General features: G+C 64.4%; 50 protein-coding genes, 1 tRNA gene and 1 pseudogene. 27 read left to right on the plus strand and 25 right to left on the minus strand.

The window, feature by feature from the left end:
• Positions 1-269: 269 nt before the first annotated feature.
• Positions 270-992, minus strand: coding sequence for a hypothetical protein (locus CG471_RS06810; protein ID WP_099231335.1), 723 nt, complete (start codon positions 990-992; stop codon positions 270-272).
• A gap of 148 nt (positions 993-1,140) precedes the next feature.
• On the opposite strand from CG471_RS06810, the gene CG471_RS06815 reads away from it, so the two are divergent.
• Positions 1,141-2,538: an amino acid permease gene (locus CG471_RS06815; RefSeq protein ID WP_099231336.1), complete on the plus strand. Its 1,398-nt coding sequence runs from the start codon at positions 1,141-1,143 to the stop codon at positions 2,536-2,538.
• Between the two features lie 80 nt (positions 2,539-2,618).
• On the opposite strand, the gene CG471_RS06820 is transcribed toward CG471_RS06815, so the two are convergent.
• Genes CG471_RS06820 through CG471_RS06830 form a run of 3 tightly spaced genes read right to left on the minus strand, consistent with a single transcriptional unit; the run spans position 2,619 to position 6,801 of the window.
• Positions 2,619-4,145 carry a DHA2 family efflux MFS transporter permease subunit gene (locus CG471_RS06820; protein ID WP_004208105.1) on the minus strand — a complete coding sequence of 509 codons (1,527 nt, stop codon included), beginning with the start codon at positions 4,143-4,145 and terminating at the stop codon, positions 2,619-2,621.
• A 12-nt stretch (positions 4,146-4,157) separates the two neighbouring features.
• Positions 4,158-5,294, minus strand: coding sequence for an EmrA/EmrK family multidrug efflux transporter periplasmic adaptor subunit (locus CG471_RS06825; protein ID WP_099231337.1), 1,137 nt, complete (start codon positions 5,292-5,294; stop codon positions 4,158-4,160).
• Positions 5,287-6,801 carry an efflux transporter outer membrane subunit gene (locus tag CG471_RS06830; protein ID WP_099231338.1) on the minus strand — a complete coding sequence of 505 codons (1,515 nt, stop codon included), beginning with the start codon at positions 6,799-6,801 and terminating at the stop codon, positions 5,287-5,289. The genes CG471_RS06825 and CG471_RS06830 overlap by 8 nt, the downstream gene beginning before the upstream one ends.
• 90 nt (positions 6,802-6,891) lie before the next feature.
• On the opposite strand from CG471_RS06830, the gene CG471_RS06835 reads away from it, so the two are divergent.
• Positions 6,892-7,545, plus strand: a complete 654-nt coding sequence (locus CG471_RS06835) for a TetR/AcrR family transcriptional regulator (RefSeq protein WP_026109325.1) — start codon at positions 6,892-6,894, stop codon at positions 7,543-7,545.
• A gap of 52 nt (positions 7,546-7,597) precedes the next feature.
• Positions 7,598-8,221, plus strand: a complete 624-nt coding sequence (locus CG471_RS06840) for a response regulator transcription factor (protein WP_099231339.1) — start codon at positions 7,598-7,600, stop codon at positions 8,219-8,221.
• Here CG471_RS06840 and CG471_RS06845 read toward each other — a convergent pair.
• From CG471_RS06845 to argH, 4 genes are read right to left on the minus strand one after another with little or no spacing between them, the layout of a single operon-like run.
• Entirely contained in the window at positions 8,202-8,960 is a 759-nt protein-coding gene (locus CG471_RS06845) for a bifunctional precorrin-2 dehydrogenase/sirohydrochlorin ferrochelatase (protein ID WP_099231340.1), read from the minus strand. The two genes, CG471_RS06840 and CG471_RS06845, sit on opposite strands and share 20 nt — an antisense overlap.
• A complete protein-coding gene (gene lysA / locus CG471_RS06850) occupies positions 8,960-10,225 on the minus strand; it encodes a diaminopimelate decarboxylase (protein WP_099231341.1) in 1,266 nt (421 codons plus the stop codon). Before lysA ends, CG471_RS06845 begins: the two co-directional genes overlap by 1 nt.
• Before the next feature lie 25 nt (positions 10,226-10,250).
• Positions 10,251-10,517 (minus strand): hypothetical protein, encoded by a 267-nt coding sequence (locus CG471_RS06855; protein ID WP_099231342.1) that lies wholly within the window; start codon positions 10,515-10,517, stop codon positions 10,251-10,253.
• A gap of 5 nt (positions 10,518-10,522) precedes the next feature.
• Positions 10,523-11,890, minus strand: coding sequence for an argininosuccinate lyase (gene argH / locus CG471_RS06860; RefSeq protein WP_099231393.1), 1,368 nt, complete (start codon positions 11,888-11,890; stop codon positions 10,523-10,525).
• Positions 11,891-11,933: 43 nt separating this feature from the next.
• On the opposite strand from argH, the gene CG471_RS06865 reads away from it, so the two are divergent.
• The 8 genes from CG471_RS06865 to nadB all read left to right on the plus strand — a co-directional run bounded on the left by CG471_RS06865 (position 11,934) and on the right by nadB (position 21,591).
• Positions 11,934-12,536: a TlpA disulfide reductase family protein gene (locus CG471_RS06865; protein WP_048937730.1), complete on the plus strand. Its 603-nt coding sequence runs from the start codon at positions 11,934-11,936 to the stop codon at positions 12,534-12,536.
• 252 nt (positions 12,537-12,788) lie between these two features.
• Positions 12,789-15,356, plus strand: coding sequence for a TonB-dependent siderophore receptor (locus CG471_RS06870; protein WP_029547592.1), 2,568 nt, complete (start codon positions 12,789-12,791; stop codon positions 15,354-15,356).
• 157 nt (positions 15,357-15,513) lie between these two features.
• Positions 15,514-16,650 (plus strand): aminotransferase class I/II-fold pyridoxal phosphate-dependent enzyme, encoded by a 1,137-nt coding sequence (locus tag CG471_RS06875; protein ID WP_099231343.1) that lies wholly within the window; start codon positions 15,514-15,516, stop codon positions 16,648-16,650.
• Positions 16,647-17,906 carry an aminotransferase class V-fold PLP-dependent enzyme gene (locus tag CG471_RS06880; protein ID WP_099231344.1) on the plus strand — a complete coding sequence of 420 codons (1,260 nt, stop codon included), beginning with the start codon at positions 16,647-16,649 and terminating at the stop codon, positions 17,904-17,906. Before CG471_RS06875 ends, CG471_RS06880 begins: the two co-directional genes overlap by 4 nt.
• 19 nt (positions 17,907-17,925) lie before the next feature.
• Positions 17,926-18,351 carry a RidA family protein gene (locus CG471_RS06885; RefSeq protein WP_099231394.1) on the plus strand — a complete coding sequence of 142 codons (426 nt, stop codon included), beginning with the start codon at positions 17,926-17,928 and terminating at the stop codon, positions 18,349-18,351.
• A gap of 84 nt (positions 18,352-18,435) precedes the next feature.
• The gene (locus tag CG471_RS06890; protein WP_099231345.1) at positions 18,436-18,723 is read left to right on the plus strand and encodes a LysR family transcriptional regulator; all 288 of its coding nucleotides are present in this window, start codon (positions 18,436-18,438) and stop codon (positions 18,721-18,723) included.
• A 217-nt stretch (positions 18,724-18,940) separates the two neighbouring features.
• A complete protein-coding gene (locus CG471_RS06895; RefSeq protein ID WP_004208122.1) occupies positions 18,941-19,870 on the plus strand; it encodes an ABC transporter ATP-binding protein in 930 nt (309 codons plus the stop codon).
• A 101-nt stretch (positions 19,871-19,971) separates the two neighbouring features.
• Positions 19,972-21,591, plus strand: coding sequence for an L-aspartate oxidase (gene nadB / locus CG471_RS06900; RefSeq protein WP_099231346.1), 1,620 nt, complete (start codon positions 19,972-19,974; stop codon positions 21,589-21,591).
• A 116-nt stretch (positions 21,592-21,707) separates the two neighbouring features.
• Here the strand turns inward: nadB and CG471_RS06905 are convergent, their stop codons facing one another.
• A complete protein-coding gene (locus CG471_RS06905; protein WP_099231347.1) occupies positions 21,708-22,550 on the minus strand; it encodes an alpha/beta fold hydrolase in 843 nt (280 codons plus the stop codon).
• 155 nt (positions 22,551-22,705) lie between these two features.
• Here CG471_RS06905 and CG471_RS06910 point away from each other — a divergent pair, with 155 nt between their 5' ends.
• Entirely contained in the window at positions 22,706-23,854 is a 1,149-nt protein-coding gene (locus tag CG471_RS06910) for a serine hydrolase (RefSeq protein WP_037517655.1), read from the plus strand.
• A 61-nt stretch (positions 23,855-23,915) separates the two neighbouring features.
• On the opposite strand, the gene CG471_RS06915 is transcribed toward CG471_RS06910, so the two are convergent.
• Positions 23,916-24,719 (minus strand): transporter, encoded by an 804-nt coding sequence (locus CG471_RS06915; RefSeq protein WP_099231348.1) that lies wholly within the window; start codon positions 24,717-24,719, stop codon positions 23,916-23,918.
• 105 nt (positions 24,720-24,824) lie between these two features.
• Here CG471_RS06915 and CG471_RS06920 point away from each other — a divergent pair, with 105 nt between their 5' ends.
• The 3 genes from CG471_RS06920 (at position 24,825) to CG471_RS06930 (ending at position 29,301) form a co-directional block, all read left to right on the plus strand.
• Complete coding sequence (locus CG471_RS06920) at positions 24,825-25,916, plus strand: FUSC family protein (RefSeq protein WP_099231349.1); 1,092 nt, start codon at positions 24,825-24,827, stop codon at positions 25,914-25,916.
• Positions 25,917-25,977: 61 nt separating this feature from the next.
• Positions 25,978-28,776, plus strand: coding sequence for a DNA polymerase I (gene polA, locus CG471_RS06925; protein ID WP_099231350.1), 2,799 nt, complete (start codon positions 25,978-25,980; stop codon positions 28,774-28,776).
• Positions 28,777-29,007: 231 nt separating this feature from the next.
• Positions 29,008-29,301 carry a GIY-YIG nuclease family protein gene (locus CG471_RS06930; protein ID WP_099231351.1) on the plus strand — a complete coding sequence of 98 codons (294 nt, stop codon included), beginning with the start codon at positions 29,008-29,010 and terminating at the stop codon, positions 29,299-29,301.
• Positions 29,302-29,455: 154 nt separating this feature from the next.
• Here CG471_RS06930 and CG471_RS06935 read toward each other — a convergent pair whose 3' ends face one another.
• From CG471_RS06935 to CG471_RS06945, 3 genes are all read right to left on the minus strand, one after another.
• A complete protein-coding gene (locus tag CG471_RS06935) occupies positions 29,456-29,737 on the minus strand; it encodes a zf-TFIIB domain-containing protein (RefSeq protein WP_017503181.1) in 282 nt (93 codons plus the stop codon).
• 2 nt (positions 29,738-29,739) lie between these two features.
• A complete protein-coding gene (locus CG471_RS06940; RefSeq protein ID WP_159368029.1) occupies positions 29,740-30,432 on the minus strand; it encodes a Bax inhibitor-1/YccA family protein in 693 nt (230 codons plus the stop codon).
• A 251-nt stretch (positions 30,433-30,683) separates the two neighbouring features.
• On the minus strand, positions 30,684-31,445 hold the full coding sequence (locus CG471_RS06945; RefSeq protein WP_099231353.1) for a MerR family transcriptional regulator: 762 nt from the start codon (positions 31,443-31,445) through the stop codon (positions 30,684-30,686).
• Between the two features lie 85 nt (positions 31,446-31,530).
• On the opposite strand from CG471_RS06945, the gene cysS reads away from it, so the two are divergent.
• Together cysS and CG471_RS06955 are read left to right on the plus strand one after the other, a co-directional pair.
• On the plus strand, positions 31,531-33,045 hold the full coding sequence (cysS, locus tag CG471_RS06950) for a cysteine--tRNA ligase (protein WP_099231354.1): 1,515 nt from the start codon (positions 31,531-31,533) through the stop codon (positions 33,043-33,045).
• A 63-nt stretch (positions 33,046-33,108) separates the two neighbouring features.
• Positions 33,109-35,997 (plus strand): CHAT domain-containing tetratricopeptide repeat protein, encoded by a 2,889-nt coding sequence (locus CG471_RS06955; protein ID WP_099231355.1) that lies wholly within the window; start codon positions 33,109-33,111, stop codon positions 35,995-35,997.
• On the opposite strand, the gene CG471_RS06960 is transcribed toward CG471_RS06955, so the two are convergent.
• Entirely contained in the window at positions 35,978-36,991 is a 1,014-nt protein-coding gene (locus CG471_RS06960; protein WP_004208136.1) for a 2-hydroxyacid dehydrogenase, read from the minus strand. The genes CG471_RS06955 and CG471_RS06960 overlap by 20 nt on opposite strands.
• A gap of 153 nt (positions 36,992-37,144) precedes the next feature.
• Here CG471_RS06960 and CG471_RS06965 point away from each other — a divergent pair, with 153 nt between their 5' ends.
• Positions 37,145-37,510, plus strand: a complete 366-nt coding sequence (locus CG471_RS06965; RefSeq protein ID WP_099231356.1) for a Rap1a/Tai family immunity protein — start codon at positions 37,145-37,147, stop codon at positions 37,508-37,510.
• 127 nt (positions 37,511-37,637) lie between these two features.
• On the plus strand, positions 37,638-39,008 hold the full coding sequence (locus CG471_RS06970) for a class II 3-deoxy-7-phosphoheptulonate synthase (RefSeq protein ID WP_004208138.1): 1,371 nt from the start codon (positions 37,638-37,640) through the stop codon (positions 39,006-39,008).
• A gap of 65 nt (positions 39,009-39,073) precedes the next feature.
• Here CG471_RS06970 and CG471_RS06975 read toward each other — a convergent pair whose 3' ends face one another.
• The gene (locus CG471_RS06975; protein WP_004208140.1) at positions 39,074-40,402 is read right to left on the minus strand and encodes a cytochrome P450; all 1,329 of its coding nucleotides are present in this window, start codon (positions 40,400-40,402) and stop codon (positions 39,074-39,076) included.
• Positions 40,403-40,541: 139 nt separating this feature from the next.
• On the opposite strand from CG471_RS06975, the gene CG471_RS06980 reads away from it, so the two are divergent.
• A complete protein-coding gene (locus tag CG471_RS06980; protein ID WP_099231357.1) occupies positions 40,542-42,395 on the plus strand; it encodes an acyltransferase family protein in 1,854 nt (617 codons plus the stop codon).
• A 1-nt stretch (position 42,396) separates the two neighbouring features.
• Here CG471_RS06980 and CG471_RS06985 read toward each other — a convergent pair whose 3' ends face one another.
• Positions 42,397-43,293, minus strand: a complete 897-nt coding sequence (locus tag CG471_RS06985) for an N-formylglutamate amidohydrolase (RefSeq protein WP_180275630.1) — start codon at positions 43,291-43,293, stop codon at positions 42,397-42,399.
• A 135-nt stretch (positions 43,294-43,428) separates the two neighbouring features.
• Between CG471_RS06985 and cpdR the strand changes: the two genes are divergently transcribed.
• Positions 43,429-43,806 (plus strand): cell cycle two-component system response regulator CpdR, encoded by a 378-nt coding sequence (gene cpdR, locus CG471_RS06990; protein WP_004208143.1) that lies wholly within the window; start codon positions 43,429-43,431, stop codon positions 43,804-43,806.
• On the opposite strand, the gene CG471_RS06995 is transcribed toward cpdR, so the two are convergent.
• Positions 43,799-45,145 (minus strand): dicarboxylate/amino acid:cation symporter, encoded by a 1,347-nt coding sequence (locus CG471_RS06995; protein ID WP_099231358.1) that lies wholly within the window; start codon positions 45,143-45,145, stop codon positions 43,799-43,801. The two genes, cpdR and CG471_RS06995, sit on opposite strands and share 8 nt — an antisense overlap.
• Positions 45,146-45,288: 143 nt before the next feature.
• Between CG471_RS06995 and CG471_RS07000 the strand changes: the two genes are divergently transcribed.
• A tRNA-Val gene (locus CG471_RS07000) sits at positions 45,289-45,363 on the plus strand.
• 111 nt (positions 45,364-45,474) lie between these two features.
• Here the strand turns inward: CG471_RS07000 and CG471_RS07005 are convergent.
• A complete protein-coding gene (locus tag CG471_RS07005) occupies positions 45,475-46,461 on the minus strand; it encodes a site-specific integrase (protein ID WP_099231359.1) in 987 nt (328 codons plus the stop codon).
• Between the two features lie 17 nt (positions 46,462-46,478).
• A pseudogene (locus tag CG471_RS31750) lies at positions 46,479-46,793 on the minus strand (helix-turn-helix domain-containing protein); the annotation flags it as partial.
• 141 nt (positions 46,794-46,934) lie between these two features.
• On the opposite strand from CG471_RS31750, the gene CG471_RS07015 reads away from it, so the two are divergent.
• The 4 genes from CG471_RS07015 (at position 46,935) to CG471_RS07030 (ending at position 49,009) form a co-directional block, all read left to right on the plus strand.
• A complete protein-coding gene (locus CG471_RS07015; RefSeq protein ID WP_143560155.1) occupies positions 46,935-47,321 on the plus strand; it encodes a hypothetical protein in 387 nt (128 codons plus the stop codon).
• A 405-nt stretch (positions 47,322-47,726) separates the two neighbouring features.
• Positions 47,727-48,302 (plus strand): hypothetical protein, encoded by a 576-nt coding sequence (locus tag CG471_RS07020; protein ID WP_143560156.1) that lies wholly within the window; start codon positions 47,727-47,729, stop codon positions 48,300-48,302.
• Positions 48,303-48,366: 64 nt separating this feature from the next.
• On the plus strand, positions 48,367-48,645 hold the full coding sequence (locus CG471_RS07025; RefSeq protein ID WP_099231363.1) for a hypothetical protein: 279 nt from the start codon (positions 48,367-48,369) through the stop codon (positions 48,643-48,645).
• Positions 48,635-49,009, plus strand: coding sequence for a hypothetical protein (locus CG471_RS07030; RefSeq protein WP_099231364.1), 375 nt, complete (start codon positions 48,635-48,637; stop codon positions 49,007-49,009). The genes CG471_RS07025 and CG471_RS07030 overlap by 11 nt, the downstream gene beginning before the upstream one ends.
• A 275-nt stretch (positions 49,010-49,284) precedes the next feature.
• Here CG471_RS07030 and CG471_RS07035 read toward each other — a convergent pair whose 3' ends face one another.
• The 6 genes from CG471_RS07035 to CG471_RS07060 are packed head-to-tail and all read right to left on the minus strand — an operon-like array spanning position 49,285 to position 56,620.
• Positions 49,285-49,488: a type II toxin-antitoxin system RelE/ParE family toxin gene (locus CG471_RS07035; protein ID WP_257211448.1), complete on the minus strand. Its 204-nt coding sequence runs from the start codon at positions 49,486-49,488 to the stop codon at positions 49,285-49,287.
• Entirely contained in the window at positions 49,485-49,751 is a 267-nt protein-coding gene (locus CG471_RS07040; protein ID WP_099231365.1) for a type II toxin-antitoxin system ParD family antitoxin, read from the minus strand. Before CG471_RS07040 ends, CG471_RS07035 begins: the two co-directional genes overlap by 4 nt.
• Before the next feature lie 49 nt (positions 49,752-49,800).
• Positions 49,801-53,340 (minus strand): DEAD/DEAH box helicase family protein, encoded by a 3,540-nt coding sequence (locus tag CG471_RS07045; protein ID WP_257211449.1) that lies wholly within the window; start codon positions 53,338-53,340, stop codon positions 49,801-49,803.
• An 11-nt stretch (positions 53,341-53,351) separates the two neighbouring features.
• The gene (locus CG471_RS30090; RefSeq protein ID WP_143560158.1) at positions 53,352-53,867 is read right to left on the minus strand and encodes a flagellar hook-length control protein FliK; all 516 of its coding nucleotides are present in this window, start codon (positions 53,865-53,867) and stop codon (positions 53,352-53,354) included.
• On the minus strand, positions 53,868-55,058 hold the full coding sequence (locus CG471_RS07055) for a restriction endonuclease subunit S (RefSeq protein WP_099231368.1): 1,191 nt from the start codon (positions 55,056-55,058) through the stop codon (positions 53,868-53,870).
• Entirely contained in the window at positions 55,055-56,620 is a 1,566-nt protein-coding gene (locus CG471_RS07060) for a class I SAM-dependent DNA methyltransferase (protein WP_099231396.1), read from the minus strand. The genes CG471_RS07055 and CG471_RS07060 overlap by 4 nt, the downstream gene beginning before the upstream one ends.
• A gap of 405 nt (positions 56,621-57,025) precedes the next feature.
• Between CG471_RS07060 and CG471_RS07065 the strand changes: the two genes are divergently transcribed.
• The gene (locus tag CG471_RS07065) at positions 57,026-57,412 is read left to right on the plus strand and encodes a cyclic-phosphate processing receiver domain-containing protein (RefSeq protein WP_099231369.1); all 387 of its coding nucleotides are present in this window, start codon (positions 57,026-57,028) and stop codon (positions 57,410-57,412) included.
• The last annotated feature ends 34 nt before the right edge of the window (positions 57,413-57,446 follow it).

Genomic DNA, 57,446 nt, shown 5'->3' on the forward strand with positions numbered 1-57,446 from the left:
CTCCGTAAGCGCACCGCGCCCACGCAGCTTGTCGAATACCCCACCGAGACGATCGCTTAGCGAATCGAACATCATCACCTCAATTCGGGCGCAAGACCCGGAAAATCCATGCACCACCCCAAAACGACAAAATCGCCGGCGGGCGAAAACTCGCCGGCCAGCGTCCATTCGATATCCCTCTTGGATATCCTGGAGTCGTCAGGGTTCCAGGACCAGAGTCCCGGATGCAGGGCGCCCCTTAAGCCAAAGCGGCCGCAAGCGCAAGTCCGCTATCCCGCAGCCAGCGCGGCAGCCGCCCCAGTGACGATCGCCGTGCGCCCCAGCAACTCGACCAGCAGCAATCGCCCGGCGATCACCGCCAGCCCCCAGCGATAGGCCGGATGCACCGCGCCGCGCAGCCCCGCATCGGCGCGCATGGCGATCCCGACATAGAGCAACTGCATCAGTGTCGCGCAGGCGCCGGCCCATGGCCCCAGCAGCGGCATCGGCAATATCCGGCCGAATGCCGGCTCCATCATCGCGATGGTCCCGCACAATATCAGCCGCTTGTGCCAGTCGCTCCGCTGCCGCAGCAGGATCGCCGCCAGCGTCAGCGCACCAAAGGCCAGCATGTCGAGCGGCCCCAGCACCAGGAATATGCCCGGCGGAAAGAAGGGCGGCACCCGCCCCATCTGGACCGCCAGGATCGACGTCGCGATACCCCAGGGGATCAGGAAACAGGCAAGCCCGGCCGCAACCCAGCCCAACTGGCGATGGAGATCGGTCCGCCGCTGCGCCACCAGCAGCGCCTGCGCCAGGAACAGCAATGTCCAGGCCAGCAGCGACAACGCATGGACATGCACCCACCAGGGCACGGTCGCCACGTCGACATAGCCGCGCAGGGCAAAGCTGCCGAAGCCACCAATCACGGTGACGGCGACCAGCGCCGCCATGCCGGTAAAGATGCGCCGTTCCCGCGCCTGTCGCTCCACTGCACCGATTGCCGTCGCCATTGCGTCGACCTCCCGCTCTTTGGCAACAATAGCGCAGCAACCACGCCCAATATTGTAAGAAGTCGCCACGTTCAGGCTCGGCGCTTGCGCCCGCCCGTCGTTTGCGCCAGCAAACCCGCCACAGACCGCATAACAGGGGGAGCTTTCTATGAGTTGGACACGTCGCAAGCCGATGGAGGCGATGACGCCCCAGGGAGGCGGCCACAGCATGGCGCGCACCCTGTCCTGGCCGCATCTGCTGGCGCTGGGCGTCGGCGCGATCGTCGGCACCGGCATCCTCACCCTGATCGGCGTCGGCGCCGATCGCGCCGGCCCGGCCGTGCTCATCTCCTTCGCCATTGCCGGCGCGATCTGCGCCTGCGCCGCGCTCGCCTATGCCGAACTGTCGACGATGATGCCGGCGGCGGGCAGCGCCTACAGCTACTCCTATGTGGTGCTGGGCGAGGGCATTGCCTGGATCGTGGGCTGGAGCCTGATCCTCGAATATTCGCTGGTCGTCTCGACCGTGGCGGTGGGCTGGTCGGGCTATGCCGCCCCGCTCCTCACCCCGCTCGGCTTTCCCGAGGCACTGACCAAGGGACCGGAGCTTGGCGGCTTCATCAACATCCCCGCCATCTTCATCATCGGCGTCGTCGCCGCCCTGCTGATGTTCGGCACGCGCGAAAGCGCCCGGCTCAACACCCTGCTGGTGCTGATCAAGATCGCGACCCTGAGCCTGTTCGTCTGGGTCGCCCTGCCCGCCTTCGACGCCCAGCATCTCGAACCGTTCATGCCCTTCGGCTTTGCCAAGCATATGGGGCCTGACGGCATCGAGCGCGGCGTGATGGCGGCGGCCGCGATCATCTTCTTCGCCTTCTACGGCTTCGACGCGATCTCGACCGCGGCGGAGGAAGCCAAGAATCCGGACCGTGACCTCGCCATCGGCATCGTCGGCTCGCTGATCGTCTGCACCCTCATCTATGTGCTGGTCGCCGCCGCCGCCGTGGGCGCCATGCCCTTCACCCGCTTTGCCGACAGCCCGGAGCCGCTCGCGCTCATCCTGCGCGAAATGGGCCAGGGATCGATCGCCCGGATCGTCGCGATCGCCGCCGTCATTGCGCTCCCCACCGTGCTGCTGGGCTTCCTCTACGGCCAGAGCCGCATCTTCCTGGTGATGGCGCGCGACGGCTTCCTGCCGCAATCGCTCGCCCGCATCTCGAAGCGCGGCACGCCTGCCCGTATCACCGCCGTCACCGCCGTGCTGGTCGCGATCATCGCCGGCGTGCTGCCGATCGACCAGATCGCCGCACTCGCCAATGCCGGCACGCTGATCGCCTTCACTGCAGTGGGCGCCTGCCTGCTGATCCTGCGCCGCCGCGCGCCGGACCTCAAGCGCCCCTTCCGCACGCCGGCAGCGACGCTGGTGGGCCTGGGCGCCGTGCTCGGCTGCGCCTATCTGTTCCTCAGCCTGCCGATGAAGACCATCTATGCCTGCCTGATCTGGAACGCGATCGGCCTCGTCGTCTATTTCCTCTACGGCCAGAAGCGCGCCTCGGCCGCCCGCTAGGGCCAAGGTCCGCACAAAGAAAAAGCCTCCCGTCGCGACAGCAACGGGAGGCTTTTTCTTTGCCTCGAACAGGGCAGCGCTCAGTGCGCCGCCGACGTGTCCACCGGCCCGCTCGGCTTGGGCGCCAGCCAGACGATCACCGCCGCCGCAAACAGCACCAACGCGGAGATGAAGAAGACATAGTCGACCGAAATGGCGATCGCCTCCTGCTCCACCAGATTGGATATGGTCTGGCGGATCTGCTCGGTCGTCATCCCCATGCCCGACAGCGCGCGCTGCGCATCGTCGGGCTGCAAGGCGCCGGCCAGTTCGTTGCGCGACACGCGCTGGCTGTCGCTCCACCCGGTCAGCACCAGCGAGGTCGCGATCGCGATCGCCATGGTCCGCAGGAAATTCTGCAGCCCGGCCGCCGACGCCGTCTCGCTCGGCGGCACGGACCCCAGGGTCAGCGTCGTCAGCGGGATCATGAAGAAGGGCATGGCAAAGCCCTGCACGAACTGCGGCAGCGCCAGTCCGAAAAAGTCGATGCCGCTGGTCCAGTGCGCCCGCCACAGGGTCATGCAGCCCAGCCAGAAGACCGCGCCCGAAATCATGATGCGCGGATCGACCTTGCCGGTGAAGCGAGCCGCGAAGGGCGCGCTCATCACCGCCGCCATCGCCGTGAAGGCGGTGACGATGCCCGACCAGGTCGCGGTATAGCCCATCGACATCTGCAGCCATTGCGGGATGACCACGATGCTGGAGAAATAGGCGCCGAAGGCCAAAGCCAGTGTGAAGACGCCCGATGAGAAGCCGATATGCCGGAACACCCGCAGGTCGACGATCGGATGCTCCTCGGTCAGCTCCCAGATGATGAAGACGATGAAGCCGATGCCGGCCAGGATGGCGAGCGTCAGGATCAGCGGGTCGGAGAACCAGTCATGGTCGCGACCGATGTCCAGCATCACCTGCAGGCAGCCGATCCAGAAGATCAGCAGGCACAGGCCGATCTTGTCGATCGGCTGGTGCGCCGTATCGGTCTCCACCGGCCGCAGCATCGCCATCGCCGCGAACACGCACAGCGCCGCGATCGGCAGGTTGATGAAGAAGATCCAGTGCCAGCTCCAATTGTCACTGATATAGCCGCCGACGATCGGCCCCATGGCCGGCCCCAGCAGCGTCGTCATCGCCCACAGGCCCATGGCGCGCGGCCGCATTTCCGGCGGGAAGATGCGCAGCAACAGGGTCTGCGACATCGGCATGATCGGCCCGCCACAAATGCCCTGACCCAGGCGCGCGGCGACGATCATGCCCAGCGTGGTCGACAGGCCGCACATCATCGAGAAGAAGCCGAAGCCGATCATCGCCCAGATGAAGGTCCGCACCACGCCGAAACGCAGCGCCAGCCAGCCGGTCAGCGGCACGCAGATCGCCTCCGCCACCGCATAGGATGTGATGATCCAGGTGCCCTGGTCGCCGGAGATGCCCAGATTACCGGCGATATGCGGCACCGAGACATTGGCGATGGTCAGGTCGAGCACGACCATGAAGTTGCTCAGCGCCAGCACCAGCCCGGCAAGCGTGCGGGTGCGCGGCGAGAGCAGATTGAAGGTTTCGGGACCGCTCACGCGCTCGCTCCCTTACTTGCCGGCCAGATCGATCTCGACTTCGGTGGACAAGCCCACGCGCAGCGGATGCTCTGCCAGTTCCTTGGGGTCGAGCGCGATGCGCACCGGCAGGCGCTGGACCACCTTGATCCAGTTGCCGGTCGCGTTCTGCGCCGGGATCAGCGACAGCGACGAACCGGTGCCACCGGAGAAGCCCACGACCTTGCCATGATAGACGACATCGCCGCCATAGATGTCGGCCACCACCGTGGCGGGCATGCCCACCTTCACATGGCGCAGCTGGCGCTCCTTGAAATTGGCGTCGACATAGACCTGCGACAGCGGGACGATGTTCATGATCGGGCTGCCCTGCGCCACGCGCTGGCCAATCTGGACCGCACGCTTGGTCACCACGCCGTCGATCGGTGCGCGGATGATCGTGCGTTCCAGGTCCAGCTTGGCATTGTCCAGCTTCGCCTTGGCGATCATCACCGCGGGATCACTTTCCTCGGTCGAACCGCGGATCAGCGCGTCATTGGCGGCCAGCTGGCCGGTGGCGGCATTGCGGGTCGCCTGCGCGGTCTCGACACCGGCACGGGCCAGGTCCAGCGCCGCCTTGGCAGCGGCGTAGGATTTGCGCGCCGCGGTGACTTCGTCACCCGAAACCGCGCCGCCCGCGACCAGCGCCTCGCGACGCTGCAGGTCGATGCGGGCCTTGTCGAAATCGGCCTGCGCGGTCGCCAGCTGGGCACGGGCCTGGACGATGTCGGCGCCACGCGCCTCGACCTGCGCCGACAGCGAACCGCTGGTCGCGCTGGTCTGGCGGAAGCGACGACGGGCATCGGCCAGGTCGGCCTCGGCCTGCTGCAGCGCGATCTGCGCATCGGTCGGGTCCAGCTTCACCAGGATATCACCACGCTTCACCGTCTGGGTGTCGGTGACGTTGACCTCGATCGCCTGCGCCGACAGCAGGGGCGTCACCTGGGCGACCTCCGCATTCACATAGGCATTGTCGGTGCTGACATGGTTGCGGCCGATCAGGACATACCAGGCCGCCCACAGGACACCGACCACCAGCACGGCGATCGCCAGACGGGTCAGCCAGGTCTTGCGGGCATTGCCGCGCTGCTCGGCCAGTTCGGGGGAAGTTTCGGTGGCGGCATCAGCCATTGGGTCGATCCTTGGACTGAGCGTCGCTCGCGGCAAAGCCGCCGCCGAGCGCGCGAATGAGGGCAATATCGAGAGAGAAGGCGCTCGCTTCCAGCTGCGCGACGGACTGACGCGCCGCGAGCAGCTGGTCTTCGACGTTCAGCACGTCGAGATAGGTGGAAAGCCCGCCCTTGTAGCGCTGCTGGGCAACGCCATAGGCATCCTGCGACGCGGTCAGCGCCGCCTTGGCGTCGGTCAGCCGCTGGTCCAGCGTCCGGCGGCTGGTCACGGCGTCGGCGCCGTCCTGATAGGCGCCCAGCCCCGTCTGGTCATAGCTGGCGACCGCCTCGTCATAGGTCGCGCGCGCGCCGCGATACTGGCCGCGCAACTGCCCGCCATGGAAGATCGGCAGGCTGATCGCCGGGCCGGCGCTGCCGAACAGCGAATCCTTCTTGAACAGATTGTCCGCAAAGGACGTCGAACCACCCGAAGCACCGGTGCCGGTGAACAGCGTTTCATACCCCAGCGACTGGACGCCGATCAGGGCGCTCAGGCTCACCGCCGGATAGAAGGATGCCCGCGCCACCTTGATCCGGCTGGCTGCGGCCTGCGTCCGGGCCAGCGCGGCGGCGACGTCGGGGCGACGCGCCACCAGATTGGTGGTGACGTCCGCTGGCAGACCCAGCGGCGCCAACTGGCCGATCTGCGGCCGGGTCATCGCCAGGCCGCGGTCCGGCCCGGCACCGATCAGCGCGGCGATCTGATGCTGGCGCAGCTCGATCGCCACGCGGGCGGCCGCCAGTTGCGCCTTGGCCGAGGACACGGTGGCGTCGGCCTGGCGCACGCTGCCGCGCGTTTCTAGGCCATTCTGCCGCCGGTCGGCGACCAGCTTCTGGCTGGCCGTGCGGATTTCCAGCGTGCGCTCCTGGATTTCCGCCTCGTCATAGAGGCGGGCCAGGTCGGCATAGGCATCGGCGATCGCAGTGGTCAGCGCCAGGCGTGCCTGCTGCGCGTCGATCTCGGCCGCGCGGGCCTCCGACGTGGCGGCCGCCAGCGACGCCCGGTTCTTGCCCCACAGGTCGATGTCCAGACCAAAGTCCAGCCCGACCTTGCCGGTGCCCAGCCAGCCCTGCGGCACGAAATCCTTGGGCATGCCCATATTATAGCTCTGCTTGGTCACGCCGGCATTGGCCGTGGCGTCGACCGTGGGCAGCAGCGCCGCGCCCGATTGCTGGGCCATCGCCGTCGCCTGGCGGAAGCGCGCCAGCGCCACCGCCATGTCGGGCGAATTGCGCAGCCCCTCCTCGATCAGCGATGTCAGCTGCGGATCGCCATAGGCGCTCCACCAATTCTCGCTGGGCCAGGCGACCGTGTCGGCGCTCAGGCTGCGCCCGGCCTCCACGCTCTGCGGTGTGCGAATCTCGGGCTTGTTGCCCAGATCGGGTATTGAAGCACAGCCGGCCAGAAGCAGCGCTGTCACTGCAATACCGCCGGTGCGAATGGAAAAACTGATGCGACTCACGGACATATCCAAACCGTACCATCCAGTATGAAAATCGCCTTTGCCCCGCCGTACCACCCTTGTCAATATAAATAGCGTACTCTATGGTACGCTTATATGACATGCCCGGAAAAAGCTTTAGCCCCCAGTCGTCGGGAGGCCCGCCGCCTCGACCGGCGCCAGACGATATTGGAGGTGGCTGCCCGGCATTTTCTGGAAAATGGCTATGCCGCGACCAGCATGTCGGCCATCGCCGCCATATTGGGCGGGTCGAAGGGCACGTTGTGGAATCATTTCCCTTCCAAGGAGGAATTGTTTCGCGCGGTTCTCGAAAATGCGACCAGCACCTATCGCGCGCGGCTTTCGGAAATATTGGACCCCGGCGGCGACCTCCCCTCGACGCTGCACCGCACCGCGCTCAGCCTGCTCGAAAAGGTGACATCGCCCGAAGCGATCGCCCTGCACCGGCTGATCGCGTCGGAAGGTGGCCGTTTCCCGGAAATGAGCCGCATCTTCTATGAAATGGCGCCCAGCCATACCCGGATGCTGCTCGCCCGTTTCCTCGAAGGGGCGATGGACCGCGGCCAGTTGCGCCGCGACGACCCCGACAAGGCCGCCCGCGTGCTAATGCGCCTGACGACATCGGGCTGCCATGAATTGCTGTTGCTCAGCCAGATCGAACGGGTCACGCCGCAACAGATGGAAAGCGACGCCGCCTTCGCCGTCGACATTTTCCTGCGCGCCTATGGCGCCGAGGGCATGGCGCGTTAACCATTTCTTTGCCGCCAGCTTCTATCCTGCCGATCGCAGGAGTTGCTATCCAATGCCGTTTTTCAAGCGCAAGCCCCTTCATCAGATCATCGCGGAACAGCCGGAAAGCGGGGCCACAGCCTCGCGTCGGCTGCGCGTACTGCTGATCGACGAGAATGCGACCGCCCGCGCCGTCATCGCCCGCCGCCTGTCGCGGCTTAACTATGACGTGGTGCTGGCCGAAAATGGCTTCATCGCCCTCAACCTGCTGGTCACGCATCCGGTCGACCTGGTCCTGATCGACATGGACCTTTTGATGCTGCCCGCCGTGGCGACGATGAAGCGCATCCGCGCCACCGCCCTCGCCCCCCATGCCTGCATCGTCATGCTGACCGGTCGCCTCGACAGCCAGTCCGCCGTCGAAGTGCTGGAGGCCGGCGCCGACGACCATATCGTCAAGCCATTCGATTTCGACCTGCTCGATGCGCGGCTGCGCCATCTGTGCGCCCGCGCCGAACGGCTCGGCATGCTCAGCCGGCACAATGCCGAACTCGACGCCCGCATCGCCCGCCGCGCCGTGGAACTGGGCGAAACCCGCGATGCCCTGCAGGAAATGCAGCTCGACCGCGCCCGCCTCGTCTCCTCGATCCAGGCCTTGCAGGATGAAGTCGCCCGCCTCAGCGCGCGGCAGAACTGACCCACAGACTGAGGCCGGTTTCAAGCCGTTCGGGCGGACCATCCGCCGCGATCCGCTCGGCATCCGCCCGCGCCCGCTCCAATATCGACGGTGCCACCGACCCATCATGATAGACCCGGTCGGCCAGTGCCAGCATCCGCGCATCGCGCATGGTCAGGTCGTCGGGATCGGCCGACGTCAACCGGACAAGATATAGCTCGCTATTGCCCGTCTCCGGACCTTCCGCCAACCAGACGTCGACATCCGGATCAAACCCCATCGGATCGATCGCCCCGCCCGGCGCCAGCGCTTTGCCGATCGCCTGCCGCCGCGCGCCCGCATCGGGCCACAGGTCGCGCAACCGCCCCCGCGCCGCGAACAGCGCCCGCGCCAGATCGCCCAGCCCGCTCGGCAACAAGGCCTCGATCCGCTGCCGCAGCGCCGCCGCCAGTCCCGCCGACGCACCACCCGTGCCGATCGCGATCAGCACCGGGTCGCGATCGACGATCGCCGGCAGGGTGAAATCGCACAGGTCCGGCTTGTCGGTCGCATTGACCAGCACGCCGCGCGCGCGCAGTCGCGCCACCACCGCCGCGTCGCCATCCGACACGATCGCGACCCGCGCGCCCGCATCATCCTCGCCGACGATGCGCGCGCCGGCGCGCTCCAGCAGCCGGCGCTTGGCATCGGCCGCCTCGCCTTCTCCGGTCAGGATGACCGCCCGCCCCTCCAGCCGCAGAAAGACGGGCAGGCTATGCATCAGCCAGCCACCCAGTCGGGGATATGGTCGCCCGCGATCAGCGCCTCGATCGGCGGACGCGCGCGGACCACCGCCCATTTGTCGCCCGACACCAGCACTTCGGGGGTCAGCGATCGGCTGTTATAGGTGCCCGCCATGGTCGCGCCATAGGCGCCGGCGGTCATGAAGGTCAGCAGGTCGCCGGCCGCCACCACGTCCATGTCGCGGCCCATGGCAAAGGTATCGCCGGTTTCGCACACCGGCCCGACCACGTTCGACGCGATCCGGTTGCCGTCCGGCGCCACCGCCCGGATATCGTGCCAGGCGTCATAGAGGCTGGGCCGCATCAGGTCGTTCATCGCCGCATCGACGATCACGAACGGCGCCTGTGCGCCCTGCTTGACGCGGATCACCTTCGACAGCAGCACGCCGGCATTGCCCACGATCACCCGGCCCGGCTCGAACATCAGCCGCGCATCCCAGCCCTGCGTCACCCGTGTCACCATCGCGCCATAGTCGGCCGGGCTCGGCGGCAGCGGCTGCGAGGGGTCGTAGGGCACGCCCAGGCCACCGCCCAGATCGGCGGTGCGGATGTCATGGCCGGCCGCGCGCAACTGCACGATCAGCGCGCCGACCTTGACGAAGGCCGCCTCCAGCGGCGCCAGGTCGGTCAGCTGGCTGCCGATATGCACGGCGACGCCCTGGACATCGAGGCCCGGCAGGTCGCGCGCGGCGGCATAGCTTTCCAGCGCCCGGTCATAGGGGATGCCGAACTTGTTTTCCGACTTGCCGGTCGAAATCTTGGCATGGGTGCCGGCGTCGACATCGGGGTTGATGCGATAGGCGACCGGCGCCTTCTTCCCCATCGACAGCGCGACCTCCGACAGCATTTCCGCTTCCGGTTCGCTTTCCAGGTTGAACTGGAAAATGCCCAGCTCCAGCGCCAGCTTCATTTCCTCGGCGGTCTTGCCGACGCCGGAAAAGACGATGCGATCGGCCGGAATGCCCGCGGCCACGGCGCGCTGCAATTCGCCGCCGGACACCACGTCCGCGCCCAGCCCCAGCTTCGCCAGCGTCGCCAGCACGGCGGCGTTGGGATTGGCCTTCACGGCAAAGGCGATCAGCGGATTGTCGAGCTGGGACAACCCTTCGCGGAACACGCCGACATGGCGTTCCAGCGTCGCGGTCGAATAGACATAGACCGGGGTGCCGACCTGCTGCGCAATTTCCGTCATCGGCACCTGCTCCACATGCATGGTGCCGTCTACATAATCGAAATGGTCCAAGGTCTGATCCTTGCGGGAATAGGGACTATTGTTGCGGCCGGCTTTCCGGCGGCAGGTCGAACTCGTCATTGCCGCGCTGGCGCGACTGGGTCAGCAGTTCGACGTTACGTTCCGGGCGGGCCTGGGTGCCCGGATCCATCATGTCGGCGGCGGTCGGCGCGGTCGCCGCCCCCACCGGCACGGCGGGCAATTTCTGGCCCGCCACGGGTTTGAGCGATTCACGGCCACCACAGGAGGCCAGCGCCAGCGCCATTGCCCCGATCATCAGCCCGCTGCGGACATGCCGTGCCATCTGCCTCACTCCTGTGTCGCGCGCGCCGCGGCGATCCGCGCGCGCACCTGATCGGGCGCCGTGCCGCCATGACTCTTGCGGCTGGCGACCGACGCATCGACCGTCAATACCGCATAGATGCGATCGTCGATACGCGCATCAATGGCCTTGAGCGTTTCGAGCGGCAGGTCGGCGAGCTGCACGCCGGCTTCCTCCGCCGCCGCCACCGCACGACCGGTGATATGATGCGCCTCGCGGAAGGGAATGTCGCCCTCGCGCACCAGCCAGTCGGCCAGGTCCGTCGCGGTGGCAAAGCCGCTTTCGGCCAGTCCGCGCATCCGGTCGGTGCGGAACGTCACCGTCTCGATCATGCCGGTCATCGCCGCGATCGACAGGCCCAGCAGGTCATGCGCCTCGAACACCGGCGGCTTGTCGTCCTGCATGTCCTTGGAATAGGCGAGCGGCAGGCCCTTCATCGTCACGCACAGCGCATTCATGCAGCCCATGATGCGGCCGGCATGGCCGCGCACCAGTTCGGCCGCGTCCGGATTGCGCTTCTGCGGCATGATCGAGCTGCCGGTCGAATAGGCGTCGGGCAGCTTGACGAAGCCGAAGGGCTGGCTCGCCCAGATGATGAATTCCTCGGCCAGGCGCGACAGATGCAGCGACGCCTGCGTCGCGGCCATCAGATAGTCGAGCGCGAAGTCGCGGTCCGACACGCTGTCCAGGCTGTTGTCGGTCGGCTTGGCAAAGCCCAGCGCCGCCGCCGTGGCATGGCGATCGATCGGGAAGCCGGTGCCGGCCAGCGCGGCGGCGCCCAGCGGACATTCGTCCAGCCGCACGCGCGCATCGGCAAAGCGGCTGCGGTCGCGGCGCACCATTTCATAATAGGCCATCAGATGATGGCCCAGCGTCACCGGCTGCGCCGACTGGAGATGGGTGAAGCCCGGCATCACCGCATCGACATGTTCCTCGGCGCGGGCGAGCAGCGCCTGCTGCAACCCGGCCAGGCCGGCCATCACCTCATCCATGGCGTCGCGGACCCACAGGCGGAAATCGGTCGCCACCTGATCGTTGCGGCTGCGCGCGGTGTGCAGGCGTCCGGCGGCCGGGCCGATCAGTTCGGCCAGCCGCGACTCCGTGACCATGTGGATATCTTCCAGGTCCAGATTGACCGGAACGCCATTGGCTTCATATTCCGCCGCGATCCGGTTCAGCCCCTCGGTGATCGCCTGCGCATCCTCGCCATCGACGATGCCCTGCTTGGCCAGCATCGCGACATGCGCCTTGGACCCGGCGATATCCTGTTTCCACAAGCGCTTGTCGAAGGGGATGGAGGCATTTATCTCACGCATGATCGATGCCGGGCCGGCCGCGAACCGGCCACCCCACATGCTGTTGGAGCCTGCTTCCATGATATCGTCCTTGCGCTCGGTAATGACACTGCTCCTGCTGGCTGGGCTGGCGGCATGCGATAGGCAATCCCCGCCCGCGGGGCAAGCCAATGCGAGCGCCAGCGGCAAGGTGACGGGCGACGAAGTGCAACCCGCTGCCGGCGACAGTGCGAAGGGCGAATTCAACTACACGATCGACCGCAGCAAGGCGGGTACACCTGCGCCGACCTTCGCGTTCGAAAATCCGCAGGGTGGCACGGCGACCCTACAGGACTTTGCCGGTCGCCCGCTGCTGGTCAATCTCTGGGCGACATGGTGCGCGCCCTGCGTCGCGGAAATGCCGACGCTCGACGCCCTCGCCGCGCAAAGTGACAGCGAAGGTGACAGGAGTCTGGCGGTATTGACGATCTCGCAGGACGTGCAGGGCCAGGCCGCGATCAAGCCCTTCTTCGCCAAGCACAAGCTGCCCCACCTCAAGGGCTGGACCGATCCGGAGAACAAGCTCGGCCTGGGCTATGCCACCGGCGTCCTGCCGACCACCGTCCTTTATGATGCCAAGGGCAAGGAGGTTGCGCGCGTGGTCGGAGCCATGGACTGGACCGGCGCAGAGGCCCGCAAGCTCATCGCCATGGCCAAGGGCGAATGAGGCACAAGTAAATCAACAACGAACCAGGATCAAAAATCCTCCATTCCAGTTGATTGCAAAACGCATCAATGTCGATGCATTACATATAATTGCACAGTCCGACAGCACCGCAATAAGCTAATGAATCCTGACACGGAAAAATTGCAGAAACATTTCATTTTTACTTAAATTTTGTGCGGCGCAATAGAGGATAGTCCGCAGATCATTCGTCACCCCCTATGTCGATATAATGACAAAATCAGGGGGCATCGAATGAATAGACTATCTGCTCTAAAAATTTCTCTGATCGCCGCATCATCCTGGTCGGCCTGCGCCATGGCGCAGGAAGCACCGCAGGAACCGCAGGCCGATGAAGGTGCAGCCATCATCGTTACCGGCACCCGCGCAACCGGCATGCAGGCCGCGGAAAGCGCCGCGCCGGTTCAGGTCTTCGGCGAGGAAGCGCTGAGCCATGTCGGCCAGCCGAACCTCAACCAGGCCCTGACCCAGATGGTGCCAAGCTTCACCGCCCAGACCCAGGGCACCGACATGTCGAACTTCTCGCTGTCGGCCCGTCTGCGTGGCCTGAGCCCTAACCACACGCTGGTGATGGTGAACGGCAAGCGTCGCCATGGCTCGGCCATTCTTCAGGTCATCGCCGGTCCGTTCCAGGGTTCGGCCGCACCCAGCATCGACCTCATTCCGCCAGATGCCGTATCCCGCATCGAAGTGCTGCAGGATGGCGCCGCCGCCGTCTACGGCACCGACGCGATCGCCGGCGCCATCAACATGATCCTCAAGGATGACAGCGAAGGCGGCAGCTTCAAGGTCACTGGCGGACAATATTACAACAGCGAGGGCGAACTGTTCTCGGCTTCGGGCAATGTCGGCTTCAAGCTGGGCGAAGACGGCTTCTTCAACCTGACCGGCTTCCATCGTCGCCAGAACTATACCTCGACCGGCACCGGCCAGGTCACCATGTCGGACATCGACGGCAATCCCTATGTGCCGACGGCCGGCACCTATCCGGGCTCGTTCGGATCGACCAACAATTATTACGATCCCGCCTGGGCTGGCCTCGACCTCAACGGCATCAACGGCGGCCAGGCCAAGTCGCAGCTCAACCTGCTCTTCTACAATATGGGCTATGATTTCGGCGGCGTCGAACTCTACAGCTTCGGCGACGTGTCGCGTCGCGTCGGCTATGCCAAGCAGGGCTATCGTCCGCCCAACCGCATCTGCGCCAGCACCACCGACACCAGCACCTGCTTTGGTGACACCGGCACGTTCGGCATGGTCCCCCAGCAGAAGGTGGAGCAGAAGGAATATAGCTTCACGGTTGGCGCCAAGGGCGAATTTGGCGGCGGCTGGAACTATGACGTCAGCACCACCTATGGCTATGACCAGAACAAGATCTGGACGATCGAATCCGCGCATCGCGCCATGTGGATCGAAAGCTACACGGCCGCACAGAATGACTCCAGCATCACGCCCTACACGCCGACCGACGCCTATGACGGCGGCTTCAAGCTTAGCCAGCTGACCAACACCCTCGACATCCGCAAGGAATTCGACGTTGGCATGGCCGAACCGCTGACCCTGGCCTTCGGTGGCGAATATCGTCGCGACACCTATGAAATCGTCGCCGGCGACTTCGCATCGACCTACAAGGAAGGCGTCCAGTCCTTCCCCGGCTACAAGGATGTCGATGCCGGCAAGCACAGCCGCAGTTCGAAGGCTGGTTACATCAACCTGATCGCCAGCCCGGTCGAAGGCTGGACCATCGACCTTGCCGGCCGCTACGAAGATTATAGCGACTTCGGCGACACCACGATCGGCAAGATCACCACCCGCTACGACTTCTCGGATGCCTTCGCGATCCGTGGCACGGCCAGCACCGGCTTCCGTGCGCCCACGCTTGCGGAATCCTTCTACTCGACCGTCAATGTCGGCCCGACCAGCGCGGTGCTCCAGTTGCCGGCCGGTTCGCCAGCCGCCATGCTGCTGGGCTTCAATGCCCTGCGTCCGGAAAAGTCGACCAACTTCTCGGCAGGCATCGTCCTGCGTCCGGCTCCCAAGCTCGCGATCACGATCGATGGCTATTATATCAAGATCAAGGATCGTATCTCGGCAACGGCTTCGCTGCCGGCCATTCAGGGCGGTCTGCCCGTCGCCGGTGCGGAAGACATTCTCGCGGCGATCGCGTCCACCGGCCTGGTGCTCGACACCGGCCTGCAGACGCTGGGCGTGGCGAGCTTCACCAACCTGATCGACACGGAAACCTATGGTGTCGACTTCTCGGCCAACTATGTCGTGCCGCTCGACTTCGGCAAGCTCAACCTGTCGCTGAACGCGAACTACAACAAGACCAAGATCACCGACAACAAGAACACCAGCCTGTTCAGCGCGCAGTCGGAAAGCTACATCGAAGACGCTTCACCCGACTACAAGATTGTCGCCGGCATCAACTTCGCCAGCGGCCCCTTCTCGGCCAACCTGCGCCAGACCTTCTACGGCAAGACCAGCATCCTCGTCCGCTCGGCCCTTTCGGCAGCGGCGATGAACGGCCAGCCGCTTGAACGTGACGGCGTGGTCAAGGCGACCGGCATCACCGATCTGGAGCTGGGCTATGACTTCACCGATTATGTGAAGTTCTCGATCGGCGCGAACAACCTGTTCGACAAGCGCCCCGAAAAGCCCAAGCTGCTCAGCGGCGTGACCGTCCTCCCCGGCCAGTCGCCCTATGAGAACGGCTCCACCAGCTGGAACTCCTATTACGGTCACGGTGCCTATGGTTCGGCCGGTGGCTATTACTACGCCCGCGTAGACTTCAAGTTCTGATAGGCTAGAACACAAGGGCCGGTCTCCCAGGAGACCGGCCCTTTTGCTTTGTTAGCGTTCTGAAGCCGGTCGGCACGACCGGCGGCTCGCAGAACGCGGCAACAATAATTGGGATGTGGATCGATGCCTCGATCCCCATCAGGGGGAAGCGAAAACCATGACCGACCGTCCGGACACTCTCAGCCGCCGCATGCTGATGCGCGGCGCCATGGGCGCGGTGGCAATAGCCGGTGCGGCGCCCGCCCTCGCCCAGCGCGACCGCAAGGTGGCGATGAGCGATGATCCCAAGGCGATGGTCGCCACGCTGACCGACGGCATCTTCATCAACAGCAACGAAAATCCGCTCGGCCCCGCCCCCGCCGCGCTGCAGGCGCTGTCCGGGCTCGATCCGCTCGCCGGCCGCTATGGCATGGCCTTCGCCTCGAAGCTGGAAAGCCTGTTCGCCCGCCAGAACGGCCTGTCGCCCGACCAGGTCCAGGTCCATCCCGGCTCCTTCATGCCGCTGCGCTCGGTCGCGCTGTCCTACTCGTCCAAGTCCCGCCCGATCGCCTATTTCGAGCCGACCTTCGATCAGGGGTTCCTGGGCAAGGGCAACCAGCCGGTCACCCGCGCCGTCGCCCTGCCGCTGGCCGGCGATTTCACCGCCGACCTGCGCAAGTTGCTGGCCGCCGCGCCCGACGCCAGCGTCTATTATCTCTGCAATCCCAACAACCCGACCGGCCTGCCGATCCCGCGCGCCGACATCGAATGGCTGCTCGCCAACAAGCCCGCCGGTTCCGTGCTGCTGGTTGACGAGGCCTATATCCATTATAGCGATGCGCAGAGCTGCCTCGACCTGGTCGCGAAGGGCGCGGACATCCTCGTCACCCGCACCTTCTCGAAAATCTACGGCCTCGCCGGTCTGCGCTGCGGCCTGATCGCCGGGCGCAAGGATCTGCTCGACGGCATGGCCGACTATGGCGTCAACATCACGCCAATGCCCGCCGTGGTCGCGGCCGAAGCCAGCCTGCTCGACCCGGCCCTACTGCCCCAGCGCAAGGCCTATAACAAGGCGATACGCGACGATCTCTTTGCCTGGCTTGACGCGCGCGGTCTCAAATATCTGCCGTCGCAGACCAGCTTCGCGATGATCCATGTCGGTCGCCCCGGCGCCGATGTCACCGCCGCGCTGGCGAAGGAGAAGATCTTCATCGGCGGCCCGCGCAAGCATATGGACGACTGGGTCCGCGTCTCCTTCGGCACGCCGGCGGAGATGCAGGCGTTCAAGACCGCGCTCGCCCGGATCATGGCATGAGCCTCAGCCGGCGCCAGGCGCTCGGTGCAGCGCTTGCCGTGCCGCTGGCGGCACAGGCCGCTCGCGCCGTCGCCGCACCGCCATCGCTCCCCGACAAGGCCAGCTTCGCCGCCACCCCGCTCGCCTATTTCGACAGCGCCTCCACCCATCCGGTGAGCCTGGGCGCCAGGGCCGCCGCCGACGCCTATCTCGCCGGCCGCACGCTCGATCCCGTCGCCGCTGCGCGCAAGCCGGTCGATCGCGCCGCGCTGATCGCCAAATTTGCTGCATTGATGGGCGCCGATGCGGACGAGATCACCTGGGTCCAGTCCACCACCATGGGCGAACAGGCGGTGCTGCGCGCGCTCGGCTTGCCAAAGGAAGGCGGCCGCGTCGTCACCGACACGCTCCATTTCTACGCCGCCTTCCCCATGTATCAGGAAATGGCGAAACAGGGCGTCGATGTCGCCTGGGTGCAGGCGCGCGAGGGCCGCATCGCGCCCGAGGACATGGCCCGCGCCATCACGCCGGGGACGAAGCTGGTCAGCGTCTCGGCCGTCTCCACCTATAATGGCTTCCAGCATGACCTGAAGGCGATCAGCGCGATGGCGCACAAGGTCGGCGCGCTCGTCTATGCCGACATCATCCATGCCGCCGGCGCGGTGCCGATCGACCTGCATGACAGTGGCGTCGATTTCGCCGCATGCGCCACCTATAAATGGCTGATGGGCGATTTCGGCCTGGGCTTCCTCTATGTCCGGCGCGGCGTCGCGGACCGGCTGCCCCGCACCGAATATGGCTATTATGGTTTTGCCGCGCCCGATGCGCCGCCCGGCATCGGGCTTTCGCCGCCGCAGACCCATATCTTCCCGCTTGATCCGCCCGGCGATGCGCCGACCAGCTACAGCGCCCGCCCCGGCGCGCTCGGCCATTTCGGCACCGGCACCTATGCCCAGGCGATCAGCGCCATGCTCGATCATTCGATCAGCTACATCTCGACCCTCACCGTCCCGGCGATCCAGGCCCATGCCCAGACGCTGATCGGCCAGCTGCGCGAGGAATTGCCGCGCAAGGGCTATCGCCTCATCACCCCGCCGGGCACGACCAGCCCGCTGCTGAGCTGCGTCCTGCCCAATGCGAAGGGCCTGCTCAGCGATCCGCTGGCGCGGGCACAGGTCCGCCTGTCCGTCCACGACAATTATTTCCGCATCTCGCCATCGGTCTTCAACGATGACAGGGATGTCGAACGGCTGATCGCCGCCCTGCCCCGCGTCTGATCCTTTTCGGAGCCCTATGATGAAAAAGCTGCTCGCCCCCGCCCTTCTCGCCAGCCTCATGATCGCCGCCCCCGCCGCCGCGCAGAAGCCGCTGCCGGCCAAGCTGCCCTTCTCGCCCGCGATCCGGGTCGGCGACATGCTCTATATGTCGGGCCAGATCGGCCAGGTGCCCGACGGCATGGACCCGCACAAGGAAGGGTTCGACGCAGCGGTGAAGAATGCGATGGATTCGATCGGCAAGATCCTCAAGGACAATGGCCTCGACTTCGGCCATGTCGTCAAATGCACGGTGATGCTGGACGACATGGCCGACTGGCCGCGCTTCAACACCACCTATGTCAGCTATTTCGAGGGCAAGCGCCTGCCCACCCGCAGCGCCTTCGGCGCCGACGGCCTGGCGCTGGGCGCCCCGCTCGAAGTGGAATGCCTGGCCTCGTTCAAATAGGCCAGCCGGGCCTCGCCTGGACCGTCACGGACAGGCGAACCTCCCATCTTTCCTACACGCGCTTTTCCTGATCTACCCTGTCGGATGGACCAGCCCCGCCCCAATCCACCCGTCCCCGCACCCCGGCGCGCGCGCCGCCAATGGACGCCCGATCGCCAGCGCCGCTTTCTCGCCGCGTTGCTCGAAACCGGCAATATCAGCCATGCCGCGCAACGGGTCGGCATGTCCCGCTCCAGCGCGCACCGGCTGCGCGATCGCCTGGCCGGCACCGGCTTCGACCGAAGCTGGGCCAGCGCACTGGCGCTCCATGCCGCCCGCCGGGCCGATCCGCTCGCGCCGATCCGCCCGCATAAAGGCCCGATCGGCCGATAAATGTCGCGTCCCTGTCGCCCGGCTGTCGCGTCGCTGTCGCTTCGGTGTCGCTTCGGCGTGACCTCACTGTCGCTTCCGTGTCGCGTCACCGGCGCGTTACAGGCGCGTTTCCGCCGAAATCGCCCGGAAATCGTGACGCAGAACGGTGTGAACTTTCAACTGTCGCGTCGTTTCGCCCCCTTCCCTTCCCCCGCTTCGATCCCCATAGAGATCAGCCATGACCGACCAGCCTGCGCAAGCCGCCATCGAGATCCGCGACCTGACCAAGGTCTATAAGGGCGGCAAGCGCGCGCTCGACGGGATCAACCTCACCATCCCGCGCGGCCAGATCTATGGCCTGCTCGGCCCCAATGGCGCCGGCAAGTCGACCACGATCAACATCCTCGCCGGCCTCGTCAACAAGACCAGCGGCTCCGCCAGCATCTGGGGCTTCGACATCGACGCCAATCCGCGCAATGCGAAGAACAGCATCGGCATCGTGCCGCAAGAGATCGTCTTCGATCCCTTCTTCACCCCGTTCGAGACGCTGGAGAATCAGGCCGGCTATTATGGCGTGCCCAAGGACAGGCGCCGTTCGATGGAGCTGCTGCGCGCGGTCCATTTGGAGGACAAGGCCAATGCCTATGCCCGCACCCTGTCGGGCGGCATGAAGCGCCGGCTGCTGGTCGCCAAGGCGATGGTCCATTCGCCGCCGATCCTGGTGCTGGACGAACCCACCGCCGGCGTCGACGTGCAGCTGCGCCAACAGCTCTGGGCCTATGTGAAGGAGCTGAACGCCATGGGTGTGACGATCGTCCTCACCACCCATTATCTCGAAGAGGCCGAGGAGCTGTGCGACCGCATCGGCATCATCAACCATGGCCGGGTCATCACCGACAAACCCACCCGCGAGCTGATCGCGATGGCGCAGGAAAAGGTGGTGCAGGTCACCGTCGACCGCGACATCACCGCCCCGCCGAGCGACCCCAGTTTCGAGAAGGTCGAACTGACCGACGAGCGTACCCTCACCATCACCTATATGAAGAACCGCGCCAATGCCGGCCAGGTGCTGAGCGCGGTGCAGGCCGGCGGCCTCGCCATCGTCGACGTGGTAACCCGCGACCCCGACCTGGAGGATGTCTTCCTCAACCTGACGGCGGCTGCCTGAAGAAACCCCGTTCGGTTCGAGCCTGTCGAGAACCGATGCGCAGGGTTCTCGACAAGCTCGAACCGAACGGGATAGGGCAAAAGCCCGGAGAGTGAATATATATGCCCACCATCACCCATGACGTCGTCATCATCGGTTCCGGCGCGGCCGGGCTGACAGCCGCCATCAACCTCGCGCAAGACCGCAAGGTGGTCGTGCTGGCCAAGGGCGCGCTGGATGGCGGATCGACCAACTGGGCGCAGGGCGGCATTGCCGCGGTACTCGACGCGGGTGACAGTTTCGCGGCCCATGTCCATGACACGATGGTCGCCGGCGCCGGCCTCAACGATCAGGACACGGTCGAGTTCGTCGTCTCCGAAGCCCCCGCCGCGATCGAGCGGCTGGCGGAACTGGGCGTGCCCTTCAATCCCAATGAAGAAGGGGATGGCGACGAGTTCGGCGAACGCTGGCACCTGACCCGCGAGGGTGGCCACAGCCATCGCCGCATCGTCCATGTCGATGACGCCACCGGCCATGCCGTTCAGGTCGCGCTGCTCAAGGCCGCGCGCGCCAATCCCAACATCACCCTGATGGAGGATATGGTCGCGGTCGACCTCATCACCTCGCGCCATGGCGAGCGCTATTCGGGCGACGGCCATGTCTGGGGCGTCTATGCCTTCAACAAGCAGACCGGCCATGTCGATGCGATCCTCGGCCGCGCGACCATCCTCTGCACCGGCGGCGCGGGCCGCACCTATCTCTTCTCCACCGCGCCGCGTGGCGCGACCGGCGACGGCATCGCCATGGCCTGGCGCGCGGGCTGCCGCGTGTCGAACATGGAGATGAACCAGTTCCACCCGACCTGCCTCTATAATCTGGAGGTCAAGAATTTCCTGATTACCGAGGCGGTGCGCGGCGAAGGCGGCCACCTGAAGCTCCCGCCCGGCGTGCCGGGCGGCGGCGAGCGTTTCATGCCCCGCTTCGATCCCCGCGCCGAACTGGCGCCGCGCGACGTGGTCGCCCGCGCCATCGACCATGAGATCAAGCGCCTCGGCCTCGACTATGTCCATCTCGACATCAGCCACAAGCCGCCCGAGTTCGTGAAGCAGCATTTCCCGACCATCTATGCCCGGCTGCTGGACCTCGACATCGACATCACCAAGGAGCCGATCCCGGTCGTTCCGGCGCAGCATTATACCTGCGGCGGCGTCATCATCGACCTGGACGGCCGCACCGACCTGCCCGGCCTCTATGCCGCGGGCGAAGTGACCGAGAGCGGCCTGCACGGCGCCAATCGTCTCGCCTCCAACTCGCTGCTCGAATGTTTCGTCTTCGGCGAGGCGGCGGCCAAGCATATCCGCGCCCATTGGGACGATCTGCCCGCCCCGCCGCCGATCCGGCCATGGGACGAGAGCCGCGTCACCAACAGCGACGAGGAAGTCATCGTCCAGCATAACTGGAAGGAAATCCGCCGCTTCATGTGGGACTATGTCGGCATCGTCCGCACCACCAAGCGGCTGGAGCGCGCCCAGCATCGCATCGACCTGCTGTCGAAGGAAGTCGATGAATATTACGGCAATTTCCGCGTGACGCCGGACCTGATCGAGCTGCGCAACCTGCTCGAAGTCGCCCGGCTGGTGGTCCGCTCGGCGCTCCATCGCAAGGAAAGCCGTGGCCTGCACTACACGCTCGACTATCCCGAAACGCTGGCGCAAGCGGTCGACACGGTGCTGGCGCCCTGACCCAAAAAAGAGGCGCGGCCGGGCAGCCGCGCCTTTGAAGGGAGGAGGAGCAAACGCCAGGGGCGTCGTCTCGCCGACCAAATTAGCGCCGATCCAGACCGGCGCTTTGATCGAGGTCAAACGCCCTTGAGGAAATTGCCCAGCGCCGCGTTGAACCGGGTCGGCTGGTCGGCCATCACGACATGGCCGCTCGGCCCGATCGGCAGCAGCTTCGCGTCCTTCTTGGCCGCATAGGCGGCCCGGAAGCGGCGGGTGATCTCGACCGACTGGGCCTGGTCCGCGCCGACGGCGTAGACCACCGACATCGGCACCCCGATGCGGCCGAGCTGAGGACCAAGATCGGTATTGGCCAGGTCACGCAGCGCGGTAGCGATCACCTCCGGATTGCTGCCCTCCGCCCCCGGCGCCTGCGCGACGATCTGGGCGAGGTAGCGGCGCCCGGCCGCGGTGCCGGTGAAATATTGGCTGAGCTGGTCGGCCAGATAACCCATGCCATTGGCGGTGCCGCCGACCATCGCCGCGCCGGCGGGCAGCATGTCAACCACCATCACCCGGCTGGCGAGGCCTTTGAGGCCCTGCATCATCGCCAGCGTGCCGCCCATGCTGTGCCCGACCACCGCCGCTCGCCGCAGTCCCGCGGCGGCAATATAGCGGGCAATCTCGTCCGCCACCGGCTGCACCACCGGCCCGCTGCCATTGGCGTCGGCAGCAAGCCCCGCAAAGCCGCGGACATGGACCAGATGCCAGCGATAGCCCGGCATCTGCCCCGTCACGCCGTTCCAGATGCCGGGACCGCTCGCAAGGCCGGGGATCAGCAGCACGTCCCGGCCACTGCCCCGCACCGTCACCGCGATCCGCCGCGAAGCAAAGCCTGCCGCCAGTGCCGGCATCGCCCATCCCGCCGCCAGTGCGCCCGCGCCGCAGAGCAGGCCGCGTCGATCCATCAGTCCATCCGTCATCCGCTCCCTATTGCCGCCTCGCCGCTGAACCGCAACTGAGCGCCGTTCCGCCGTTCAGACTCCTTACATCGCAATTGTGGAATCATTCGTCGCATCGTCCTTGCCTACAATGCGGGTCGCCGCGCCTTGTAACGGCTTGAAGTGCGGGGTTAGTGATGAGTTCGAATGATAGCAGGCGCGTCTCGTCGCGCCTTGTGCTTGCGGTGGTTGCCTTGTCCGCCTGCGTCGGCGCGCCACCCCAGCCGGGTGCCCAGGCCAGCAGCGCGCGACCGAATAATCCGCCGCGCCAGACGGTGCAGCCCACGACCAACACCTGGCCGATCAAGCAGGTCGCCAATCCCCCCGCCCCGTTCAAGGATATCGACCAGCGCGAGCAGCCCTCGCCCGCTCTCGTCAGCGTGATCCAGAATCTGGGTCAGAGCTTCCGTGGCAAGGTCGGCATCGCGGTGCGCCGGGTCGGGGCGGACTGGACCGTCGCCTATAATGGCAATGCCCTGTTCCCGCAGCAGAGCGTGTCGAAGCTGTGGGTATCGATGACCTTCCTGGACGCGGTCGATCGCGGCAAGATCCGCCTCGCCGATTCGACCACCATCACGAAGAAGGATCTGACCCTGTTCCACCAGCCGAGCGCGGCGATGGTGGGATCAGGCGGCTGGACCACCACCTATTCCGACCTGATGCGCCGCGCGATGACGCAGAGCGACAATACCGCCAACGACACGCTGCTGCGCGCGGTCGGCGGGCCGGACGCAGTGCGCGGCTATCTGGCGCGCCGCCACATCGCCAATATCCGCTTCGGTCCGGGCGAACGGCTGCTGCAGTCGACCACCGCCGGTCTGGACTGGCGGCAGGATTATTCGATCGGCCGCAATTTCTACGCCGCCCGCGCCGCGCTGCCCATGTCGGTCCGGCAGAAGGCGCTCGACAATTATCTCGCCAGCCCGCCCGATGGCGCGGCGCCGGCATCGATCGTGCAGGCGCTGGCCAAGCTCAAGGAAGGCGACATGCTGTCCTCCGCATCGGCCCGCGTGCTGATGAACTTCATGGAGGAAGCCAAGACCGGACCGCAACGGATCAAGGGCGGCGTCCCCCATAGCTGGACCTATATGCACAAGACCGGCACCGGGCAGGATCTGCCGCCGCGATCGACGGGCTACAATGATGTCGGCATCATGACCGCGCCCGACGGCACCAGCTATGCGGTTGCGGTGATGATCGGCAGCACCACCGTGTCGATCCCCGAACGCTGGCAGCTGATGCAGGCCGTGTCGCGCGCCGTGGTCGCCAATCACGAGAAGCGCTAGAGCATTCTGAAGAAAATTAGAGCATCCTCCGATTCACCCTAATCGGAGGATGCTCTAAGGATCAGAAGCGCCTGACCACGCCGACATAGAGTTCGGTGTCGGGACTGTCATGGTTGAGGCCCAGATTGCCTCCGAAGTCGAACTGCATGTCGTCGCCCGCCTGCCAGCCCAACGACAGGCCGGCCAGCGCCTGGGTGGCATGGCCGTCGGGATCATCGTCGCGCATCAGCGACGCCTCGATCGATCCGGACAGGCTGTCGCTGATGTCGAAGCCCAGCCCGGCGACGCTGCCATAGGCGAGATGCCGGCCATCGCCATCCTCATCGACCGCCGCATCCACTTCCGGCGTTGCCAGCAGGCTGAAACCCTGGCCCAGATCATAGCTGATCGGCACCAGCATCCCGGCGCCCCAATCACCCTCGCCGATCGCGTCGCCGCCGGTCGGCAGGCTGGCATAGGGCATGACCGCGATCGAGAAGCCCGAACCATCCGGATTGCGCAGATTCTGCCGCAGCGCGACGCGCATGTCGCCGATGCCATTGTCCGTCTCGACCGCGCCGGTCACCCGATCGCGCGTGCGCACATGGCCAAAGGCGGTCCAGCCCAGTTGCGCTTCCATGCTGTCGGTCAGGCCGATGCGCAACGATGCGTCGCCGAAGTTCACAGTGTCGATGCGGCTCTCCGCATCCTGCTCGCGGGTCCAGTCGCCCAGCCCCAGTTCGACCTGAACCTTGCCCGGCGCCATGGTGCAGGGCGGCGTGTCCAGACCCGGCCGGTCGGCGCAGAATTCCCGCGCGTCCTGCGCCCAGGCTACGCCACCCTGCGCCGCCATCGCCAGCAGCATCGCTGCGCCCCATGCCCGCATCACATGCCCTCCCCTTCCCAATCCGTTTCCAGCGCAACGAAACGGATAGGAAGCAGCAAATATCCCGCACTGGCCTTTGCTGTCCCGCTGCGGCACTAAGTTCCTATGCCGCGCCCCTTTTCCTCGCTGCTCGACCGGGTGACGCCGCGCACCATCGATGAACTGGAATGTGCGCTGTCGGTGCTGGGCGCGATCCTGCTCGCCCATTTGCTCGGCGCCACCCATGTCTCCTGGGCCGCCTTTGCCGGCTATATGGTGATGCGTGGCCATGCCGCCGAGACGCTGGCGCGCGGCGTGCTGCGGATTGTCGGCACGGTCGCGGGCGGCCTGATCGCGCTGGGCAGCGCGCCCTTCATCGTCGGCTACCGGCCCGCCGCCGCCGCGGCGCTGGCGCTGATGGGCACGATCAGCCTCTATGCCGCGATCACCTCGCGCCGCTCCTATGCCTGGCTCTTCTTCGGACTGACCTATGCGATGGTCGTGCTCGACAAGATCGAGCATCCTGCGATCGCCCTGCCCGAATTCGTCCAGACCCGCGTGCTCGAAACGCTCGCCGGTATCGCCGCCAGCCTGATCGTCAGCCTCGCCTCCACCCTGACCCTGCGCCGCCGCTGGCCGGCCAAGCGCACGCCCGCCGCGACCGGCGCGGGCTGGCACGGGGATTCACTGCGCCACGCGCTGCAGGCCGGCGTGGCGCTGGCGCTGCTGGTGGCGCTCAATGCCTGGATTCCCGTACCCGCGCTGGCGCAGGGCGCGATCATGATCATGGCGGTGATGCTGCTGCCGGTCACCGGCATCGGGTCGAGCGGCCTCGCCCCGGTCAGCCAGCGCATATTGCAACGCATGATCGGCTGCATCGGCGGCGCCCTGTTCGCGGCCTTCTTCCTGGTCGCGGGTGCCGACAATATGGCGCTGCTGCTCGGCGCCACCGCGATCGGCGTGATGCTGGGCCGGCATCTGGAAAATGGCGATCCGACCCATCGCTATGTCGGCACCCAGTTCACCCTGGCCGTGCTGGTGATGCTGGTGCCCGACCGGTATGACCAGCTGGTGCTGGAACCGGGCGTCGAGCGGCTGATGGCGATCTTCATCGGCATGGCCGTGCTGATGCCAGTGCTGCTGGTCGGCCATCTGCTGAGCCGCCGGCGCGCCGACGAAGTGACCGCCCCGGCCAGCGGCGAGAGCGGCGGCGTGTAAGTGCGGATACAGGAGCGTCGGGCACTGGAGCGGCGCGCCAATCCCCGCTATCCCCTGCCCCATGTCTCAGCAGAATCATCTCTATCTGGTCGATGGCAGCGGCTATATCTTCCGCGCCTATCACCAGCTTCCGCCGCTCACCAACCAGCATGGCCAGCCGGTCGGCGCGGTCTATGGCTATACCACCATGCTTTGGAAGCTGGCCGAGGAGCTGGGCAAGGCCGAAGGGCCGACCCATCTGGCGGTCGTGCTGGACAAGGGCAGCCACACCTTCCGCAACGACATGTATGATCAGTATAAGGCGAACCGGCCGCCCGCACCCGAGGATCTGGTGCCCCAGTTCCCGATGATCCGCGACGCCACCCGCGCCTTTTCGCTCCCCTGCATCGAGGAAGCCGGGTTCGAGGCGGACGACATCATCGCCAGCTATACCCAGGCCGCCGTGCGCGCCGGCTGGCATGTCACCATCGTCAGTTCCGACAAGGATCTGATGCAGCTGATCCAGCCCGGCGTCGACATGTACGACACGATGAAGAATGAGCGGCGCGGCGCCGACTATGTCATGGGCAAGTTCGGCGTGCTGCCCGAGCAACTGGGCGACGTGCTGGCGCTGATGGGCGACAGCGTCGACAATGTGCCGGGCGTGCCGGGCATCGGCCCCAAGACCGCGGCCAAGCTGATCACCGAATATGGCACGCTGGAAGCGGCGCTGGACGCGGCCCCTGCGATGAAGAAGTCGAAGATGCAGGAAAACCTCATCGCCCACGCCGACATGGCGCGGCTGTCGCGCCGGCTGGTCGCGCTGCATGACAGCATGGACCTGCCCGAACCGCTGGATGATCTGACGCTCAAAGGCATTCCCAAGGAGCCGCTGCAGGCCTTCCTGTCGCATCATGGCTTCAAGACCCTGCTCAACCGCCTGGGCGCGCCGGCCGCTACGGTTGCGGTCGCCAGCACGGCCGCGGCGACCGGCAGCGCCGACGCGCCACCGCCGCCTCCCGTGGTCGAGGTCGAGCATCCGCCGATCGACTGCGCCCTCTATGAAACCGTCACCACGGTCGAGGCGCTGCAGGTCTGGATCGACGAAGCCCGCGCGCTCGGCGTGGTCGCGGTCGATACCGAGACCGATGCGCTCGACAGCATGGAATCGGGCCTGGTCGGCATCAGCCTGTCCACCGGGCCGGGCCGCGCCTGCTACATCCCGCTCGCCCATCGCTCCGCTGACGACATGTTCGGCGAAGTGCCGCAGCAGATCCCGCTCGATGATGCGATCCGGTTGCTCAAGCCCCTGCTCGCCGACGATGCGGTGCTCAAGGTCGGCCATAATATCAAATATGACCTCAACGTCCTCGCCCGCGTCGGGCTGGAGGTGACGCCAATCGACGATTCGATGGTGATGAGTTTCGACCTCGACGCCGGCAAGTCGCTGGGCGGCCATGGCATGGATGAGGCGGCGAGCGTCCACCTCAATCACACATGCATCAGCTTCAAGGAAGTGACCGGCACCGGCAAGAAGGCGATCAGCTTCGCCCATGTGCCGCTCGACAAGGCCACCGCCTACGCCGCCGAGGATGCCGAAGTCACCTGGCGCCTGTGGCACAAGCTGTCGGGCCGCCTGCCGGCCGAGGGCGCAACGCGGGTCTATCAGCTGGTCGATCGGCCGCTGATCCCGGTGGTGGCCGGCATGGAGCGGCAGGGGATCAAGGTCGACCGCGAAGCCCTGTCCCGTCTCTCGGGCAGCTTCTCGCAGTCGATCGCCGGCCTGGAAGCCGAAATCCACGAACTCGCCGGCCACCCCTTCACCATCGGATCGCCGCAGCAGCTGGGCGTCGTGCTGTTCGACGAGATGGGCCTCAAAGGCGGTAAGAAGGGCAAGAGCGGCACCTATTCCACCGACGTCACCGTGCTGGAGAAGCTCAAGGCCGAAGGCTCCGCCATTTGCGGGCTGGTGCTGGAATGGCGCCAGCTTTCCAAGCTCAAGTCGACCTATACCGACGCGCTGCAGCAGCAGATCAACCGCGACACCGGCCGGGTCCATACCAGCTACTCGCTGACCGGCGCCCAGACCGGCCGCCTGTCCTCGACCGATCCCAACCTGCAGAATATCCCGATCCGCACCGAGATCGGCCGGCAGATCCGCCATGCCTTCGTCGCCGAACCCGGCAATGTCATCCTGGCGGCGGACTATAGCCAGATCGAGCTGCGCCTGGCCGCGCACATGGCCGACGTGCCCGCGCTCAAGGACGCGTTCGAACAGGGCGAGGATATTCATAACCGCACGGCCATGGAATTGTTCGGCGAGGTCAATCGCGACACGCGCGGCCGCGCCAAGACGATCAACTTCGCGATCCTCTATGGCATTTCGCGCTGGGGCCTGGCCGGTCGGCTGGAAATCAGCGCCGACGAAGCGCAGGACATGATCAGCCGCTATTATGAGCGCTTCCCCGGCATCAGCGTCTATATCAACGAGACGCTGGAAAAGGCGCGCGCCAACGGCTTCACTGAAACCCTGTTCGGTCGCAAGACCTGGTTCCCGCGCATCAAGGCGGCGGTCCAGCACGAACGACAGGGCGCCGAGCGCGCCGCGATCAACGCGCCGATCCAGGGCACCAGCGCCGACATCATCAAGCGGGCAATGGCGCGCATGGGCCCGGCGCTCGAAGCCGCCGGCCTGCCGCGTGTGCGCATGCTGCTGCAGGTACATGACGAACTGGTGTTCGAACTGCCCGAAGCCGATGTCGAAGCCGCCAGCAAGGTGATCCGCCAGGTCATGGAAAGCGCCGCCGAACCGATGGTGACGCTCAGCGTGCCGCTGGGCGTAGAAATCGGCACCGGCCCAAGCTGGGGCGCAGCGCATTGATTTGGCTCACATGGATTTAGCCGGTTTCATCATTCTGCTCGGGGGAGCATGGATACTATCGCTTCCCTTTGTTGTTTGGTTTGCATGCAAACATCGTCGTTGGCCTTTGGCGTTCGTTTGGCTGCTACCCTCGCTGTGGTTCATCGGTGGATATCTGCTAGGGAACAATTCATAGTTCGTCATGCCAGCGAAGGCTGGCATCTCACTGCCTTTTGACGCAGCATCGCCGCCATGACGGGGGGCTGGGTCTATATCATGACGAACCGCGCTTATGGCGTGTTGTATGTCGGCGTGACGTCCAGCCTGCCGCATCGGACCATGCGGCATCGCGACGGGACCGGTTCGGAATTCTGTCGCCGATATGCTCTCGATCGCCTGGTCTATGCCGAGCGGCATGCAACGATCATCGACGCCATCGCTCGCGAAAAGGCGATGAAGGCGTGGAAGCGCGAGTGGAAGGTGCGATTGATCGAAAGCATCAATCCCAAATGGCAGGATTTATTCGATACGCTGCACATGGACTGAAGCGCGGCGCCAGAAGGAAGTGGGATGCCAGCCTTCGCTGGCATGACGGAGTATAGGAACCACTATCCACTGCCGTCATCCCAGCCCAGGCTGGGATCTCTCTTCTTCCCCCTTCCAACGAAAAAGGCCGGCCCCATCGGGACCGGCCTTTTTCTCAATCGAACAGCTCTTCCAGAAAGCTCTTCCGGCGTTTCTTGGGATAGCCCCGCCCGTCGTCGCGATATTCGCGGTCCGGGCGGTAGCTCATCTGCGGCGCGGCGGGGGCCGGGGCCGGCTGAACCGAACGCTCGATAATCTTGTCGAGTTCGCCCCGGTCGAGCCAGACGCCACGACATTGCGGGCAATAGTCGATCTCCACCCCCTGCCGGTCGCTCATGTGGAGCCCCACATGGCAGACCGGGCAGAGCATGGCCGACACGGTGGCCTGGTCCCGCATGCTTATTCGCGCTCGCCGGTCAGGCTCAGCAGCATCTGGAACAGATTGACGAAGTTGAGGTAGAGCGACAGCGCGCCCATCACCTGCATCTTCTGCGCCACCTCATGGCCGGCATAATAAAAATATTCCGACTTGATGCGCTGCACGTCCCAGGCGGTGAGGCCGGTGAAGACCACCACGCCGATGATCGAGATCACTAGTCCCATGGCCGACGAGCCGATGAAGATGTTGATCAGGCTGGCGACGACGATGCCGATCAGGCCCATCATCAGGAAGCTGCCCATCTTGGTCAGGTCACGCTGGGTGGTATAGCCCCACAGCGCCATGGCGAGGAACATCACCGCCGCCGAGAAGAAGGCCTGGGCAATGCTGCCGCCGGTGAAGACCAGGAAGACGCTGCCCAGCGACACGCCCATCACCGCCGCGAAGGCGTAGAAGGCGGTGCGCGCGCCAGCCGTCGTCATCTTGTCGATGCGGAAACTGAAGAAGAAGACAAAGGCCAGCGGCGCGAAGATCGCGACCCACTTCAGCGGCGTGCCGAAGATGGCCGCGGCCAGCACCGGGGTATTGCCGACCAGGGCGGCGACCAGGCCGGTGATGACCAGCCCGATGCCCATGTTGCGGAAAACGCCGAGCATGTGCGCGCGCAGGCCAGCATCGGTCTGCGCCGTCTGGCTGGCACCATAGCCCGGCATGCGTACGGGATTGTTCACGGCTTCACTCACTCCATCATAAATGTGGTTCGAGTGAGCCCGGTGCGGTCTCCTGCGGCAAAAAGAGGGGGGAATTGCCACAAAACCTGCACCGGGCGCACCCGATGCGGTCCGACATCGCGACCTGGATCAAGGGGGAAGAGATCCATGTCGCCAGAGGGGCCCGGTCCGCACAGCCAATATCGGGTCGCCCGGACGATCGCGCAAGGCGCCACCGCCCAAGCAACAATTTATTACATTCGGCGCGCCGCGCCGACGCTGCGGATGAAGTCCCACACGGCCGATGCGAAGGGCGGCTGCCGCTCGTCCTTCCACTCGTCGACATGATCGTACATTCGCGTCACCCCCTCCATCATCGCCGGCGTGGCGATGGCGGTGAACGGCGCGAGCAGCGCCTGCCATTCGTCATAAAAGGCCCCTGCCTCTAGGCTCGCCGGATCGAGCGGCAGCGCCGCCTCAATCCGGGCGGTGAGGTCCGCCCATTGCGCGCTATAGGCCGCCTGATCGAAATCGCCCGGCATGTTGGGCATCGTCTCGGCAAAATCGGCCTCGGCCTGGGCGCTGATATAGCGGCCACTGACCGCCTTCCATTCTTCTTGCATGGTCATGCTTTCTCCACTGCGGATCAGCGAGCAAAGGGTCGCGGCATCGAGCGGCTCGCCACGGTCGATGCGGGACAAGGCGGTTTCCAGATGGCTGCGCGCCTGCGCCAGTTCCTGCGCCTGCGCGTCGATCGCTACGACCTGCGCGCGCAGCAGCGCACCAAGGTCGATCGGCCGGCCGTCGAACAAAGTCTTGATCTGGGCGAGGCTCAGCCCCGCCCGCTTGAGCGCCAGCAATTCGTGCAGCCGCGCCAGCTCGGCCGGGCCGAACAGGCGCCGCCCCGACGCGGTGCGCAGCGGCGCAATCAGCCCGCGCGCCTCATAGAAACGCAGCGCCCGGCTGGTGAGGCCGGTGGCGCGGGCGACGGCGGCAATATCCAATATATCGGTCATGCCCCTTGCTACCGCTTGACCCAAGGTCAAGTTCAAGCGCTTTTTTGAGGGGCACGCCCCGTTGACGATCGCGCCGTCTCGCGACATGGCTGGCGCCATGAGCCAAGACCAGCATAGCGACGCGCCCCTGCGCCTGTTCAACAGCCTGACCCGGTCGATCGAGCCGTTCGCGCCGATCGAGCCCAACCATGCGCGCGTCTATAGCTGCGGCCCGACCGTCTATAATTATGCCCATATCGGCAATCTGCGCGCCTATGTGTTCGTCGACACGCTGCGCCGGACCCTGCTGTGGAAGGGGCTGGACGTTACCCAGATCATCAACATCACCGATGTCGGCCATCTGACGTCGGATGCCGATGCCGGCGACGACAAGATGGAGGCCGCCGCCCGCGCCAGCGCCAAGAGCATCTGGGACATCGCGGCCCATTATACCGAAGCCTTCAAGGCGAATATCGCCGACCTCAACATCATGGCGCCCAGCGAATGGACGGTCGCGACCGACTATGTGCCGCAGATGATCGAATTTGCGCAGAAGATCGCCGACGCCCATTGCTACGAACTGGACAGCGGCCTCTATTTCGACAGCTCGACCGTGCCCAATTATGGTGCGCTGGCCGGCGGTCGCGACGATGCCGCCCATGCCCGCATCGATCCGGTGGCGGGCAAGCGCAACCCGAGCGACTTCGCCATCTGGCGCAAGTCGCCGCCGGGCGAGCAGCGCCAGATGGAATGGGACAGCCCCTGGGGCAAGGGCGCGCCGGGCTGGCATCTGGAATGCTCGGTCATGAGCCAGGCGCGCCTGGGCCAGCCGTTCGACATCCATACCGGCGGCATCGACCATCGCGAGATCCATCATCCCAATGAGATTGCGCAGAACCAGGCCTATTGCGGCTGCACGGATGCGCAGCCCGATTTCACCGGTGCGCGCTGGTGGATGCACAATAATTTCCTGGTCGACCGGCAGGGGAAGATGAGCAAGTCGAAGGGCGGCTTTACCACCCTGTTCAGCCTGGTCGACGCCGGCGTGCATCCGATCGCCTACCGCCTGCTGTGCCTGGGCGCCCATTATCGCAGCGAGTTGGAGTTCAGCGCCGATAATCTCGCCGCCGCGCTGACCCGCCTCAAGCGGCTGGTCATGGGCGTCGAGGGGCTGAAAAGCCGGGCCGAGGGGATCACCTGGCAGTCGGTGACGCTCGATTATCTGCGCGCCAATCTCCACCCCAAGCTGGTGCCGCTGCTGGAGCAGTTCGACGCCGCGATCGCCGACGACCTGATGACGCCGCGCGCGCTGCCGCTGCTGGAGGAAGCGATCGCCATGAAGAAGGTGCCGGTCGACGAGAAGCTGTGCCTGATCGCCGCCTTCGACCAGGCGCTGGGCCTGCGCCTGCTGGACCTCACCCGCGCCGAGTTGCGAGTGCAGCCCAAGGATGCGCAGATCACGCCCGAGGAGATCGAGGCCGAACTGGAACGCCGCACCGCCGCCCGCGCCGAGAAGGATTTCGCCCTGTCGGACGAGATACGCGACGCGCTGATCGCGCGCGGGGTGGAGGTGATGGACGGCGATCCGCTGCGCTGGGACTGGCGCCTGACGCTCGCCTGATGGCTTGACGCCGTCCTGGGTTCGACCCAAGACGGTATCGGGTCGAGAAAAGTGGGGCGCATCATGCTGTTTTCCGCGCGCGCGGGCGCGTTTCTGCTGGCCTTGGCCGGCCCCGCGCTGCTGCCCGCTGCCGCCGCCGCGCCGCCCGCCTTCCGCACCGACGATCCGCGCTATGCCCGGCTCTACGCGCTGGAGGACAAGGCCGACGCGCTGTTCGAGAGCGATGATTATGCCCTGTCCATGTCGCAGAAGACGCGCGATGCTTGGACAGCGCTCGAAACGGCCGCATCCCACAGCAAGGTGCAGGGCCAGGCCCATCCGCTGGCGGGCGTCGCGCTCATCAACCTGTCGTCGATGGACCAGATCGATGGTCGCAACCCCGACGCGCTGGCCCATGCGGACCGCGGCCTTGCCCTGCTGTCGCCCTTCCGCAATGCCTATCCGATCTACTGGATGCAGGGCCTGTCGATCAAAGGCTATGTCCAGGTCACGCTGAACCAGATCGGCGCCGGGGTCGAGACGCTGGCTGAAGCGAGCCGATATATCGACGGCTATTTCGCCCGCACCGATCCCAAGGCGCTGGATGAATCGGCGATGATGCTGAAATCCAACATCGCCTTCGCCCATGCCCAGGCACTGTCCCGGCTTGGCCGCAACAGCGAGGCGGTCGAGGCGCAGCGCCGCAGCATGGAGGCGCGGGTCGCCGCCAGCGGCCAGAACAGCGCGGACGCGGTCGGCGCCTATTATATGTATGCGCAGATGCTCTCGCGCGCGGATCGCGATGCCGAGGCGGAAATCTATGCCCGTCTGGCGGTGGATACCGCGACCGACCATGTCGATCGCAAGCATCCCAATTATGCCCGCGCGCTCGAAGCGCTGGGCCTGCTGCTCTCGCGCACCGGGCGGCGCAACGAAAGCCTCGCCTATCTGGAACGATCGATCGCGATCAAGCGCGAGACCAGCGGCACGAAGAGCCTGGCCTTTGGCTTCGCGCTGCAGAATCTCGGCAATCTGCTGCTGCCGCTGGAACGCTATGACGAGGCGGAGCCACTGTTCCTGGAGGCCGAGCGCGGTTTTCGTGACATCGAAGGTGACACCAGTCCGCAGTCCGCACGCGCGCTGGCCTTTGCCGGCGTCGCCGCCTTCGCCCAGGGACGCAGGGATGAAGCGATCGGCCGGCTGCAGACTGCATTGGCCCGCGGCCGCACCGGCAGCGCCGAGGATCGCGACATGGGGCAGCGCGTCTATCCCTTTCTGATCCCGGCGCTGATCCAGGCCGGCCGGATGGACGAGGCGCGCGCCGCCGCCGCCGATTTCGACCGGGAGACCCGCCAGCTCGACAATCTTCCCGGCTTCGCCATCGCCAATGCCGGCATGCTGTCCGCCTGGGCCAATGGCGGCGACAGCGTCGATGCGGCCTGCCGGTTGATCGCACTGCTGCGCACCAGCCTCAGCCTGCAGGAGGACGGCGCCCTGACCGAGGATCAGCGCGCCGCGCTGGACAGCGTGCTGGCGATCGCGACACAGGCGCGCGATGCCGGGCTGGGGATGGACGCGATGGCCCTGCTCGCCGGGTCGGGCATCGTCCAGGCCAATCATCTGGTCGCGCAGCGGATGGTGGACGACCCCGCACTGGGCAACCGGGTCCGTGCGCTGCAGGACCGGACCCGCGCGCTGCAGGCCGCCGACAGCCTGTTGCTGCAGGCGCTCGCCCGCGACGAAGGGGTGCCCGCCGCACGCGCCAGCCGTGCTACGCTCGCCAAACAGGTCGATGCCGACCGCACCGCGATCGCCCATGACTTCCCCCGATGGCTGGAGGCGCGCGGCGGCGCCCTGCCCGACCTGACATCGCTGCAAGCCAATCTGGCGAAAGACGAGGCGCTGCTGGCGGTGACGCCTGCCTTTGACGGCGTCTATATCCTGGCCGTCAGCCGCGAACGGACCGCCATCATCCGGGCGCAGGAGACGCGTGCCGATCTGGTCGGCCGGATCGCGCGATTGCGCGCATCGCTGAGCGCCACCGGCTTCGACCAGGAGGGCGCCCATATCCTCTACACCCAGATCTTCACGCCCGATGTCCAGGCCGCGCTGGGCAAGGCGCAGCGCCTGCGGGTCGTGCCGACCGGCGCTTTCGCCGCCCTGCCCTTTGCCATGCTGCCGCAAAGGCCGGTGCAGCATATCGACCGCAACACAGCCTGGCTGATCCGGCGCTATGCGCTGCGGATCGACAGCGGCTTCCGCCCGGTCGTGCCGCAAAAGCTGGCGGCGCAGGATGACCGGATGCTGGGCATCGGCGCGCCCTTGCCCTTTTCGCAGGAGACGCAGGCGATCGCCCTCAAGCAGCGCGGCGGCGGCGCGGCCACGCTGGCGCAATTGCCGCCCCTGCCCGGATCGGCCGAGGAATTGCGATCGGTCGCGCGCTATTTCGGCCCCGATCATGCCCGGCTGCTGATCGGCGCGAACGCCAGCGAGGCGATCCTGCGCACCAGCGACCTGCGCCCCTATTCGGTCATGCTGTTCGCCACCCATGGGCTGGTCGGCGGCCAGATGGAGGGACTGGACGAGCCGGCCCTGCTGCTGTCGCCCCCCGATACGGATTCCGGCAATGACGGGATACTGACGGCATCGGAAGTGGCGCAGATGCGGATCGGCGCCGACTGGGTGATCCTGTCGGCGTGCAACACCGCAGCCGGCAGCAGCGCCCAGGCGCCGACCTATTCCGGCCTGGCCCAGGCATTTCGTTATGCCGGCGCCGGCGCCCTGCTGGTGTCGCACTGGCCGGTGCGGGACGATGCCGGCACCTTCATCACGGTCGAGACGGTCAAGGCCAACCGGCGCGGCGCCTATCGCGGGGTGGCGTTGCAACGGGCGATGCTGAAGCTGATCCGGTCCGGCAAGCCGGACGCGGTGCAGCCCTATGTCTGGGCGCCGTTCATCCTCGTGGGGCAATAGCCGCTTGCGGATCGACCCGGTTGGCAAGCGGACGACCGGCGGCGAAATCGCTGATATTGGCCATCGTCGTCTCGGCGATGCTGGCCAGCGCCTCTTCGGTCAGGAATGCCTGATGCCCGGTGACCAGCACATTGGGGAAGGTCAGCAGCCGCTGGAACAGATCATCCTCGATGATCTCGTTGGACAGATCCTCGAAGAACAGGTCCGCCTCCTGCTCATAGACGTCGAGCGCGACACCGCCGATCTTGCGCGACTTGAGCCCCGCCACCAGCGCCTGCGTATCGATCAGCGCGCCGCGGCTGGTATTGACGATCACCAGTCCATCGCGCGCCCGGCCGATCGCGTCGGCATTGATGATATGGCGCGTATCCGGGGTGAGCGGGCAATGGAGCGAGACGATATCGACCTGTTCCAGCAGGTCGCGCGGCGACACGTAGCGCACGCCCATCGCCAGCAACTCGGGGTCTTCCGCCACATCGCTCGCCAGCACCTCGCAGCCAAAGCCCAACTTCAGCGTGCGGGCGACCAGCGCGCCGATCCGCCCGGTGCCGATCACGCCCGCCACCCGGCCATGGAGGTTGCGACCGATCAGCCCGTCGAGCGCGAAATTATTTTCCCGCACCCGCGCCCAGGCGCGATGGATGCGCCGGTCGAGCGCCATCAGCAACGCGACGGTGAATTCCGCAACCGCATGGGGCGAATAGGCCGGCACCCGCACCACCGTCAGCCCCAGATCCGCCGCCGCGACCAGATCGACATTATTATAGCCGGCACAGCGCAGCGCGATCAGCCGCGTGCCACCGGCCGCCAGCTTGGCCAGCACGGCTGCGTCCAGCCGGTCGTTGACGAACACGCAAACCGCCTCGAACCCTTCGCCCAGGCTCGCGGTGTCCGCGTCCAGACGGGGTTCCAGGAAATGCAATTCATGTCCCTGATTGGCGGCCGACAGGAAATGCCGGTCATAGCCCTTGGTGCCGAAGATCGCGATGCGCATGGCGCCATAGTGCCCGCCCGCCCGCCATCGTCAAGCCGCGGCATATACTGAGCCAGTCCGTTTTACATGTCGGCCAGTCCGGTTGGACAGGCTATCCCAAAGACGGCACTTTGCGTCGCATCCTCAACGATCCGATATGAGTGCCCCGCCCCCATGTTTGCGCTTCTGCTGGCGATCGCCGCCGCATCATCCAGCAAGGTTCCGCCGCCACCGCCCGCATCGGACGAAGGCGGCATCTACATGTTCGAGACCGGCTCCAGCCTGCTCGCCAAATGCCGCAACAAGGCGCCGGAATATAAGCTGGCCTGCACCGCATATATCGCCGGAGCGACCGACGGCATCCGCAAGGAGATGTTCCTGGGCCGCGCCCGCACCGTCTGCTGGCCCAAGCGGATGGCGGCCGAGGATGTGAAAAACACCGTCGTCGCCTATCTGGAGCGCTACCCCGATCAGCGTGGTGCTGCGGCGTCGGCGCTGGTCAGCATCGCCCTCAACGATCGCTATCCCTGCCAGAAATAAAGCCGCTCGATCAGTCTGATCGATAGTATCCTTGCGCAAAGAGGCGCTGCAACCGCTATAAACTTGCCCTGCCGGGCGGTTGCGCGTAGATGCGGCCCCTATTTTTTTGACGTGAAGGAGACTCGACGTGGCGGCGAAGTGGACGCCGGAAAGCTGGCGGGAGCATAAGGGCATCCAGATGCCCTTTTATCGGGACCAGGAGGCGCTTGCCTCGGTAGAGGCCCAGCTTGGCCAGTTTCCGCCCCTCGTCTTTGCGGGCGAGGCACGGAATCTGAAGGCCGATCTTGGCCGCGTCGCGAACGGCGAAGCCTTCCTGCTGCAGGGCGGCGACTGCGCCGAAAGCTTTGCCGAGTTCCATCCGAACAATATCCGCGACACGTTCCGCGTGCTACTGCAGATGGCGGTCGTCCTGACCTTCGCCTCGAAGCTGCCGGTGGTGAAGGTCGGCCGCATGGCGGGCCAGTTCGCAAAGCCCCGCTCGGCCGATACCGAGACGATCGGCGGCGTGGAACTGCCCAGCTATCGCGGCGACAATGTCAACGACATCGCCTTCACGCCCGAAGCGCGCGAGCCCGATCCGCAGCGGATGATCCGCGCCTATAACCAGTCGGCGGCGACGCTGAACCTGGTGCGTGCCTTCTCGACCGGCGGCTATGCCAGCCTCGACCGGGTGCATGGCTGGATGCTCGATTTCATGGGCCGCAGCCCCTGGGCCGCGAAGTTCGAGGCGATGGCCGACCAGATCGGCCAGGCGCTCGACTTCATGCGCGCCTGTGGTCTGGACGCGGACAGCGTGCCCCAGCTTGGCGGCACCAGCTTCTACACCAGCCATGAGGCACTGCTGCTGCCGTTCGAACAGGCGCTGACCCGTCAGGACAGCCTGACCGGCGACTGGTATGACACCTCGGCGCACATGTTGTGGATCGGCGACCGCACCCGCTTCGAAGGGTCGTCGCATGTTGAATATCTGCGTGGCATCGGCAACCCGATCGGCATGAAGTGCGGCCCGACGCTGGAGCCGGACGAATTGCTGCGCCTGCTCGACCTGTTGAACCCGAAGCGGGAAGCCGGTCGCATCACGCTCATCACCCGCTATGGCCATGACAAGATCGAGGCCGGCCTGCCCAAGCTGGTGCGCGCGGTGAAGCGCGAGGGGCATTCGGTGGTCTGGTCCTGCGACCCGATGCACGGCAATGTCATCAAGGCGGCCAATGGCTACAAGACGCGGCCGTTCGACCGCATCCTGGCCGAAGTGCGCGGCTTCTTTGCCGTGCATCGCGCCGAAGGGACGTTCGGTGGCGGCATCCATGCCGAAATGACCGGCCAGAATGTCACCGAATGCACCGGCGGTGCGATCGCGATCACCGACGAAGGTCTGGCCGATCGCTATCACACCCATTGCGATCCGCGCCTCAACGCGGCGCAGAGCCTGGAACTGGCTTTCCTGTTGGCAGAAATGCTGAACGAGGAACTGAAGGAGCGCCGCGCCGCGGCCTGACGAAAAAGGAACCGGCCCCTCCGAATCGCAAGGAGGGGCCGGTCCAGCCGGCTTCTGCCCCCTGTTCAGCCGGGATCCGCGATCGGGTCGAATTCCAGATGCAGGTGCCGCAGTGCCCGCAATATATAGGTGGGCTCATAATCGAAACGCAGCGCATCACCCGCCCCATGATGGGCCGGGGACAGGCGGATATTGCCCATCCGCGCCAATAGCCGTTCGATGCTGACCGCCACCTCGCGCCGGGCGAGCGGCGCGCCGATGCAGGTATGGGCGCCCCGGCCAAAGGCCAGATGCTCCTTGGCGCGCGGCCGATCCATGTCGAACTGTGCCGGATTATCAAAGCGGCGCGGATCGCGATTGGCGGCCATGTGCGACATCAGGATCGTCGTCCCCGCCTTGATCTCGACCCCGCCCAGCTCTGTCGTCCGCGTGCAGATGCGCCCGCCACTCTTCACCGACCCGTCATAGCGCAGCACTTCCTCCAGGAAATTGGGGATGCGCTTGGGGTCGGCGCGCAACTGCGCCTGGATATCCGGCCGGATCGCGATGATGCGGAAGGCGTTGGCCAGCAGCCGGTTGGTCGTGTCCTGCCCCGCTCCAAACAAGAAGGCCGCCATCGCCGTCAGGTCGACCAGGGTCGGGCTCGTCCCATCCGGGAACTTCGCCAGCGCCAGCGTCGTCAATATGTCCTTCTTCTCCGTGTCCGCGCCCAGCAGCCGGCGTACCGGCAGCACCGCCGGATGGTTCAGGAAGCGGCGCCAGGCGATGTAGCGGAACATATGCTTGCCAAGGCCGACCAGCGGATTGTGCTTCAGATCCTCGGGCGATCCGTCGATCTGGGCCGGTACCGCCCCTTCCAGAAGGACGCGGAAGGCCGCGCGCCCCTTGGCCGGGATGCCCAGCAGGTCAGCGATCACCAGCGTCGCGTAGGGGCCGCCATATTGGCGCACCAGATCGACCTTACCATCGGCGGCAAACTCGTCGATCAGGCTGTCGGCGGTCGCATAGAGGGATGGCTCCAGCGCCTTCAACCGGCTGGGGGTGAACAGGCTGCCGATCACCGACCGCAGCTTGGCATGGCGGGTGCCGCTTTCCGTCACGATCTGGTCGGCAAAGGCGATCTTGGGCCGCGCCGCCTCCAGTTCCGCCGCGATGTCGTCGCCCTGCGGCGTGAAGGGTAAGTCCGTCATCGGCCCGGTCACGGCGTTGATGCTGGAAAAATGCTCGGTGTCGAGCATCACCTGCACCGTTTCCTCATAGCCCGTCACCGCCACCACATTGCGATGAGGCAGCCGCGTCACCGGCCCCTGAGCGCGCAGAAAGTCGAAATAGGCATGGGGATCATCAACCAGATCCACATCCTTGTAGAAGTCCGCCGTGGCGTAGTCGCGCATGATCCTCACCCATTTATGATATACATTGGATCATATCATCCGCCATGCCGCTGTCAACGACGGCAAAATGGTAAAGCAAATCGCAGGGCTTTCGCGCTAGGACAGCGCCATGCATGGGTCGGCACCACAGGAAAGCAGCATGATCGGGGCGGGTCGCTATCGCCGCGACATTGACGGGCTGCGCGCCATCGCCATCCTGCCGGTGCTGCTCTTCCATGCCCATGCGCCAGGCTTTTCCGGCGGCTATGTCGGCGTCGACATCTTCTTCGTGATCTCCGGCTTCCTCATCACCGGCATCATCGCGCGCGAGGTGGATGAACAGCGCTTCTCGCTCGTCCATTTCTACGAACGCCGCTTCCGCCGGATCATGCCGGCGCTCAGCCTGATGATCCTGGCCGTGCTGGCGGCGGCCTGCTGGCTCTATCTGCCCGGCGATATCGAGGGCGTGCCGAAATCCGCGCTCGCCGCCACGCTGTTCGCCTCCAACCTGTGGTTCTTCACCGATACCGGTTATTTTGCCGGCGGCGCCGACGTGAAACCGCTCCTCCACACCTGGTCGCTGGCGGTGGAGGAGCAATTCTACATCGGCTTCCCGATCCTGCTGATGCTGGTCGCGCGCTTTGCCGCCCATTGGCGCAGCCTGATCGTCGGCGCGATCGCCGCGATTTCGCTGGCACTGGCGATCGCGCTTCAGCGCGACACCAGCGGCTTCACCTTCTACCTGCTGCCCACCCGCGCCTGGGAATTGTTCGCCGGAGCGCTGCTGGCGCTCGGCGCCATCCCGGCGACACGGGCGCGCTGGCTGCGGGAGGCGCTCGCGTGGAGTGGCCTTCTATCTGTCACCTTCGCTGTCATCTTCTATACGCGCGAGACCGTTTTCCCCGGCATCACCGCCCTGCCCCCGGTGCTGGGCGCGGCGCTGCTGCTGCACAGCGCGCCGGGCACCAGCGTCGGGCGCCTGCTCAGCCTGCCCCTTTTCGTCGGCGTGGGCCTCATCTCCTACTCCCTCTATCTGTGGCACTGGCCGCTGATCGTCTTCACCGAATATGCGACCGATGCGGCCCTGACCGGCTGGACGGCAATCGCCGTCGTGGCCGCCTCCTTCATCGCCGCGATCCTCTCCTGGCGCTTCGTCGAGCGTCCCTTCCGCGATGCCCGCCGCATCCCCGCCCGGCGCATCTTCCAGTTCACCGGCGGCGCCATGGCGCTGCTCTGCCTCCTGTCGCTGGCGCTGCTGGCGATGGGCGGCTGGCCGCAGCGCTTTGCGCCGCAGGTGCTGCAACTCGCCGCCGGCCGCACCGACATCAGCCCCGCGCGCAAGGCCTGCCACGACACGTTCGCCCGCGGTGCCCAGCCCTGCATTCTCGGTGCCAAGGTCCGACCCGACGCCCTGCTCTGGGGTGACAGCCATGGCGTGGAAATGGCCTATGTCCTGTCGCTCAGGGCCAGGACAGAAGGCCGCGCCCTGATCGAGCGGACCACGTCCAGTTGCCCGCCGGTACTGGGCTATGACGCGCCCAAGGATGCCCGCTGCGCCCGCGCCAACCAGGCCGCCCTTGCAGCCATCCGTGCCGATCCGGGCATCCGCCGCGTCTATCTCGCCGCCTTCTGGGCCAATGGCGAATTTGACGATCCCGCCTTCGTCGCGAAGCTGGATGCCACCATCCGTGCCCTGCGCGCCGAAGGACGGCAGGTCATCCTGATCGGACCGGTACCACCCCAGCCTTTCGACGTGCCACGCCATCTGGCCCATCTCGCCCGCGCCGGCGATCTTGCGCAGGCGCAGGGCGTGGACCGCGCCACGATCGAGGCCCGCACCGATAATCTGCGCGCACTCTTTGCCCGCTGGCAGGCACGGGGCGTGACGCTGATCGATCCGATGGCGCGGCTATGCGATGCCCGCCGCTGCGCCATCATCCATGACGGCAAGCCGCTCTATTTCGATTCCCATCATCTGAGCCTTGCCGGCGCGCGGCTGGTGATCGGCGAATAGGCTATTCCGCCGCCATCGCGTAGCTGCGCGGCAGTTCGTTCGCCAGTGCCTCGGCAATGGCCGCCACCACGCCCTGCATGCGCGTCAGCCCCGGCCCCGGCCGGTCGAGCGTGACATCGAGATAGAGGGCACGGTCCACCTCCAGCTGCAGCGCATGGAAACCGCGCTCCGGCCGGCCATGCCGCTCGATCAGATGATCGCCGGCATAGGGATGGTTCTGCGACGTCAGCACGCCATGCCCGGCCGCGACATCGGCCGCCAGCATCATCAGCCGTGTCGCGGCGCTGCGGCCGAAGCGATCGCCCAGCACCAGCGCCGGGGCAGCCTGTCCGGCGGCCGGCGGCGGCAGCGGCGGCATGGAATGCAGGTCGATCAGGATGGCATGGCCATGCCGCTCCCGCGCGGCCGTCATCATCTGTGCCAGCCGGGCATGATAGGGCCGATGCACCGTCTCGATCCGCCGCCGCGCTTCCTCCCAGGGGATGGGGCGCTGCCACAATTCCAGGGCGCCGGGCAGGCGACGGGGAATAAGGCCCAGCCCGCCGCGCAATTTGGCGCTGCTCTGCAGCGGCTGGTCGCGGGGCAGACCGGTCACCATCACCGGATCCAGCTCCCGCTCATGCCGGTTGAGGTCGATCATCGCGCGCGGCGCGCGGGCGACCAGCACGCTATAGCCCCGCGCGACCAGCGGCACCGCCAGCATGTCGGCCCAGCGATCCTCCAGCCGGCGCAGCACCTCCGGCCGCACCCGCGCCAGAGCCAGCAATTCAGGGGAATAGTCGCGCCCGGCATGGGGCACGGACACAATCAGCGGACCATTGGGAAGAGCAGGACCATGAAGATCATAGGCCGCCGTCGATTCGGTTGGCGGACACGTACCAAAATGATCCAACGCCATTCCTTTCACCGGCCGTGGAAAAATTTGGTCGGCTGGATAATCTTTAATCCTTGTCGCATATATCCGAACGGCTTGCCAGTCTGTGGGCAAGGCAAGGGGCGCCGCGGAAGACGGCTTACAGGAAATTTGGGGTCAATGGTTCGAATCCTGCTGGCGGAAGATGATGACAGCATGCGCGCCTATCTGGCGCGGGCGCTGGAAAAGTCGGGTTATGAGGTGGTGGCGGTCGCCACCGGCACCCAGGCCGTGCCGCATATCGAATCGGATCGGTTCGACCTGTTGCTGACCGACATCGTCATGCCCGAAATGGACGGCATCGAACTGGCGCAGCACACCGCCAATGTCGCGCCCCAGACCCGCATCATGTTCATCACCGGCTTTGCTGCCGTGACGCTGAAAGCCGGCAAGGCGGTGCCGCAGGCGAAGGTGCTGTCAAAGCCCTTCCACCTGCGCGACCTGGTGCTGGAAGTCGAACGGATGTTCGGTAGCGAGACGCTGACCGGCCTTAGCTGAGCGCTTCGGCCGCGACCTCGTCCGCGACCTGCCCCAGCGGCGGCAGCGGCTTGCCCGCCATGGCCGCCGCAAAGCGCTCGCGATCCAGGCCCTTTTCCCAGACCGACACCACCACCGTCGCCACCGCATTGCCGACGAAGTTGGTAAGGCTGCGGCATTCGCTCATGAAGCGATCGACGCCCAGGATCAGGGTCATGCCCGCGACCGGCACCGACGGCACGATCGACAGGGTGGCGGCAAGGGTGATGAAGCCCGCGCCGGTGACGCCCGCCGCGCCCTTGGACGACAGCATCGCCACCAGCAGCAGCAATATCTGTTCCTCCAGGCTCAGATGCACATTGGTCGCCTGCGCGATGAACAGCGCCGCCAGCGTCATGTAGATATTGGTGCCGTCGAGGTTGAAGCTGTATCCGGTCGGCACGACCAGCCCGACCACCGACTTGCGGCACCCCGCCTGCTCCATCTTCTCGATCAGGCTGGGCAGCGCCGCTTCCGACGAGGATGTGCCCAGCACCAGCAGCAGTTCGGCGCGCAGGTAGCGGATCAGGTGCAGGATGTTGAAGCCGGCGAACCAGGCGACCGTCCCCAGCACGACGAGCACGAACAGCAGCGAGGTGAGGTAGAAGGTCGCGACCAGCCCGGCGAGGTTGGCGAGCGTCCCCACGCCATATTTGGCCACGGTGAAGGCCATTGCGCCGAACGCGCCAAAGGGCGCCGCCTTCATCAGGAAGGACACCAGCTTGAAGATGGCGAGGCTGGCCGATTCCAGCACCGTCATCAGCGGCTCGGCCTTCTCCCCGATCATGCTGAGCGCGATGCCGAACAGGATCGCGACGAACAGCACCTGCAGGATATTATGCCCATCGGCCACCGCCGATACCAGGGTCGCGGGAATGACGTTCAGGAGGAAGGCGACCAGCGTGCGGTCATGCGCCTGCTGCGCATAATCGGCGATCTTGCTGGCATCCAGGGTCGCCGGATCGATGTTGAGCCCGGCGCCTGGCTGCACGACATTGGCGATGATCAGGCCGACAATCAGCGCCAGGGTGGAGAAGGTCAGGAAATAGGCAAAGGCCTTGGCCGCGACCCGGCCGATCGCGCCCAGTTCCTTCATGCCGGCGATGCCGGTGACGATCGTCAGGAAGATGACCGGCGCGATGATCATCCGCACCAGCGCGATGAAGGCATCGCCCAGCGGCTTCATCGCTTCGCCCGTCGCCGGGAAATAATGGCCGAGCAGCACGCCCAGCGCGATCGCCACCAGCACCTGGAAATAGAGATGGCGATAGAAGGGGAGCGGCCGAACCGGTTCCGTCGGCGTCGATGGCGTAGGCAACATGATGTTTTTGCGTCCCCCCTTATTTGCACCGCAGCATATGGCCTCCCCACCCCCTGTCCAGCGGGTTGGAAAAGTTTCTACAAAAAAGTGTCATTTAGCGCTTGCGCGAGTCACCGACCCCCGTTATTGGCCCCCTCCACGGCGGGCGTGTAGCTCAGTGGTAGAGCACTGTGTTGACATCGCAGGGGTCGCAAGTTCAATCCTTGCCACGCCCACCATTGAAAACCCCGGTAGGTCAACGACTTACCGGGGTTTTTATTGCTCTGCACCACAGAGCTCGTCCGGTTCAATTGAACCAGCCCCTCACCACCGATCACGCCGCATCAAGTTCACCAATCAAGCGCATCAGCGGCATCTCGCATGAAGCTAGGGCTGTATCTTGCATAGGTCCGCTCGGTCACGCGAGTGGAGGTATGCCCGAGGAACTGAGCGATCTTTTGCATGGGCACATCAGCCTGCGCCATCCATACGGCGGCCGTATGCCGGAACACATGCGGCGAACATTCCACACCCGACCGTTCCGCAGCCTTCCGAATGGCCTTCTTGATGCTCTGCACGGGCTTTCCGTCCCATTCGATTACATAGTTCGTCAGGGCGCCACGAGCAGCCTCCTGGAGCGCCTCCCGCGCCCGGCTATTCATAGGGACCACAGGCCTGCGCTTGTTCGTTTGCTCCCGCTCCTCGGCATTGAAGTTGATCGTGCCATGCTTGAAGTCGACTTGATCCCAGGTCAGCTCCAAAATGGCTCCCATGCGTGCGCCCGTGGCTATAGCGAGGATAATGAAAAGGCGGACATGCGGCGTCTGCACATGCTCAAGTAGCCGCCCGAACTCTTCCCGCGTCAGATAACGGTCTCGCGGCGCTCCCTGTGGAGGAACCCATATCTGGTTCGTGCCACGCCCATACTTGAGAGAAAGGCACGCACGCAGATATTCAAGCTCGATCCGAGCCGTTCCGCTCGCAGCGCCCTGACGCTTCCTAAAGGCAGCATAATCGCGACAATCATCCTTGCGGATATCATTTCCCAACCGCTGACCGAAAATCGGCCCGAGATGCTTCCACGCATTCCGCTGCCGCGTGGTAACCCGGCCATCCTTCTCCCGGTCGCAAAGATAGACACTCCAGAGATCTTCCACCCTGTCAGATTCCACCTCATTGATCTTTGCCCAGATGCGCCGGGCGATGCCGCGGGCTAGGCCCTCATCACTCGTGCCAGTCGAGATTCTTCTGCGAGACGCGCCCCGACCGATGGCGAGCGCAATTTTTCCACGATGTTCGACGAGTTCATATGGCTCGGGGGCAGGCTTTGCAGGCATTCAATTCTCTCTACTTCGACGTCGGGGATGCGGATGAGCTTGCCAAGGCGAAAGGCGACAATCTCACCATTCTGGACCATGTTGCGAATTTTCTGAGCGCTACAGTTCCAGCGCTCCGCCAATGTTTCCGGCGTAAATGGCCGTGCGGTCATTCCATAATGTTCCTCATTTCGATTTTTCGGCACCAGCACCAACCGCACTGGTCGAGTGTTATTTAACACACATAATTGCATTGTCGAGTGGGAAACGATACACACCATCATATGACGACAAAAAACGATTTCCCTTTTGCAGAGTCCCCTGCGGCGCGGATGCTCGCGGACGCCATCCATCGTCGACAGCTAGAGGGGATCAGCCTACGAAAGACCGCAGCGGAGCTGAATTACCGACAGGGTGTTGTGTTATCGCACATGTTGAGCGGTCGCGTGCCTATCCCGGTAGAACGGGCGCCGCAGTTCGCTAAGCACCTTCGCATGGACGAGCGCGAATTCGTTTCAGCTGTCCTGCATCAAAGGTATCCAGATATCCATTGGGATGACATCCTTGCTCAACCGGCATCGTCGGCCAGTTCAGGATTAGCTGAATCACTGGAGACAATTGCCGGCAAAACTTTGGACCAACTTACCCCCCAGCAACAACGCGTAATGCGTGAAGTGGTGGCTGACAGTAATGCCGACAAACGTTGGTTGTCCGTCCATGAGGTGCCAGCCATCGCCATGCTACGACGCGCGCTCCCCAACATTCAAACAGATGGCATGCTCGCCTCGGACATGAATGCGATCGAAGGACTTCTCGACCCCGACTTGAATGTAGAATTACACACACACCAGGAAATCGAGAGACAGGGATTGGCAACTTAGCTCAATTCCCCAGACCAAGCTGCGGCGCAAACTGCCTGCCGGAAGCAAAACCCCGGTCTGCGTTCTGGACCTTCATGTTTTTTCGCCTTGCCATGAACGCCCCCATCAATCGGTGCTTGGCGCTTAATCAGCGCCACTGAAAAATTCCGTCAAAACTGAGTTGGTCATTAGCCGTTGCCCCACAAGAAAATTTCTCCGCGCCGCAGATCCGATTTTATAGGGCCTCGACGCTCAAAGCCGCCTGTGAATCGCCAAAAACGCGAGCTCCTGGAGGCCATGGAGGCTGAAAAACAACTTGTTTCGGCACTAATGGCAGACGCTCATATCCGGCGGGCATTTGAGCGGGGACACGGACTGCCTTCGGAGCCAATGTCAGTATGGCGAGATTCTGACCATAGCTGGCCAATGACAGCCTATGCACCAACGCATCTTCCCAAATGGGAAACACTCACGGAAGCAATGAAAATGTTCATCGCCTTCGATGCAGGCATGGAGTTTCAGAGCTGCTACGCATTCACTGCACACGTCAATGAAGCACTCATCGGAAAATGGAGCGCAGCGACCCACGGCTTCATGGCGAATGTCGAGCAGCGGTTGAAACGCGCACTTCATCGACAGGGGCTGCAAGCGATCCCATATTGCTATCTGGTTGAGACGCGATCGCGCTCCGGTAGGTCGAGCACTAGGCCGCACCTACATGGCTTCTTCATTGCTGAGACGCCTATCGATGCCGCCCGGTTTCAAGTTGCGCTCGAACGTGCCTTCCATCCCGACTTAATACGAAAAACACGTCAGCGGGCGATCAAAGTCGAACCAGCCTATGACAACGGCGGCAACTTCGCTGGCCGCAGCCAATGGCTCTCTTACATGATCAAGAATATTGATCGTTGGGATGCGCGCTTGGGAAAGCGCCGCGTCCATCTCAGCCGCAGCTTGATCGGAATCGCTCGGGAAGCTTGGGAATTGCGCCGCGAACCATAACCCACCCGCATTCCAACGACATGCATGTCAGAACCGTCTCGTCAGCAACAGCAACGAGACGCGAATGCATATCTTTCAAATCAAATCAGAACGGGAAATCGAAGCTACGGTGTTTGCGAGGTCGCATGACCACGCCGCGGAGCTCTATATGGCATGGCGCATCGTGAACGGTGCAGACATGCTGCTGCCGCATGAGGTGGCAGAATTTGATCATGCTCGACATCAGCGACATGCTGACGAGGCGTTATCGCGAGGCGTTGCTGGTATCGGCCATTACGATGAGCAAGTCGGCTGGACGATTTCCCCTCCCGAAAAGTTCGAGGAGATCGCCGATGGCCTTTGAGCTTAGCTTCTGGCGAGACGACGCCGATTACCAAGCGGCAATCTTCTCTGTCTCGGCAATCCGGGGGCTGGATATATGGGGGGCGATAACAGAGCGCTACTGGCTAATGCCCCAAGGCTGGACCGGATCGGAGTTCGACAAGTGGCAGCTTCTTGGCCTCGTCCGACACGAGCGCGAGGCATGCGCTCGCTGCGTTGAAGGTATCGGCGTTTACGATCCAATAAGGGGGTGGACGATTGCACCGATTGACTATGCGAGCTTTGGCCTGGAACCTCCCGATGAACGGACAGTCCAGCGGTCCAAGGATCGCGCGAAGTTGGAGGGCGAGCGAATAATCATCGGCGACAACTGGCGTTATTGGTAACGACGTCACGCGTGACATCGGCTTCGCTCGATGAAAATTTCGGCGATTGAAACTTAAGACGAACATATCGCAGGCGTCGATGTTCAGTAAAATCGGGGCATCGGCGCCGCAGCCAGAAATGAGCCAAGTTGATGTATGTTGACGGTTCTTGACCGATTTTCGGTTTTTTTTTCAACTTCGGACGCGAGCGTCTTAGAGCGCCGCCGCCGATGGGGCGCTCGAACCGTGAAGAAACCGTTCGATCCGAACGGCATCGCCGGCCATTCGATGATAGATCATATATCGGCGATACGGCTTGGGGCGGAGATTTCACCGAGTTCAGGCCGGGCGACGCCAGCAAGGGGATAATCAATGAGGATAGCGCAGGCCGTCTGCAATTCTTCGACGAAGGTCAGCATACGATTGGCATCATCGGCTGCAATGAACATTGCGATGTCCACCAAGTCGGCCTCGGCTGCAGGCGAAAATTGGAGGATCATCCGGCGTGCTTGTTACCAGTTTGACCGATGCGTGCCCGGAGCTTATCGAAAACCTGATTAGCCGGGATACCAGGGCCGCTAGATGTCCCCTTGTCGATCTCCGCGCGAAGCGCTTCCATCTGGGGCGCCCGCTCTTCCTCACGCTCTTCAAGGAGGCGTAGGCTATCGCGCACGACTTCGCTGGCTGATGCATAGCGGCCGCTGCCGACCTGGCGCTTGATGAAGCCTTCGAAATGGCTGCCGAGTGTGAAGCTGGATGGCATAGGGGAGACTATCACTTATGATACTGGCGGCAATCTGGTCGATTGATCGCTAGAGGGCGACGTCGAACCGAGGCTCGAACTCCTCCAAGGTGTTGACGATCCGCGCCACCGTTTCACCGTCGAACATGTCGCTCACGCCATTGGGTGCGGCGTTGGTGAAAGGCGGCTCATAGAGTGCCGCCGGGTCCATCTGACCGGATGCGGTGAGATAGTCGACGATCGTCTCGACGAAATGGATTTGTTTCGGCGATAGCGCGGTGCCGGCCAGTGCATCATTAAAGGCAGCCTGGGCAGCCCGCCGGTCAAGGCCGATCAGCGATCGAATGAAGTCCGGCATGTCCGGCAACTGGCGGATACGCTGGAAATCAGCACTGTCGGCCACGCCAGCGTCGACGAATAGCTTCTGTAATTCGTCCAGATCGACCGGCGTGAGAGGACGCCCCTGTCGCAAACGCGCCAACGTGACATGGTCGGCATGCTGATCGACATAGGCACGGGCCTTGCGCCGGAACTGGGCCAGGGACGACGCGCCACCCAGATCGACCAGTTCTATCTCGCGCTTCACACCCATGATATCGGCCACATTGGTCGTTACGACGACCTGCTTGCCCGGCTCGATCAGGTTCATCAGGCTGCGCAGACGGCGGCGGGCGAACTCGACCATCTCCGGCGTTGCGTCGGTCCACCATTCGTCGGTCTGAACCTCCAAAATCAGGGCCATGCAGCGGGCTACATCCGGCACCGCGCCCTTGCTTTCCAGCTGATGCACCTGTTCTATGAATGCCTTGCGCAGCGGCGCGAAGGTGATGTTTCGCAACATCGCCAGCTGGATGCGCAGGCAGAGCAGATCGAACCGCTTGGCATCGACATCCGGGTCGGTCAGGCTGGTCGGCAAACCGGCGACATGCTCGACCAGTTCATGACGATCCTCTTCGCCCAGATGGCTCCAGGCGGCGCCATCCTGATATTTCTCGACATAGCGCCGCTTGGTGCGGACAATGAAATTGTCGAGCGGCATGCCGGCCACTTCCTGGCGCAGCTGCGCTCGCACGCCTTCATAGAGTCCCTGTTCGTCGGCTTCGCCACGATAGCCATCGGCGGGAGAATGCACGGCCTTGATCAGCGCATCGGCTGGCCGCGGCTGCATCAGGCCCAATAGCTCGACGCGGGCAGTGAACAGCCGCTCGCCAAGCGGCGCGGCAGCACGGGCCTCGGCACCGTCCATCTGGGCATTGAAATAGTCGAGATTGCCCAGATAATCGAAGACGTAGAAATATTCTTTGTCCGTCCGCTGACCATCGGCATCGACGAAAATGCCTTCGCGCAGCCGCGTGCCGCGCCCGATCATCTGCCAGAATTTCGATTTCGACCGGACGATCTTGAAGAAGACCAGGTTCAGCACGTCGGGAATGTCGATGCCGGTATCGAGCATATCGACGGACACGGCGATGTGCGGGTCTTTCTCCGGCAGCTCAAAATCCTCGATCAGGCTGTGGGCATATTTCACCTGATTGTCGATCAGGCGGCAGAAATGCCCCTTGAGCGCCGGATAATTTGCATTGAACCGCTCGACGATGAACTCGGCATGCTTGTGGTTCTTGGCGAAGATGATGGTCTTGCCCAGCCGGTCGCCACCAGCCACCTTAAGGCCGTCCTCCATCAGCTGCTTCAGCATCTGGTCGATGGTGTCGATGTTGAACAGCCAGTCGTTGATGGCGGCGGGGTCGACGCTGTCGGGCGGGCCATCCTCGCCCCAATCGATCGCGTCCCACGCCTCCTTTTCATCGTCGGGCAGGTCATCGTAACGGATGCCCGCGAACGGGATCTTCATCGGCACGTCGATCGCCCTGGGCGGCACCAGGAAGCCGTCCGTGACCGCCTGCTTCAGGTCATAGGCGTCGGTCGGAACCCCATCCTCCAGCTCGAACAGCGCATAGGTGTTCGTGTCGACATCCTCTTTGGGCGTGGCGGTCAGGCCAACCAGCGGCGCATCGAACCAGTCGAAGATCGCCTTATATTTCCGATAGACCGACCGGTGCGCTTCATCGACGATGATGAGGTCGAAATAACCGGGGCCAAAGCGCTGCTTGCCCTCCTGCCGCGCCCGCTCGATCAGGTTCATCATCGTGGGATAGGTGGACAGGCACACGCGCCCGTCCGCCTTGGGATGCAGAACCAGATTGACCGGCGAACTGTCGGGCAGATACCTGCGGAAATTCCCCGCCGCCTGTTTCACCAGCGGGATGCGGTCGGCCAGGAACAGGATACGCTTGGCCCAGTTCGCCCGCATCAGCACATCGGTCAGCGCGATGGACACGCGCGTCTTGCCGGAGCCGGTCGCCATGACCAGCAGCGCCTTGCGATGATTCTCGCCGCCGCGCTCGACATCCTCGAACCGGTGGCAGACGGCGCGGATCGCCTTTTCCTGATAGGTGCGGCGATGCGATCCGGCGATGGCGCGATTGGTCGGCACGCTGGCGAGCGGCAGGCGGGTCGTGCGCCGCTGCACCATCAGTTGCAGTTCGTCGCGGGTGCGAAAACCGGCCACGGGACGCGGCGGATAACGCAGATCGTCCCACAGCATATGCTCATAGCCATTGGTGCAGAAGATGATCGGGCGCTGGCCGAATTGCGCCTCCAGGCAATCGGCATAGAGCTTCGCTTGCTGCTGGCCCTCCATCGGGCTTTTGCGCGTGCGCTTGGCCTCGATCACCGCCAGCGGCTTGCCGTCCTCACCCCACAGCACATAGTCGACATAGCCCGCGCCCTTGCCGTCGGCGCTGCGGTCATTGGGCATGCCATGGACGGGGAACTCGACATCGCGCCTGTCGGCCAGCGGCCAGCCGGCTTCCCGCAGCAGCACGTCGATATAGAGGTCGCGGGTTTCCGCCTCGCCATAGTCATGGCCGGCGTCGCGGCCCTCATTGGCCTGGCGCAACGCGGTGATTTCCGCGCGCATCGCCGCCAGCTCTGCCTCCAACGCCTCGCGCGTGTCGGCGTCCGCCATACGGGCCTTGAGTTCCTGCTCCAGCGCGGCGCGATTGGCCTCGGCGGCATCCTCCAGTCGTTGAACGTCGGCGGGGCTGGTCTGCGGCCCAGTGTCGCCGCGCGGCAGCAGGTCGGCGGAAAAGGTCAATTCGGCCGGCGGCGGATTGTCGGAATAGCGGGTCGCGAACCAGATGCCGATGTGGAACAGCTCGCGCAGCGCGCTGACCGACTGGCTGCCGGCGAATTGGCCAGGATGGGCGGCGCGATTGCCGATCTTGCGGATGAGGTCGATCTTTGTGCGGATCATCGTGCCAGCGAGCGCATGAAAGCTCGGCTCGGCGATCAGCGCGGCGAGATGATCGCCATAGGGACGCCGCAGCGCGGTGTCATGATCATAGAGCCAGCCGACCAGCGCCTCGACCGCCAGGCGGCAATGAACGGCGGCGCCGCGCGGATCGGACAGCACCTGGCGCTGTGCCATGGCGACATGATCGGCGATGAAGGGGAAGGAGGTCAGGAAAGCGAACTGGTCGGCCGGAACGGATGCGGACGGGCGCGGTGCGGCGCCACCCGAGAGCGACAGGGTCTTGCGACCGCCCAACTCACTTTCCTTCATACGAGATCCCGCAGTTTAGGGAAATGATCGGCGAAGGCAGTCCGTATGAGTGCCCAGCGATCAGGATCGCCAGCATGCCGCCATTTAACGGTATTCAAAACCTGATATCCAGCCTCGCTTAAGGCAGCCGCCAAATCACGCTCATACGCTCCGACTTCATCGCGCAAGGGCATGTGCTGAGTCATCAAATCTGCATGCAGCGCGCCATCGACCTTCTCGACTTCAGGGTGAAGCGGGCCATGGGCGATCAAGTGAAAGGCAAAGCAATCCTCCGCCACTATTCCACGATCGCGCAGTCGGGCACGCAGGGCATTCTGGTTCTTCATTGTTCCAAGATGCTGCCCCATCCTGGTGTAGGGGGCGCTTGCATGAGGGCTGCTATTGTCGCCGGTTCTACCAACATACAGCCATTCGTCACCCGATGCTGTTTCGACGCGCCACACATAAAGCCAAAAGCCGCGTCGCAACATGGCGCCCGGCAGTGTCAATTCATGTGTGGCAGGTGGAGCCATTCACAATTCTCCACGGAAGGCACGATACTGGAGGGAGGTGAAGAGGGATTCAACGTCCGCCAAAGCCATCTCTGCGCGAGACGCCGGGCCGCCCAGTGCAGCGAGCGAGCGCTTAAACTTTCTCTGTGTCGAGAGTGGAGGCAGGACGACAGGCAACTCCTTGATAATCCCCATGTTGAGCCCGTCCATGATTGCGCCCTTAGATCTGGACGTCAAATAGTGGCGCGCAGTCGGATGGCGCAGAAAATATGCGTGGAGAAATTCAGGAAGGCAACGATCTTGATCGAGTGAGATACAACATAGGTGCTTAGTATTTATGGCTTCACCGACGCCATCTGGCACGATTGCACAGCGGCCGCACGTTCCCATGATGGTAATCAGAACGTCGCCGGGATGCACCTTATAGCGGGTAAGGTCAGCGTATTTCTGTGGAGTGATATATCTTTGCTTCGCCCAACGAAAGTTGTTGGACACCGCATTGTCGATGCCCAACACCGCGATACCCTCATCCACAAACTCGCTGTGCAAAAGCTGACTGCCAAATGGGCCGGTGCGAATGCCGCCATTATTTTTGTCAACAAGGTCCGCGACATTGGTTTCCCGCCAATCAGATTTGGCTCCAGAAACGAATGTATCGAAGAACATTGCGGCTTCCAGATCAGAAAGACGAGAGAGTGCCTGGCGACGCATGCGGCGCAGCGCGTCCGCCTGATCCAAGATCGCCGCGATCCGCCGCTGCTCCGGCATTGGCGGGACAGGCACTACTATCCCTTCAACGACCGCTTTTGAAACCTCTTTGAACGTGGCGCCGTTACCCATCGCCTGCAACCGTTCCCGGTTAGCGTCCAGCCACCAGTAGAGAAACGAGGCATCCAGATCGGGACCGGGGATGAAGCTCTTGAATCCCTGATTGGTGGCCATCGGCGTGCTGTTAATTGCGATGTGGCCGATTGGCGCGCGCGAACTGAACAGCACGGAACCTACCGGCAATCGCTCCGCCGAACAGCTTCGCAGCCCAGCTTGAGTGATTTTGCGGGGCGTCCCATCAATGATCTTGCTGTTCAGGTCGGACAAATCTTTCGGCGTAGCCCAGTCAATGTCGCCATCCCAATATGTGGCCTCACCACTGCTCGGGGTAGCGCCGCCGACGACACGGGCAACTTCCTTGATTTCAAGCTGTGGCCAACTCACCCCAACATCTCCTCAAGCGCGCTCAGCCCCTTGGCGATCTCGCTCTCCAGTTCTCGCAACTCGCGAATGATGTCCTTCGGCGCGGCATGCTCCACCTCGGCATGCACCACTTCCTTGTAGCGGTTGATCGATAGGTCGTAGCCCGCCGCCTCGATCTCCGCGAGGGACACGCAGAAGCTTTGCGCGGTGCGGGGATTGGCACGCTCGCCGCCTTCGCGATCGGCCCAGCGGGCGAGCAGATCGGGCAGGTTGTTCTTCCCATGCTCCGCTGCGTCCAGCGTCCGCGACGGCGCTGGGCCGATCAGTTCTTCGGCCAGCAGCGAGTTGCGCTTGTCGTCCAGACTCCACCCGTCCGCCTGCATGTCATAATACCAGACGGCATCGGTGCCGCCGCGCCCGGTCTTGGTGAAGATCAGGATCGCGGTGGACACGCCTGCATAGGGGCGAAACACGCCGGACGGGAGCGAGATCACCGCCTCCAGCCGATGATCGTCCACCAACGCCTTGCGGATGCCCTTGTGCGCCTTGGACGATCCAAACAACACGCCGTCCGGCACGATCACCGCCGCGCGGCCGCCGGTGGACAGCAGGCGCAGGAACAGGGCCAGGAACAGCAGTTCGGTCTTCTTGGTGTTGACGACCTTCAGCAGATCCTTGGAACAGCTCTCATTGTCCAGGCTGCCGGCAAAGGGCGGGTTGGCCAGAATCAGACTGTAATGGCCGCTATCCTCCCCCGCGCCCTCCGCCAGGCTGTCGCGATATTCGATGCGCGGCTCCTCGATACCGTGCAGCATCATGTTCATCGCGGCGATACGCAGCATCGTCTCGTCGAAGTCAAAACCGGTGAACGCCTTCGTCTCGAAATGCTGGCGGGAGGCTGAATCGTAGAAGATACCGGGATGCTCGCGCCGCACATGCTCGGCCGCCATCATCAGGAAGCCGGCGGTGCCGCAGGCCGGATCGCAGACGGTGTCTTCGGGACCGGGGTTCATCAGCCGCACGATCAGGTCGATGATGTGGCGAGGCGTGCGGAACTGGCCATTCTCCCCCGCGCTGGAGATCATGGACAGCAGATATTCATAGACGTCGCCCTTGGTATCGCGATCGTCCATCGGAATTTCGTCCAGCCCCTGCACCAGCTTGTCGAGCAGGGCCGGCTTGGTGAAGGCCAGGCGCGCGCCCTTCATATGGCTGGCCATGACGCTTTCCGACCCGCCCAGCGTGCGCAGGAAGGGCATGACGTGATCGGCGACGATCTCATACATGCGTTCGGGCGCTTCATTCTTGAACTTGGACCAGCGCATCAGCTCATAGGGGCAGCCATCGGGGAAGCCGGGGGTGCCAAGCTCATCCTTGCCTTCGGGGAACACGCGGCGCGGGACATAGCCCTGCTTCTTGAGCGCCAGCGCCTTCGCCTCTTCGCGCGTCTGGATCTCGTCGATGCGCTTGGCGAACAGCAGATAGGTGATCTGCTCGACGCCGGTGAGCGGGTTGGAGACGCCACCTGACCAGAGCGCGTCGCGCAATTTGTTGATCTGGCCGCGAATTTCACCGGTCAGCATGGAATATTCGTCTCCGAGGGCAATCGTGGAATGAAGTCGAGCGACCTTGATCAGGGAGAGGGGGGCGGCGCAACCATAAAGCGCGCGTTCGTGCCAAGATTGGGGGCATTCGCACATGCGGCCTTGACCGGGCGGGCGGACCATGGCGCGCTTGCCGTGCACAGCCAAGCCTCTCATAATCAACGCGATTTTTAGGTCTAGAGAGAGATGTGAGCGACAAGAAAAGGATGAGCACCAGGGTCAGCTACCGCGAGCATCTGCTCATCGAACGAACGTGCAGCGGTCAGCAGCGCTGATCATCGGGCAACGGAAGTCTTAGAGATTTCATCGTCGCTCGACCCGGATGCTGCCAATCAGGCAGTTGTTCGCCACCTTTACCCGGACAGTATGATTGGAACACATGATATGCGGATATTCCTTGATGACGAGCGCCTGCCTCCTGAAAACGAGCCCGATTGGCTCGTAGTCAGATCCGTGCCCGAATTGCTGGAAATGGTGTCGGCCCATTCTGCCGAGATCACCGAAATTTCGTTCGACAACGACCTCCAGGAAGAGCTTGAGGGGCGCCATGCAGTCGGTCGCATAGTTGGCGACGCGCTCAATCCAGCAATGCACCTGCCCCGGCTGCAACGACTTACCGTCCATAGCGCGAATATCGTCGCCGCAGAGGCAATGATCGCCATGATGCATGCGGCGATCAGGCACGAGCAAATCCCGGCGGTGGAAGTGCGCAGGCGCAGCGCGCTTGAGCATGACTATCCAATCGTCCCAGGGAAGACGCCGCCACTGTGATAATCGGTCGAGATTATTCCCGCTGCCTGGATTG

The sequence above is a fragment of the Sphingobium sp. IP1 genome, from assembly GCF_002708645.1.
Classification (GTDB): domain Bacteria; phylum Pseudomonadota; class Alphaproteobacteria; order Sphingomonadales; family Sphingomonadaceae; genus Sphingobium; species Sphingobium yanoikuyae.

Coding starts and splice junctions, on each gene's coding strand:
- polA (WP_099231350.1), top strand. CDS start 25,978: ATGTCTCAGCAGAATCATCTCTATCTGGTCGATGGCAGCGGCTATATC.
- CG471_RS06810 (WP_099231335.1), bottom strand. CDS start 992: ATGGCGACGGCAATCGGTGCAGTGGAGCGACAGGCGCGGGAACGGCGC.
- CG471_RS06960 (WP_004208136.1), bottom strand. CDS start 36,991: ATGCGCATCGCGATCTTCGGCACCAAGGGCTATGACCGGCATTTCCTG.
- CG471_RS06915 (WP_099231348.1), bottom strand. CDS start 24,719: ATGCGGGCATGGGGCGCAGCGATGCTGCTGGCGATGGCGGCGCAGGGT.
- argH (WP_099231393.1), bottom strand. CDS start 11,890: ATGTGGGGTGGCCGGTTCGCGGCCGGCCCGGCATCGATCATGCGTGAG.
- CG471_RS07060 (WP_099231396.1), bottom strand. CDS start 56,620: ATGCTGACCGGTGAAATTCGCGGCCAGATCAACAAATTGCGCGACGCG.
- CG471_RS06890 (WP_099231345.1), top strand. CDS start 18,436: ATGGACCAGCCCCGCCCCAATCCACCCGTCCCCGCACCCCGGCGCGCG.
- CG471_RS06835 (WP_026109325.1), top strand. CDS start 6,892: ATGACATGCCCGGAAAAAGCTTTAGCCCCCAGTCGTCGGGAGGCCCGC.
- CG471_RS07035 (WP_257211448.1), bottom strand. CDS start 49,488: ATGATCCTCCAATTTTCGCCTGCAGCCGAGGCCGACTTGGTGGACATC.
- CG471_RS06880 (WP_099231344.1), top strand. CDS start 16,647: ATGAGCCTCAGCCGGCGCCAGGCGCTCGGTGCAGCGCTTGCCGTGCCG.
- CG471_RS06830 (WP_099231338.1), bottom strand. CDS start 6,801: ATGTCCGTGAGTCGCATCAGTTTTTCCATTCGCACCGGCGGTATTGCA.
- CG471_RS06825 (WP_099231337.1), bottom strand. CDS start 5,294: ATGGCTGATGCCGCCACCGAAACTTCCCCCGAACTGGCCGAGCAGCGC.
- CG471_RS06985 (WP_180275630.1), bottom strand. CDS start 43,293: ATGGCGTTGGATCATTTTGGTACGTGTCCGCCAACCGAATCGACGGCG.
- CG471_RS06945 (WP_099231353.1), bottom strand. CDS start 31,445: ATGACCGATATATTGGATATTGCCGCCGTCGCCCGCGCCACCGGCCTC.
- CG471_RS07040 (WP_099231365.1), bottom strand. CDS start 49,751: ATGCCATCCAGCTTCACACTCGGCAGCCATTTCGAAGGCTTCATCAAG.
- CG471_RS07065 (WP_099231369.1), top strand. CDS start 57,026: ATGCGGATATTCCTTGATGACGAGCGCCTGCCTCCTGAAAACGAGCCC.
- CG471_RS06885 (WP_099231394.1), top strand. CDS start 17,926: ATGAAAAAGCTGCTCGCCCCCGCCCTTCTCGCCAGCCTCATGATCGCC.
- CG471_RS06910 (WP_037517655.1), top strand. CDS start 22,706: ATGAGTTCGAATGATAGCAGGCGCGTCTCGTCGCGCCTTGTGCTTGCG.
- CG471_RS07005 (WP_099231359.1), bottom strand. CDS start 46,461: ATGCCTGCAAAGCCTGCCCCCGAGCCATATGAACTCGTCGAACATCGT.
- CG471_RS06995 (WP_099231358.1), bottom strand. CDS start 45,145: ATGTTGCCTACGCCATCGACGCCGACGGAACCGGTTCGGCCGCTCCCC.
- CG471_RS07025 (WP_099231363.1), top strand. CDS start 48,367: ATGCATATCTTTCAAATCAAATCAGAACGGGAAATCGAAGCTACGGTG.
- CG471_RS06855 (WP_099231342.1), bottom strand. CDS start 10,517: ATGGCACGGCATGTCCGCAGCGGGCTGATGATCGGGGCAATGGCGCTG.
- CG471_RS06920 (WP_099231349.1), top strand. CDS start 24,825: ATGCCGCGCCCCTTTTCCTCGCTGCTCGACCGGGTGACGCCGCGCACC.
- CG471_RS07030 (WP_099231364.1), top strand. CDS start 48,635: ATGGCCTTTGAGCTTAGCTTCTGGCGAGACGACGCCGATTACCAAGCG.
- CG471_RS06905 (WP_099231347.1), bottom strand. CDS start 22,550: ATGACGGATGGACTGATGGATCGACGCGGCCTGCTCTGCGGCGCGGGC.
- CG471_RS06895 (WP_004208122.1), top strand. CDS start 18,941: ATGACCGACCAGCCTGCGCAAGCCGCCATCGAGATCCGCGACCTGACC.
- CG471_RS06840 (WP_099231339.1), top strand. CDS start 7,598: ATGCCGTTTTTCAAGCGCAAGCCCCTTCATCAGATCATCGCGGAACAG.
- CG471_RS07015 (WP_143560155.1), top strand. CDS start 46,935: ATGGACGAGCGCGAATTCGTTTCAGCTGTCCTGCATCAAAGGTATCCA.
- CG471_RS30090 (WP_143560158.1), bottom strand. CDS start 53,867: ATGGCTCCACCTGCCACACATGAATTGACACTGCCGGGCGCCATGTTG.
- cpdR (WP_004208143.1), top strand. CDS start 43,429: ATGGTTCGAATCCTGCTGGCGGAAGATGATGACAGCATGCGCGCCTAT.
- CG471_RS06845 (WP_099231340.1), bottom strand. CDS start 8,960: ATGCATAGCCTGCCCGTCTTTCTGCGGCTGGAGGGGCGGGCGGTCATC.
- CG471_RS06875 (WP_099231343.1), top strand. CDS start 15,514: ATGACCGACCGTCCGGACACTCTCAGCCGCCGCATGCTGATGCGCGGC.
- CG471_RS06955 (WP_099231355.1), top strand. CDS start 33,109: ATGCTGTTTTCCGCGCGCGCGGGCGCGTTTCTGCTGGCCTTGGCCGGC.
- CG471_RS06935 (WP_017503181.1), bottom strand. CDS start 29,737: ATGCGGGACCAGGCCACCGTGTCGGCCATGCTCTGCCCGGTCTGCCAT.
- CG471_RS07020 (WP_143560156.1), top strand. CDS start 47,727: ATGACAGCCTATGCACCAACGCATCTTCCCAAATGGGAAACACTCACG.
- CG471_RS06975 (WP_004208140.1), bottom strand. CDS start 40,402: ATGCGCGACTACGCCACGGCGGACTTCTACAAGGATGTGGATCTGGTT.
- nadB (WP_099231346.1), top strand. CDS start 19,972: ATGCCCACCATCACCCATGACGTCGTCATCATCGGTTCCGGCGCGGCC.
- cysS (WP_099231354.1), top strand. CDS start 31,531: ATGGCTGGCGCCATGAGCCAAGACCAGCATAGCGACGCGCCCCTGCGC.
- CG471_RS06865 (WP_048937730.1), top strand. CDS start 11,934: ATGACACTGCTCCTGCTGGCTGGGCTGGCGGCATGCGATAGGCAATCC.
- CG471_RS06965 (WP_099231356.1), top strand. CDS start 37,145: ATGTTTGCGCTTCTGCTGGCGATCGCCGCCGCATCATCCAGCAAGGTT.
- CG471_RS06815 (WP_099231336.1), top strand. CDS start 1,141: ATGAGTTGGACACGTCGCAAGCCGATGGAGGCGATGACGCCCCAGGGA.
- CG471_RS06980 (WP_099231357.1), top strand. CDS start 40,542: ATGATCGGGGCGGGTCGCTATCGCCGCGACATTGACGGGCTGCGCGCC.
- CG471_RS06870 (WP_029547592.1), top strand. CDS start 12,789: ATGAATAGACTATCTGCTCTAAAAATTTCTCTGATCGCCGCATCATCC.
- CG471_RS06940 (WP_159368029.1), bottom strand. CDS start 30,432: ATGCCGGGCTATGGTGCCAGCCAGACGGCGCAGACCGATGCTGGCCTG.
- CG471_RS06930 (WP_099231351.1), top strand. CDS start 29,008: ATGACGGGGGGCTGGGTCTATATCATGACGAACCGCGCTTATGGCGTG.